The organism is Parafrankia colletiae (assembly GCF_001854655.1).
In the GTDB taxonomy this organism is placed as follows: Bacteria; Actinomycetota; Actinomycetes; order Frankiales; family Frankiaceae; genus Parafrankia; species Parafrankia colletiae.
Map to the genome: position 1 here is coordinate 1 of NZ_MBLM01000115.1, position 56,967 is coordinate 56,967.

Annotated in this window: 59 protein-coding genes and 1 pseudogene (1 of these 60 only partly in view); 38 read left to right on the forward strand and 22 right to left on the reverse strand. The window is 70.9% G+C overall.

Translation table 11 applies throughout. The features are described from left to right. Positions 1-692: acyl-CoA dehydrogenase family protein (locus CC117_RS15235; RefSeq protein ID WP_198541869.1), on the reverse strand; the 692-nt coding region annotated here is incomplete at its 3' end. 604 nt (positions 693-1,296) lie between these two features. On the opposite strand from CC117_RS15235, the gene CC117_RS15240 reads away from it, so the two are divergent. Next, positions 1,297-1,530, forward strand: a complete 234-nt coding sequence (locus CC117_RS15240; RefSeq protein WP_071084662.1) for a hypothetical protein — start codon at positions 1,297-1,299, stop codon at positions 1,528-1,530. A 103-nt stretch (positions 1,531-1,633) separates the two neighbouring features. Here the strand turns inward: CC117_RS15240 and CC117_RS15245 are convergent, their stop codons facing one another. Next, entirely contained in the window at positions 1,634-2,404 is a 771-nt protein-coding gene (locus CC117_RS15245) for an SDR family NAD(P)-dependent oxidoreductase (RefSeq protein WP_071084664.1), read from the reverse strand. A gap of 7 nt (positions 2,405-2,411) precedes the next feature. Beyond that, a complete protein-coding gene (nhaA, locus tag CC117_RS15250; protein ID WP_084132165.1) occupies positions 2,412-3,821 on the reverse strand; it encodes a Na+/H+ antiporter NhaA in 1,410 nt (469 codons plus the stop codon). A gap of 205 nt (positions 3,822-4,026) precedes the next feature. Between nhaA and CC117_RS15255 the strand changes: the two genes are divergently transcribed. Next, positions 4,027-4,269 (forward strand): hypothetical protein, encoded by a 243-nt coding sequence (locus CC117_RS15255; protein WP_071084665.1) that lies wholly within the window; start codon positions 4,027-4,029, stop codon positions 4,267-4,269. A gap of 115 nt (positions 4,270-4,384) precedes the next feature. Further along, positions 4,385-5,059: a GPP34 family phosphoprotein gene (locus CC117_RS15260; protein WP_071084667.1), complete on the forward strand. Its 675-nt coding sequence runs from the start codon at positions 4,385-4,387 to the stop codon at positions 5,057-5,059. Here the strand turns inward: CC117_RS15260 and mdoC are convergent. From mdoC to CC117_RS15275, 4 genes are all read right to left on the reverse strand, one after another. After that, positions 5,001-6,467 carry a glucans biosynthesis protein MdoC gene (gene mdoC, locus CC117_RS15265; RefSeq protein WP_241830125.1) on the reverse strand — a complete coding sequence of 489 codons (1,467 nt, stop codon included), beginning with the start codon at positions 6,465-6,467 and terminating at the stop codon, positions 5,001-5,003. The genes CC117_RS15260 and mdoC overlap by 59 nt on opposite strands. A 187-nt stretch (positions 6,468-6,654) precedes the next feature. Continuing rightward, the gene (locus CC117_RS37470; RefSeq protein WP_157905413.1) at positions 6,655-6,804 is read right to left on the reverse strand and encodes a hypothetical protein; all 150 of its coding nucleotides are present in this window, start codon (positions 6,802-6,804) and stop codon (positions 6,655-6,657) included. A 262-nt stretch (positions 6,805-7,066) separates the two neighbouring features. Further along, positions 7,067-7,495, reverse strand: coding sequence for a hypothetical protein (locus CC117_RS15270; protein WP_131803076.1), 429 nt, complete (start codon positions 7,493-7,495; stop codon positions 7,067-7,069). Positions 7,496-7,673: 178 nt separating this feature from the next. After that, positions 7,674-7,886: a Clp protease/crotonase-like domain-containing protein gene (locus tag CC117_RS15275; protein ID WP_071084671.1), complete on the reverse strand. Its 213-nt coding sequence runs from the start codon at positions 7,884-7,886 to the stop codon at positions 7,674-7,676. 281 nt (positions 7,887-8,167) lie between these two features. Between CC117_RS15275 and CC117_RS15280 the strand changes: the two genes are divergently transcribed. Together CC117_RS15280 and CC117_RS15285 are read left to right on the forward strand one after the other, a co-directional pair. After that, a complete protein-coding gene (locus tag CC117_RS15280; protein WP_407673539.1) occupies positions 8,168-8,560 on the forward strand; it encodes a VOC family protein in 393 nt (130 codons plus the stop codon). A 76-nt stretch (positions 8,561-8,636) separates the two neighbouring features. Continuing rightward, positions 8,637-9,074, forward strand: a complete 438-nt coding sequence (locus CC117_RS15285; RefSeq protein WP_071084675.1) for a nuclear transport factor 2 family protein — start codon at positions 8,637-8,639, stop codon at positions 9,072-9,074. 112 nt (positions 9,075-9,186) lie between these two features. Here CC117_RS15285 and CC117_RS15290 read toward each other — a convergent pair whose 3' ends face one another. Both CC117_RS15290 and CC117_RS15295 read right to left on the reverse strand, forming a co-directional pair. Further along, positions 9,187-9,789, reverse strand: coding sequence for an NADPH-dependent FMN reductase (locus CC117_RS15290; RefSeq protein ID WP_071084677.1), 603 nt, complete (start codon positions 9,787-9,789; stop codon positions 9,187-9,189). 167 nt (positions 9,790-9,956) lie between these two features. After that, positions 9,957-11,993: an ABC transporter ATP-binding protein gene (locus CC117_RS15295; RefSeq protein ID WP_407673540.1), complete on the reverse strand. Its 2,037-nt coding sequence runs from the start codon at positions 11,991-11,993 to the stop codon at positions 9,957-9,959. A 216-nt stretch (positions 11,994-12,209) separates the two neighbouring features. On the opposite strand from CC117_RS15295, the gene CC117_RS15300 reads away from it, so the two are divergent. The 5 genes from CC117_RS15300 (at position 12,210) to CC117_RS15320 (ending at position 17,886) form a co-directional block, all read left to right on the forward strand. Then, positions 12,210-12,467 carry a hypothetical protein gene (locus tag CC117_RS15300; protein WP_071084681.1) on the forward strand — a complete coding sequence of 86 codons (258 nt, stop codon included), beginning with the start codon at positions 12,210-12,212 and terminating at the stop codon, positions 12,465-12,467. A gap of 78 nt (positions 12,468-12,545) precedes the next feature. After that, positions 12,546-13,292, forward strand: coding sequence for an SDR family NAD(P)-dependent oxidoreductase (locus tag CC117_RS15305; protein WP_071084683.1), 747 nt, complete (start codon positions 12,546-12,548; stop codon positions 13,290-13,292). Between the two features lie 304 nt (positions 13,293-13,596). Further along, the gene (locus CC117_RS15310) at positions 13,597-15,003 is read left to right on the forward strand and encodes a helix-turn-helix domain-containing protein (protein ID WP_071084756.1); all 1,407 of its coding nucleotides are present in this window, start codon (positions 13,597-13,599) and stop codon (positions 15,001-15,003) included. A gap of 105 nt (positions 15,004-15,108) precedes the next feature. Next, positions 15,109-17,274 (forward strand): TerD family protein, encoded by a 2,166-nt coding sequence (locus tag CC117_RS15315; protein WP_084132170.1) that lies wholly within the window; start codon positions 15,109-15,111, stop codon positions 17,272-17,274. 324 nt (positions 17,275-17,598) lie between these two features. After that, on the forward strand, positions 17,599-17,886 hold the full coding sequence (locus CC117_RS15320; protein ID WP_071084687.1) for a DUF1540 domain-containing protein: 288 nt from the start codon (positions 17,599-17,601) through the stop codon (positions 17,884-17,886). A gap of 120 nt (positions 17,887-18,006) precedes the next feature. Here the strand turns inward: CC117_RS15320 and CC117_RS40545 are convergent. After that, positions 18,007-18,728 (reverse strand): annotated as a pseudogene (locus CC117_RS40545) (hypothetical protein). A 279-nt stretch (positions 18,729-19,007) separates the two neighbouring features. Here CC117_RS40545 and CC117_RS15330 point away from each other — a divergent pair. Beyond that, positions 19,008-19,439, forward strand: coding sequence for a fluoride efflux transporter FluC (locus CC117_RS15330; protein ID WP_071084689.1), 432 nt, complete (start codon positions 19,008-19,010; stop codon positions 19,437-19,439). Beyond that, positions 19,436-19,810 (forward strand): fluoride efflux transporter FluC, encoded by a 375-nt coding sequence (locus CC117_RS15335; RefSeq protein ID WP_071084692.1) that lies wholly within the window; start codon positions 19,436-19,438, stop codon positions 19,808-19,810. Before CC117_RS15330 ends, CC117_RS15335 begins: the two co-directional genes overlap by 4 nt. A gap of 10 nt (positions 19,811-19,820) precedes the next feature. Here the strand turns inward: CC117_RS15335 and CC117_RS15340 are convergent, their stop codons facing one another. The 3 genes from CC117_RS15340 to CC117_RS15350 form a co-directional block, all read right to left on the reverse strand. Beyond that, complete coding sequence (locus tag CC117_RS15340) at positions 19,821-20,507, reverse strand: ABC transporter permease (protein WP_071084694.1); 687 nt, start codon at positions 20,505-20,507, stop codon at positions 19,821-19,823. Then, the gene (locus CC117_RS15345; protein ID WP_071084758.1) at positions 20,504-21,451 is read right to left on the reverse strand and encodes an ABC transporter ATP-binding protein; all 948 of its coding nucleotides are present in this window, start codon (positions 21,449-21,451) and stop codon (positions 20,504-20,506) included. The genes CC117_RS15340 and CC117_RS15345 overlap by 4 nt, the downstream gene beginning before the upstream one ends. Before the next feature lie 86 nt (positions 21,452-21,537). Next, entirely contained in the window at positions 21,538-21,915 is a 378-nt protein-coding gene (locus CC117_RS15350; RefSeq protein WP_071084757.1) for a GntR family transcriptional regulator, read from the reverse strand. 345 nt (positions 21,916-22,260) lie between these two features. On the opposite strand from CC117_RS15350, the gene CC117_RS15355 reads away from it, so the two are divergent. The 3 genes from CC117_RS15355 (at position 22,261) to CC117_RS15365 (ending at position 26,817) form a co-directional block, all read left to right on the forward strand. Next, positions 22,261-23,736: an acyl-CoA carboxylase subunit beta gene (locus tag CC117_RS15355; RefSeq protein ID WP_071084695.1), complete on the forward strand. Its 1,476-nt coding sequence runs from the start codon at positions 22,261-22,263 to the stop codon at positions 23,734-23,736. A 204-nt stretch (positions 23,737-23,940) separates the two neighbouring features. Continuing rightward, positions 23,941-24,831: a DUF5995 family protein gene (locus tag CC117_RS15360; protein ID WP_071084696.1), complete on the forward strand. Its 891-nt coding sequence runs from the start codon at positions 23,941-23,943 to the stop codon at positions 24,829-24,831. Positions 24,832-24,918: 87 nt separating this feature from the next. Continuing rightward, the gene (locus CC117_RS15365; protein WP_071084759.1) at positions 24,919-26,817 is read left to right on the forward strand and encodes a PAS domain-containing protein; all 1,899 of its coding nucleotides are present in this window, start codon (positions 24,919-24,921) and stop codon (positions 26,815-26,817) included. A gap of 84 nt (positions 26,818-26,901) precedes the next feature. On the opposite strand, the gene CC117_RS34900 is transcribed toward CC117_RS15365, so the two are convergent. The 4 genes from CC117_RS34900 to CC117_RS15385 form a co-directional block, all read right to left on the reverse strand. Then, positions 26,902-27,579: a L,D-transpeptidase family protein gene (locus CC117_RS34900; RefSeq protein WP_241830128.1), complete on the reverse strand. Its 678-nt coding sequence runs from the start codon at positions 27,577-27,579 to the stop codon at positions 26,902-26,904. Between the two features lie 319 nt (positions 27,580-27,898). Continuing rightward, the gene (locus tag CC117_RS15375) at positions 27,899-28,915 is read right to left on the reverse strand and encodes a 1-acyl-sn-glycerol-3-phosphate acyltransferase (protein ID WP_071084697.1); all 1,017 of its coding nucleotides are present in this window, start codon (positions 28,913-28,915) and stop codon (positions 27,899-27,901) included. Further along, complete coding sequence (locus CC117_RS15380; RefSeq protein WP_071084699.1) at positions 28,912-29,859, reverse strand: patatin-like phospholipase family protein; 948 nt, start codon at positions 29,857-29,859, stop codon at positions 28,912-28,914. The genes CC117_RS15375 and CC117_RS15380 overlap by 4 nt, the downstream gene beginning before the upstream one ends. Before the next feature lie 98 nt (positions 29,860-29,957). Then, positions 29,958-31,178: an ABC transporter substrate-binding protein gene (locus tag CC117_RS15385; protein ID WP_071084702.1), complete on the reverse strand. Its 1,221-nt coding sequence runs from the start codon at positions 31,176-31,178 to the stop codon at positions 29,958-29,960. Positions 31,179-31,987: 809 nt separating this feature from the next. Between CC117_RS15385 and CC117_RS15390 the strand changes: the two genes are divergently transcribed. Both CC117_RS15390 and CC117_RS15395 read left to right on the forward strand, forming a co-directional pair. Next, on the forward strand, positions 31,988-33,517 hold the full coding sequence (locus tag CC117_RS15390) for a CYTH and CHAD domain-containing protein (protein ID WP_071084763.1): 1,530 nt from the start codon (positions 31,988-31,990) through the stop codon (positions 33,515-33,517). 7 nt (positions 33,518-33,524) lie between these two features. After that, complete coding sequence (locus CC117_RS15395) at positions 33,525-34,238, forward strand: flavin reductase family protein (protein ID WP_407673541.1); 714 nt, start codon at positions 33,525-33,527, stop codon at positions 34,236-34,238. Positions 34,239-34,289: 51 nt separating this feature from the next. Here the strand turns inward: CC117_RS15395 and CC117_RS15400 are convergent, their stop codons facing one another. Beyond that, positions 34,290-36,125 (reverse strand): thiolase C-terminal domain-containing protein, encoded by a 1,836-nt coding sequence (locus CC117_RS15400; RefSeq protein ID WP_071084704.1) that lies wholly within the window; start codon positions 36,123-36,125, stop codon positions 34,290-34,292. A gap of 77 nt (positions 36,126-36,202) precedes the next feature. Here CC117_RS15400 and CC117_RS15405 point away from each other — a divergent pair, with 77 nt between their 5' ends. From CC117_RS15405 to CC117_RS15425, 5 genes are all read left to right on the forward strand, one after another. Continuing rightward, complete coding sequence (locus CC117_RS15405) at positions 36,203-37,546, forward strand: acyl-CoA dehydrogenase family protein (RefSeq protein ID WP_071084706.1); 1,344 nt, start codon at positions 36,203-36,205, stop codon at positions 37,544-37,546. Positions 37,547-37,638: 92 nt separating this feature from the next. Beyond that, positions 37,639-38,640, forward strand: a complete 1,002-nt coding sequence (locus CC117_RS15410) for a phosphotransferase family protein (RefSeq protein WP_084132181.1) — start codon at positions 37,639-37,641, stop codon at positions 38,638-38,640. After that, positions 38,622-39,347: a GntR family transcriptional regulator gene (locus tag CC117_RS15415; RefSeq protein ID WP_241830130.1), complete on the forward strand. Its 726-nt coding sequence runs from the start codon at positions 38,622-38,624 to the stop codon at positions 39,345-39,347. The genes CC117_RS15410 and CC117_RS15415 overlap by 19 nt, the downstream gene beginning before the upstream one ends. 75 nt (positions 39,348-39,422) lie before the next feature. After that, positions 39,423-40,550: a YihY/virulence factor BrkB family protein gene (locus tag CC117_RS15420; protein ID WP_084132174.1), complete on the forward strand. Its 1,128-nt coding sequence runs from the start codon at positions 39,423-39,425 to the stop codon at positions 40,548-40,550. A gap of 63 nt (positions 40,551-40,613) precedes the next feature. Then, a complete protein-coding gene (locus CC117_RS15425; RefSeq protein ID WP_071084712.1) occupies positions 40,614-41,150 on the forward strand; it encodes a DUF6328 family protein in 537 nt (178 codons plus the stop codon). A gap of 85 nt (positions 41,151-41,235) precedes the next feature. On the opposite strand, the gene CC117_RS15430 is transcribed toward CC117_RS15425, so the two are convergent. Then, positions 41,236-41,709, reverse strand: a complete 474-nt coding sequence (locus CC117_RS15430; RefSeq protein WP_071084714.1) for a hypothetical protein — start codon at positions 41,707-41,709, stop codon at positions 41,236-41,238. Between the two features lie 250 nt (positions 41,710-41,959). Between CC117_RS15430 and CC117_RS15435 the strand changes: the two genes are divergently transcribed. Beyond that, on the forward strand, positions 41,960-42,799 hold the full coding sequence (locus tag CC117_RS15435) for a helix-turn-helix transcriptional regulator (RefSeq protein ID WP_071084716.1): 840 nt from the start codon (positions 41,960-41,962) through the stop codon (positions 42,797-42,799). Here CC117_RS15435 and CC117_RS15440 read toward each other — a convergent pair. Further along, positions 42,772-44,559 carry a thiamine pyrophosphate-requiring protein gene (locus CC117_RS15440; RefSeq protein ID WP_071084717.1) on the reverse strand — a complete coding sequence of 596 codons (1,788 nt, stop codon included), beginning with the start codon at positions 44,557-44,559 and terminating at the stop codon, positions 42,772-42,774. The two genes, CC117_RS15435 and CC117_RS15440, sit on opposite strands and share 28 nt — an antisense overlap. Before the next feature lie 187 nt (positions 44,560-44,746). On the opposite strand from CC117_RS15440, the gene CC117_RS15445 reads away from it, so the two are divergent. The 14 genes from CC117_RS15445 to CC117_RS15510 all read left to right on the forward strand — a co-directional run bounded on the left by CC117_RS15445 (position 44,747) and on the right by CC117_RS15510 (position 54,430). Continuing rightward, a complete protein-coding gene (locus tag CC117_RS15445) occupies positions 44,747-45,241 on the forward strand; it encodes a ChaB family protein (protein WP_198541870.1) in 495 nt (164 codons plus the stop codon). Positions 45,242-45,253: 12 nt separating this feature from the next. Beyond that, on the forward strand, positions 45,254-46,213 hold the full coding sequence (locus CC117_RS15450) for a Rieske 2Fe-2S domain-containing protein (protein WP_071084719.1): 960 nt from the start codon (positions 45,254-45,256) through the stop codon (positions 46,211-46,213). 175 nt (positions 46,214-46,388) lie between these two features. After that, positions 46,389-46,694, forward strand: coding sequence for a gas vesicle protein GvpO (gene gvpO, locus CC117_RS15455; RefSeq protein ID WP_116287803.1), 306 nt, complete (start codon positions 46,389-46,391; stop codon positions 46,692-46,694). A 97-nt stretch (positions 46,695-46,791) separates the two neighbouring features. Then, positions 46,792-47,394: a gas vesicle protein gene (locus CC117_RS15460; protein ID WP_071084721.1), complete on the forward strand. Its 603-nt coding sequence runs from the start codon at positions 46,792-46,794 to the stop codon at positions 47,392-47,394. Next, positions 47,369-48,634, forward strand: a complete 1,266-nt coding sequence (locus CC117_RS15465) for a GvpL/GvpF family gas vesicle protein (protein WP_071084723.1) — start codon at positions 47,369-47,371, stop codon at positions 48,632-48,634. Before CC117_RS15460 ends, CC117_RS15465 begins: the two co-directional genes overlap by 26 nt. Beyond that, a complete protein-coding gene (locus tag CC117_RS15470; protein WP_071084725.1) occupies positions 48,627-48,947 on the forward strand; it encodes a gas vesicle protein in 321 nt (106 codons plus the stop codon). The genes CC117_RS15465 and CC117_RS15470 overlap by 8 nt, the downstream gene beginning before the upstream one ends. Continuing rightward, positions 48,944-49,468: a gas vesicle protein K gene (locus tag CC117_RS15475; protein WP_071084727.1), complete on the forward strand. Its 525-nt coding sequence runs from the start codon at positions 48,944-48,946 to the stop codon at positions 49,466-49,468. Before CC117_RS15470 ends, CC117_RS15475 begins: the two co-directional genes overlap by 4 nt. Continuing rightward, a complete protein-coding gene (locus tag CC117_RS15480; RefSeq protein WP_071084729.1) occupies positions 49,465-49,920 on the forward strand; it encodes a gas vesicle structural protein GvpA in 456 nt (151 codons plus the stop codon). Before CC117_RS15475 ends, CC117_RS15480 begins: the two co-directional genes overlap by 4 nt. 5 nt (positions 49,921-49,925) lie before the next feature. Beyond that, the gene (locus tag CC117_RS15485) at positions 49,926-50,891 is read left to right on the forward strand and encodes a GvpL/GvpF family gas vesicle protein (protein WP_071084731.1); all 966 of its coding nucleotides are present in this window, start codon (positions 49,926-49,928) and stop codon (positions 50,889-50,891) included. Next, on the forward strand, positions 50,891-51,496 hold the full coding sequence (locus CC117_RS15490; RefSeq protein ID WP_071084733.1) for a hypothetical protein: 606 nt from the start codon (positions 50,891-50,893) through the stop codon (positions 51,494-51,496). The genes CC117_RS15485 and CC117_RS15490 overlap by 1 nt, the downstream gene beginning before the upstream one ends. Beyond that, on the forward strand, positions 51,493-52,536 hold the full coding sequence (locus tag CC117_RS15495) for an SRPBCC family protein (protein ID WP_071084734.1): 1,044 nt from the start codon (positions 51,493-51,495) through the stop codon (positions 52,534-52,536). The genes CC117_RS15490 and CC117_RS15495 overlap by 4 nt, the downstream gene beginning before the upstream one ends. A gap of 246 nt (positions 52,537-52,782) precedes the next feature. Continuing rightward, positions 52,783-53,133 (forward strand): ArsR/SmtB family transcription factor, encoded by a 351-nt coding sequence (locus CC117_RS15500; RefSeq protein WP_071084736.1) that lies wholly within the window; start codon positions 52,783-52,785, stop codon positions 53,131-53,133. Beyond that, on the forward strand, positions 53,133-53,414 hold the full coding sequence (locus CC117_RS15505; protein ID WP_116287798.1) for a hypothetical protein: 282 nt from the start codon (positions 53,133-53,135) through the stop codon (positions 53,412-53,414). Before CC117_RS15500 ends, CC117_RS15505 begins: the two co-directional genes overlap by 1 nt. 20 nt (positions 53,415-53,434) lie before the next feature. Continuing rightward, entirely contained in the window at positions 53,435-54,430 is a 996-nt protein-coding gene (locus CC117_RS15510; RefSeq protein ID WP_071084738.1) for an NAD(P)-dependent alcohol dehydrogenase, read from the forward strand. 84 nt (positions 54,431-54,514) lie between these two features. Here CC117_RS15510 and CC117_RS15515 read toward each other — a convergent pair whose 3' ends face one another. Then, positions 54,515-55,030, reverse strand: coding sequence for a hypothetical protein (locus tag CC117_RS15515; protein WP_407673542.1), 516 nt, complete (start codon positions 55,028-55,030; stop codon positions 54,515-54,517). Between the two features lie 247 nt (positions 55,031-55,277). Continuing rightward, on the reverse strand, positions 55,278-56,390 hold the full coding sequence (locus tag CC117_RS15520) for a serine hydrolase domain-containing protein (protein WP_071084741.1): 1,113 nt from the start codon (positions 56,388-56,390) through the stop codon (positions 55,278-55,280). 161 nt (positions 56,391-56,551) lie between these two features. Between CC117_RS15520 and CC117_RS15525 the strand changes: the two genes are divergently transcribed. Beyond that, positions 56,552-56,967: the beginning of an NAD-dependent epimerase/dehydratase family protein gene (locus CC117_RS15525; protein ID WP_071084774.1), read on the forward strand. The gene runs 670 nt beyond the window's last position; the window shows 416 of its 1,086 coding nt (coding positions 1-416); the start codon lies at positions 56,552-56,554; the stop codon falls past the right edge of the window.

Sequence of the window (56,967 nt, forward strand, 5' to 3'; positions counted from 1 at the left end):
GGCAGCAGGTCCATCGCCATGGGCCAGCCGTCCCCCGGCCTCCCCAGCATGCGGCTGCCGGGCACGACGACGTCGTCGAAGAAGACCTCGGCGAACTCCTCGACGCCGTGCATCATCTCCAGCGGACGGACGGTGATGCCCGGGGTGTCCATGTCGACGAAGAACGCCGTGATGCCGCCGTGGCCCGGGGCGGTGCGGGTGAGCAGCACGCAGCGCTGGGAGTACTGGGCCAGGCTCGTCCACACCTTCTGCCCGTTGATCACCCAGTCGTCGCCGCGCGGCTCGGCCCGGGTCGACAGGGACGCCAGGTCACTGCCCGAACCGGGCTCGGAGAACCCCTGGCACCAGCTCTCCGCGCCCGACATCAGCAGCGGCACCATCTCGGCGGCGAGCGCCGGCGGCGCGTACGAGATCAGCGTCGGGACGAGGACCTCGATCATCGAGTAGATCCCCGGCTCGGCCAGGCCGCGGGTGGCGACCTCCTCGCCGAGCACCGCGCGCAGCACCGCCGGGCCGCCGAGCCCCCCGACCTCGGCGGGCCAGCCGTACCGCATCCACCCGGCGTCGTACAGCTCCCGGCGGACCCGGGCGAGCTGCGCCACCTGGCCGTCGAGCGAGTGGTCGGGGCCCGGCGTCAGATCGTTCTCGTCCAGCCATGCCCGTACGGCCGACCGGAACTCCGCGACCTCCACGTCAGCCGCCCCGACTGTCGTGCCTGCCGACCAGGCCGACGTCCCGACGCCTTCGTCCGTCGGCGCGGGAGGTGGAGGCGGAGACAGAGGTATGGCGGGCTGCAGACTCCGAAGGCATCGACATCGTGGTCCTCCCTGACCCGACGGCAGGCTCGCTGGCACGGATGGCCTGGCCGACGCCAATGCCGCCCGTGGCGACCGGCCTGCGACCGGAGATCCATCCGACCCGGCCGCGAGTTACTATCAGTTCTCTCCAGCCGAGAAGCTGATTCTTGTCAGCGAGAAAGACGCTACCACATCCTCAACCCAGTCAAAACGCAGTCAGGCTTCGCCCGTACGACGCAGCCGGATCCCGGTCTGGCGGCGCCTCCTCGCAGTGCATCCAGGTCCCGCGGCCAGCGGCAGCCAGCCAGTCGGCCGACCGACCGGACACTCGGCGGCGGGACAGCCGATCACCTCGCTGGCGGGCGCCCACCGGCCTGACAGTGCGCTTCCATGGCTCGACCAGCAGCTCCGCCGCCCCCGGGCTCGACGAAGACGCTCCCGAAACCTCACGTCGTGATCCCCCGGGCGATGCTCATCTCCACGAAGCCGGACATCCCGGATGTCTGGGAGTCTCGCCGAGGTCATCGGCGTCCCGCTCGACGAGGAAGAGTATCTCGACGATTTCTGGCCACGTTTCCAGAAGGCCCGCGGCATCTGCTGGAAGCTGGAGCGCCGGCCTGTGGGCGAGATCGCCGGGATGTACGACCACGCGGAGGATTTCCGCCCGTTCTTTGCCCGGGAGGTGGCCATACTGCCGCCGCCAGCGGTTACCTGGGCGAACTCGGGCGGATGAGGACCGCCGCGCCCACCGTCCTGCCATGAGCCCGAGCCGGGCTCGGCCCGGCTCGGCCCGAGCCGGGCCGGGCCCGGGCCGGGCCGGGCCGGGCCGGTAGCCGTCAGAGGGTCCGGAACAGGCCGCCGTCGACGAGAATCTGGGCGCCGTTGACATAGGCGGAGGCCTCGCTCGCAAGGAAGACGCAGACTCCGACCATGTCGCCGGGGGCACCGATCCGCTTCATCGGGTTCATCTCGGCGGCGGTGCGCTTCGCGTCGGGCCCCCAGGCCCTGGTGATGTCGGTGTCGAACGCGCCCGGCAGGACCAGGTTCGCCCGCACCCTGGGCGCCCACGTTCCGGCGAGGCCGAGCGTCATTGCGTTGAGGGCCGCCTTCGCCATCGCATAGGGCAGGTCGCTCGCGTTCGGGCGCAGGGAGCCGGCCGTCGTGACGTTGATGATCGACCCGCCCTCCCCCGCCGCCATCCGGGTGCCGACCAGGGCGCTCAGCCGGAACGGCCCACTCGCGTTCACGGCGTGGACCTTGTCGTACAGCTCCCGGCTCACCGCGGGGAGACTGTCGTAGACGGGCGACATACCGGCGTTGTTCACCAGGACGTCGCAGCGGCCGAACTCCGCGTAGACGGTGTCCACCAGGCTGTCGCAGTCGTCCCACCGGCCGACGTGGCAGGCGACGGGCAGGGCACGGCGTCCTGTCGCCACCTCGATCTGCGCGGCCGCCTCCTTGCAGGCGTCGAACTTGCGGCTCGCGACCACGACGTCGGCCCCGGCGGCGGCGAGGCCCTGGGCGACCGCCCGGCCGATGCCCCTGCTGCCACCGGTGACGAGGGCGACCCGCCCCGAAAGGTCGAACATCCGATCAGGTGCACTCATCTCGTCTTCAGTCACGGTCCGAGTCTCGCCGATCGGCGTTCGGTGGGCACCCGTCGCCCTCGGCGCGGACCTCGGCGGCGGCGTCAGCGGCGTCAGCGGCGTCAGCGGCGTCAGCGGCGTCAGCGGCGTCAGCGGCAGCGACCTCCAGCGCTTCGAGACGGCGATAGACGCGGTTGCGCGTGCGCAACACGATCGCGGCGAGCAACGCCGAGGCCACCGATCCCGCGAAGATCGCGATCTTCACATGGGTGTCCTCCTCCGCACCGGTGCCGAAGGCCAGCTCGCCGAGGAGCAGGCAGACGGTGAAGCCGACACCGGCGAGCAGCGCGACACCGAAGACGTCCCACCAGGAAAGGTCCTGATCCAGCTCGGCCCGTGTGAAGCGGGCCAGCAGCCAGGTGGACGTCAGCACCCCCACCGGTTTGCCCAGCAGCAGGCCGAGCGCCACGCCCAGCGCGACGGGATCGGTCAGTGCCGAGCCGATCCCACCGTCGACGAGAGAGACGCCCGCGGCCATCAGCGCGAACACCGGCACGRCCACGCCCGCGGAAACGGGACGCCAGACCTGATCGAAGCGCTCCGACATCCCCACCTGCTCCCCGGGACGCGGGCGGGCCGGCACGGTGAACCCCAGCAGGACCCCCGCGATCGTCGCGTGGACCCCCGAGGCGTGCATGAACGCCCAGGCGGCGACCGCGAGCGGCGCCAGCAGCCACCACCGGGTGACACCCCGGTTCACCAGGAGCCCGAAAGCGACGATCAGGGCGACGGACGCGGCCGCCGGGGCCAGGCTGAGGTGGTCGGTGAAGAACACGGCGATGATCGCGATGGCCAGCAGGTCGTCGACGACGGCCAGCGTGAGCAGGAACGACCGCAGCGCCGCCGGCAGGTGCGTGCTGATGATCGCCAGCACCGCGACCGCGAACGCGATGTCGGTCGCGGTCGGCACCGCCCAGCCGGCGTAGGAGCCGTCGCCGCTCATCGCGTTCACGAGCAGATAGATCAGGACGGGCGTCACCATCCCGCCGAGGGCGGCGACCATGGGCAGCACCGCCCGGCTCACCGAGCGGAGATCTCCCAGGAGGAACTCGCGTTTGAGCTCCAGCCCCACCACGAAGAAGAAGATCGCCAGCAGACCGTCCGAGGCCCACTGCTGGAGGGTGAGATCCAGGTGCAGCGACGCCGGCCCGACGCTGACGTCGACGAGCGAGGCGTAGGACTCCCGCCAGGGCGAGTTCGCCCAGACAGCCGCGACGAGCGCGCCTGCGAGCAGCAGCAGGCCGCCGACCGTCTCGCTGCGCAGGATGCCCGCGACATACTGGACCTGCGTCCAGCTGGGGAGCGCCAGCAGCCGCGCCCGGGGCGCCGTGGCACCGCTGTCGCCACGTCGCGCACGGCCAGGGGGGTCAATGGRCATCGGCGCGTCCCCTCGGTCGGTACGGAGCGCGCACCCGGGCTGCGGGCGCGGCGCACTACGTTGCCGACCAGACTTCCCGGYGCACCGCAGTCGACCCTAGCGGTTCCGGCCCGGCCACACCCCCGGGCAAGCTGCACGAGCCCGTGCGGGATGTCTCCGCCGCCCGCTGACCTGGCACGTCGTCGCCACCCGCCGGACCGAGGGCGTGGCGACTGACGTCCGGCGCCGGCTGGCATCGTTCACCGCGCTGGCCGGGCTCGCCACCATGGCCGCTGAGGCCGAGACGCTGTGTTGGTCGGCCACCGTGGCGGCCAGCCTCGTCGAGCAGGCCGGCGGCGGCGCCGTCGCGGAGCTGGCAGAGGCCGCCGGTGTCGTCCAGATCCGCGTCACCGGTGTCACCGGAGCGGCCCGGGCGATCGCCCCGACACACCAGGGAATGGACATCTAATCCACGAGGTGAACGGAACAAGAAACCAGGGGCATAATCAGGGTGTATTCCAGGCGTATATCCAGCCCGGCGCATCACCTTTGTCAACCGGGAAACAGCCGCGATGATGTCTCGCATGGACATCACCATGGCCGAGAAGTTCCTGCTCCTCGCACTGGACGAGAACGGCAAGGACATCGCCGGTGTCGGAGCCGAGGTGGRCCTTGCCGCCGCTCTCGTCGCCGAGCTGACCGAGGCCGGGCACCTGCGCTTCGACGACGGCCTTCTCGTGGCGGGAGCGGACGGGCCGGGCGCCGACGCCGATCCACTGCTGCGTGCCGCGCACGAGGCGGTCCTGCACGCGGGCACACCGGTGGACCTGGACACCGCCCTCGCCGCGCTCACCCAGGCCGTGGCGCCGCTGTGGGAGACGGTGGCCCGTGCGCTGGTGGAGCGGGGCATCCTGGCGGAGGAGAAGGGCCGGGTCGCCCTGGTCTTCCGGGTGACCCGGCACCCGGTCAGCGAACCCGCGCCGGTGCAGGCCGTACGTGAGCGGCTCGCCGCGGTTCTCGCCTCGGCGCAGGCCGCCACGCCTGCCGACGCGGCGCTGCTGGGCGCCCTCCAGCCGTTCGGCCTGGCCGCTCTCCTGGTGCCCGCGGAGCGCCGCGCCGAAGCCGACGCGCTGGCAGCCGCCGTCGCCGGCACCACCGCGTTCGGCGAGGCGCTGCGGGCAGCCGTGGACGCCGTTCGGGTCAGCCTCCTCGCCGCGCTGGCCGCGTCGTCCGCCGGTGGTGCGGCAGCCTCGGGCTGACCGCCGGTTCGCCGGCCCCGCCCGGCCCCCCTGGGCCGCCTGGCCGCGGCGCAGCGGTCGGGGCGGCCGGGGCGGCCGGATCCGCCAGGGGTAGCAGCCTGGGCGGGTTTCCGCGTGGGCTGGCCGAGCACCGCGGGATCCGGGTCGATCGCGGGTTGCTGATCACGGGGCGCGCCGGTCGCCGCACGCCGGGCTTCGCCGGGGCTGCCACGGCTGGTGGGACCGACGGGGCCTGCGGGCTGGGACGTACCGGCGTCGGCATGCTCCCCTGGCCGGCGGCACTGCGGCCGCGGGTGGTTGCCCGCTTGCCGTTGAACATCATCCGCAGCAGCGCGGACCGCCGGATGGCGAAGTGGTGCGTCGCGAATGTGGCGGCATAGGTGGCGACGACGAGCAGCGTCATCTGGCCGAATCCGAGGCTGGGGTCCAGGCCGAGAACCCGCGCGAAGAAGAAGATCCAGAAGAAGTGCAGCAGGTACACGGTGTAGGACGCGTCCGAGAGGTATTGGAAGACGGGATGCGGCCGGGCCCCGAACCGTCCTGCCACCGCGAAAAGGGTCGCCGTCACCGGGATCGCGAACAGGGTCTCGACGAGCAGGCGCCCGGTACCCACCGACAGGACATCCACCCACTGCCGCCATKAGGCGAGCAGCAGCAGCCCGGAAACCGCGAGCAGGACGGGTGTGGGCCGGCGGAAGACGGGCAGGAGCCGCGCCTGGTCCAGCCGCAGCAGCAGGCCGAGCAGGAAGAACGGCAGGAACTCCAGGACCCTGCGGACGATGTCGGCGTGGAAGCCGGCGCCGAGCACCGGTTCGATCGCCACACTCCAGCACGCCCGCCCGGCGGCCATGGCCGCCAGCACCGACAGCGTGAGCACGGTCATCGCCGCCGGGCGCCCGGCCGTCACCCGCTGGTAGCCGCGGGTCCGGGTCAGCGCGGCCAGTGCGCGCGCCGCTGCCGGGGTGAGCAGCGCGAAACCGAGCAGCACCAGCAGGAACCACAGGTGCAGGTACCAGTTCAGCCGGCCGGTCAGCGCCGGCCCGGYGGCGGCGCGCAGGTACTCGGTGAAGGACGCCTCACGGCCACGGAAGACGCTGATCATCCAGAGGGTCGGTGGGTTGACCAGGACCAGCGTGGTCAGCAGCGGAATCCCCACCGCGAAAAATCTCCGGCGCACCGTGCGGACCGCGCCGTACTTGGCGACGAGCATCGCGGAAAGAAATCCGGAGATGACGAAGAAGGCCTCCATGCGGAACAGGCTCGAGGCCCGCGCGATACCGTCGAACACCGGGTCGACGCCCAGGGTCGCGACATGCACGAAGACGCCTACCAGCATGAGGATGYCCCGCAGCGCGTCCAGGCTGTGGTCGCGCCCGCCCCCGTCTGGCCCCTTCTCCGGCTCTGTCACAGGTCCCAGCCCCTTTCACCGCGTGCCCCGCGACCGATGCCCGTTTCGCGGTCCTGGGCCGCCGTTTGAACTGCACGGCGACCGGGACATCGGCGAAGATGCTACGCACCTGGAAAGACCTCCGACCGCATCGATGCCGCACTCACCCGCATTTCTCGAATGAGATGTGACACCACCGGGAAAAAGGTCACCTCCCGGGCATCCGGAAGGAGATCGGAAAAGCGCCGAAGTCCTGCGGGGGAATGAGCACGATGTCCCAGGTGAGCGCGGTGGTCGACTCCCGGCCGCGGCGGCGGGGGGCGGCGGCGGGAGACGCCCCGGCTCGCGATACCCGCACGGGCTGGCCGCTCCGGCAGTGCTCCCGTCCTGCGGTCACGGTACGCGGGCGAGTCGACCTGGAAGATGATCAGCAGCGCTGCGAAGTACAGGGCGCCCCCGTGGTCAGCTCCCCGGGTCTGGAGCGCGCGTGCCCGGGTCTGCTCGGTGAGCGCGATCGCCTCGCCGTCCTGGCCGGCTCGCCGCAGGGCGCGAATGAGTGCCCGGGTGGTGGGAAGCGTGGTCGGATGGAGCTCGCCGAAGTGACCGCGTTCCCATTCCAGTCACCTCGGTTGTCGGCGCCGGCACGGCACCAGCTTTACGGCGAGCCTCACGGCGACGAAGAGAAACGTGAGAGTACCGAGAGCTGCGAGTGCGCTGAAACCAGGAGTCAGCCCAAGCCTGTGGTAGCCGATCCCGACGATGGCCACGACGCCGAACCCGGTCAGGACGAAGGCCCCTCCCGCCGCCGTCCCGGCGACACTGGCGAGAGTGGGGAGGCGCTCGTCCARCAAAAGAGCGGCACCCCCCAACAGCAGGCCCGCGAGAAGGGCCGCGATCACGGCGGCGACACCGGTCGGGAGGCCGATGGCCGCGAAGAGCGCGAGCAACGGCATGCAGAAAAGCATGAAGAGCAGGGCGGCGAAACCGAGCAAGGATCCTCCCCTGAATGCGACGGGGAGGAGCGTATCGGGACCCACCGACAGAAACACGACGGTTGTTTCCGAGCGACGGACCCGCCAGCCGCCTGATCGGCCGGCGCAGAGACCGCCATGGGYAGACGTGCGGCCGCGGACTCGCGAGCCCGACCGCGCGAACCGCCGGAGCCCGGTGTCCTGACGGCCGCTCAGTCGCCGTCAGGCCGGACGGCGGGCGCGGTCGGTCACGGCCCTAGAGCTCCTGGGGGATCCAGGCGGGCGAACGCTTCTCCATGAAGGCGCGCATTCCCTCGCGGAGCTCGGGGGAGGTCTGCAGTGCCCAGGTCATCGTCTGGAAGTCGATGAGGCCGTAGCGCTCGTTGAGCATGCGCTTGACGTGCATACGAGCCTGCGGGGCGGTCTGCAGGATCTCGCCGGCGGCCACTACGGCCGCGTCCCGTGCCATCTCTCTCCCCAGTGCTGCGCGCCACGTGCTCGGCGTCCGGACACCCTTCCCCGTGTACTTCCGCGCCTTCGTGGCAGCGCCGTGCCTGCCTGCCAGCGCCTGGACGTGTGCGTCCTGACACCGGTGTCGGACATCTGCCGGGTGGGGACTGTACGCCGGTGCGATTCCCGGTTCCACCGTCGATCTCGCCGGTGGCCGGGACCTGCAGGCAGGTGTCCCCATCTGCGGCAGGGCCGGAGCAGGTGAGGGCGCGGAGCGGCGCTGGTGCTTGGCTCCCTTTCATGGCAGTTTGGAAAACCATGCCGCGCTTCCACCACGCGAACCTGGGTGTGCCACCTGGCCTCGAGGAGGTCGAGGGCACATTCCTGGTCGACGTTCTCGGCTACCGCAGGATGGAGGTGCCGGCGGATCTCGCCGGCATCGCCCGGTGGTACGAGGCGACCGACGGCAGCCAGATCCATCTCAGCATCGACCCCGACCACCGGCCCGCTGCCCGCGCGCACACGGCGATCGAGGTCGACGAGGACGTCGTGGTGCTCGAGACCCGGCTCGCCGCCGCCGGAATCACGTTCCGGTCCGCCGGGCGGGGCGACCTGACTGTGCTGTTCTGCGTCGATCCGGCCGGCAACCACTGGGAGTTGCGCCACCCGGCCGGCAACCCCGCGGCGGGATAGGCCCACTCCTGGGCGCGGTGGTGACCGGAACAGGCCGGGCACCACGTCACGACCACCGTCTTCGCGAAGGGGACCCATGGATGTACAGGAAGTCGCCGACCGGATCGAGATCAACGAGGTGCTCGCGCGCTACGCCCGCGGGGTCGACACCAGGGACTGGGAGCTGTGGGAGACGGTCTTCACCCCCGATGCCTTCCTTGACTACCGCGCGGCGAGCTCCTCACCCACCAGCTTCGGCTCACGGGACGACATGGGCGCCTGGCTGCGCGCCGGCATCGGTGCAATGCCGATGACGCAGCACTACATCACCAATGTCGAGATCACCCTGGACGGTGACACCGCCGAGGTGCTGGCGATGTTCTTCAATCCCATGATCCTCCCCGGCACCTCCGGTCTCAGCTACTGCGGCGGGTTCTACCGCCATCAGATGGTGCGTACCGGCGAGGGCTGGAAGAGCAGGAAGCTCGTCGAGGAGAACGTCTGGTTCGAGGCCGCTACCGGAGCCCMCCGGTAGCGACCGAGCGGATGTCACCCCTGCGCGCCGTCGCGCCCGCGCACCCGGCTCGGGCGCGACGGCACGACGGCACGACGGCACGACGGCACGCAAGGTTCAGGCCCTCGGCAGTTCAGGCCCTCGGCGCGGGAATGGAGGTGACTGCGGGCTCCTGCAGCGCGATCAGCGGGGTGCCCACGGTCACCAGCTCGTCGAGCATCTTCTTGGCGGACGCGTCGAGCACCTCGTCACTGCGGAAGGCTCCGGATTCGTCCAGCCGCTGGGCGACGAACGGTACCGAGACGCCGTCCGTCACCGGCACCATGCGCAGCGCGGCGAGAACCGGCTTGAGCTGCGCGACCGACCGTAGGCCGGCGGACACCCCGCCGTAGGAGACGAGGCCGACGGCCTTGTAGCGCCACTCGCGGGAAAGGTAGTCCAGCGCGTTCTTCAGCGAGGCCGGGAAACTGTGGTTGTACTCCGGCGTCACCACCACGAACGCCTGCGCGCGTGAGACGAGGGCGCTCCACCGCTTCGTGTGGTCGTGGACGTAGTTGCCGGTCATCGGGTGGTGCGGCTCGTTGAAGAGCGGCAGGTCGACGTCGGCGAGGTCGACGACCTCGACGTCGAATCCGCCCTGGGCCCGGGCTGTGTCGGCGATCCACGAGCCCACCGCCGCGCCGACCCGGTTCGGTCTCGTGCTGGCGACGATGACCTGCAGAAGAGGCTTGGACATGGGATCTCCGCTCTGGCCGCGCGACACGTGCCGCTCCGTGGTGCCCGGCGTGGTTCCGGGGCTGCCGTTCTCTTGAGGCTTCAATCAGTTTGGCCGCCCGATCCTTCCCCCGCCCCGCCGCGTCCCACCTCACACTCCGGGTCGAGGCGGGCGACACCGGCCGTCCGTCAGGCGTCCACAGCCTCCCGGCCGGGATCAGGCAGGTCGACGAAGTGGCGGGCCTGGAGCGTGAACAGGTCACGGTAGATCCCCGGACGCTCCATCAGCTCGGGGTGCGTGCCCTCGTCGACAACCCGGCCCTCGTCGAGGACGTAGATCCGGTCGGCGGTGCGGACACTGGCCAGCCGATGGGTGATCAGCAGGACGGCCCGGTCGCGGCCCAGGTCCCGGATCAGGTCGAACAGGGCCTGCTCCGCGCGGGCGTCCAGGGCCGCGGACGGCTCGTCCGCGATGAGCACCGGGGCGTCCCGGTAGACCGCCCGGGCGCAGGCGATTCGCTGCCACTGCCCACCGGACAGGTCGTGCCCGGCGCTGTACTGCCTGGCCAGCGAGGTGTCGTAACCGTGCGGCAGCTTCTCGATCACCTCGTCGGCGGCGGTGGCGCGCGCTGCCGGGATGACGCTGTCCGGGCCCTCGGCCCACAACCGGCTGATCTCCCCGACGGCGATGTTCATCCGGGCGGACATCGGCCACTGCGTGTACTGCTGCGGGATCAGCCCGATCCGGGACCGGACGCTGGCCGGGTCGACGCCGGCGAGATCGACCCCGTCCCAGGTGACCTGGCCGGAGTCCGGCTCGTACAGGCCGGCGAGGACCTTCGCGAGGGTGGACTTGCCGCTGCCGTTCGCCCCGACGAACGCGACGACCTGGCCGCGGCGGAGTTCCACCGTGACGCCGTGCAGCGCCGGAGTGTCGGTCTGCGGGTAGGTGTAGGTGGCGTCCTCGACCCGGATGACCGCGGGCTCGGCCGGGGCCGATCCGGCGCGGGTCACCGGCACGCGCTGCACGGCCTCCGCCATCCACGAGCGGTACTCGTCGAAGTAGAGGAAGTTCTCGTACGCACTGTTCAGGCTGGTCAGGGCGGTGGAGAGGGCTCCGCGCCCGGTCCGGATCGCCAGCACCGCGGTGCCCGCCGCGGCCAGTGGCATGATCTCGGCGTTCAGCAGCAGGACCAGCGTCGTGTAGACCGCTCCGAGGGCGAGGCCGGAGACAAGCTCGCCGGTCAGCCGGTACTTCGCCTGGCCGCGGCCGACCCGGATCTGCTCGGCCTCGATGTCCCGCGCCAGGTACTCGTACTCGTCGAGCAGGAACCGGTTCAGACCGAAGGACCGGATCTCCGCCGCGCAGTCGCGTGCCGTCATGTGGTGACGCAGCATGAACTGCCGCCTGACCTGCCGGATCCGTCCCAGCCACGACAGGTACGCCAGCCGTGCCGACCGCGCCGACGCCCAGCCGTCCGGCAGGATCGAGGCCACCAGCAACGGCAGCAGGACCGGGTGCAGCGCGGTGAGGACTCCGCCCGCGGCCACCATCTGCACTCCCGAGGTGAACACCTCGACGGCGTCGTCGACGAGCTTGCGCCCGCTGGTCGCTCCGCGCTCCGCCGCGTCGAGATCGTCGACGAACTGCGGGTCGTCGAAGGACATGACAGACGTCCGCGTCGCCAGGTCAAGCAGCCGGACGAGCGAGACTCGATCGACCCGGGGGCCGAACCTGCTCTGCAGCAGGTTGGTGATCAGAGAGAGCGCGGTCCGCAGCACCCCGGCCCCGATGACGATCAGGAGTGCGGGCAGCGCCTCCCGCAGCCGGTCGGGGGTCGGACCTTCACTGAGCACGGCGGTCAGCGCGCCCGCCACCGCAAGTAGCCCGACGGCCTCGATCACCCCCGCCAGCACCCGCAGGCTGACCAGGGCGATCAGCCCCGACCGATCGGCTTCCCAGGCCAGCGACCAGGCCAGCCGGAGCAGGCCGGGTAGCCGCCGGCCCATCGCGAGGACGCCCGTGCGGCTCATCGTGAGGTCGTGCTTCGACCATGCCCGGACCTTGGGATCATCCTCCCGGCCGTAGGTCAGCACCTGGTCACGGCCCGGCGTGGCGCTACTCGCCGCGGCCGGGGCCGGCGCCGCCACGGGGGGAGGCGCGGGCGCGGCCTCGGCGGGCCGCTGGACGGGAACGGGACCGGGAGATTCAGGATCCTGCTTCACGGCACCAGCGTCAGTGACGCGACGATCGCCCTCCCCGCCATTCGTCGTGGTCTGCGGTGGCCCGCGGGCATCTCGGGTCAACTGGCCGGGGTGGAAGGACTTCCTCCCGGCCGGAGACGGGGCGTTCGGCGCGTCGCGGGCGGCCATTTCTGGTTCCTTCGGCCCACCACCAGGGGGAACATGGGACGTACCCGCCAACTCGGAAGGAGTAAGCCAATGACTGACGAGCCCACCGGAAAGCACCAGGAGCCCGAGGACCGGCAGGCGGACCAGGCCCACCGCCACGGCACCCATCAGCTGAACTACGTCCTGCGTGGTGAACTCGTCTTCGGACGGCGGCGGGTCGGCCCAGGAATGGGCTTCTTCACCCCCGATCTGCTCTACGCCTGGCGTGCAGGAGAGGAGGGTGCCGAATGGATCGAGATCCACGCCGGCGAACCCGCGATCTTCGTCGACCAGGGCCCGACATCCTGACCTGGCATTGTTGTCGCCTCCACAACCCACACGTCGACGTCCGCAACCCCTGATCTGACGACACGAAGGACTCACATCATGACCGCATCGTTCGACGGCAGGACCGCACTGATCACCGGGGCCGGTTCCGGCATGGGCCGGGCGATCGCCTTACGGCTCGCGAGCCAGGGCGCATCCGTGCTCGGCCTGGACATCGACGAGGGGCGGCTCGCCGAGACGAAGGCGCTCACGACCGGCCGGGTGTCGGTGCGCCAGGCCGACGTCAGCGACCCGGCGGCGTGCGCAGAGGCGGTGGCCGCCTGCGTGGCGGAGTTCGGGCGCCTGGACGTCCTGGGCAACGTCGCCGGCATCTACCTCGCCGCGCACACGACCCAGACGTCGGTCGAGCAGTACCGGCGGGTCATGGGCGTGAATCTCGACGGCGCGTTCTTCCTCGCCCAGGCGGCCATCCCGCACCTGCTGGAGACCGGCGGGTCGATCATCAACATCGCGTCGAACTCGGGTCTGCAGGGTGTGCCGTACTCCGCGGCCTACAGCATGAGCAAGGGCGGCATCATCCAGCTCACCCGCTCGCTCGCCGTCGAGTTCCTCAAGACGCCGCTGCGGGTCAACGCCATCGCGCCCGCCGGCACCAGGACCAACATCGCCACCGGGGCGACGTTCCCGCCCGACATGGACCACGACCTGACCCGCCGCATGGCCGGCATGCGCGGCCTGGCGGAGCCGGAGGACATCGCGGCGCTGTTCGCGTTTCTCGCCTCGGACGAAGCCCGGGCGATCACCGGCGCCGTCTACACCATCGACAACGGCCTCACCGTCAGCTGACCGGCGGCGCCCCGTCCGCCAGCCCCTGGGCCTTGGGGGCCTCGAGGTCTGCCAGCCTCCGGGCACCGGGTCTGAACCCGGCGCCCGGTTGCTGGACGTCCCCCCGAACGCCAGACAAAGGCTATCCGTGTCCCTGTCCCGGGCCATCCCCTGCGGAGAACGGCACGTCCTGTCTGTCCCGTCCTGTCCTGTCGTACGGTCGGTCCTGGGACAATTGCTGTGGTGCAGGGCAATCTGCGCGGCGGACGACCGCTTGGCGGGCGACGACACAGGGCGCCTGGAAGGCGAGGACACCGAGGGAACGATGACGCAGCGACCGCCGGACAGGGACTCCGCGGGCCCGGGCACCGGGCCGGACGGGGTCTCCAGCACCGATGAACTGCGCGCCGCGGTCGTGCGCATGCTGGGGACATCCGACGACCGCGCGGTCGAGAGGCGCGTCGGCGTCTCCAAGACGACCGTGAACGACCTGCGCAACGGGCGCCGTCGGCTGACGCTGAAAACGCTCACGCTGATCGCGGAGGCCTACGACCCCGACCGCCGGGACGCCTGGCTGGCCGCCTGGCACCGGCTGCACCCGCGGCCGACTCCCGTGCCCCGCCCCCAGCCGGCTGCCAGCGGCCCGACCCAGATCCCCGCAGTGCCTTCTGCCGCGGTCCCCCGCGTCCCCGGTGCTCCTACCGACCTGGCTGGCTCCGAGACTCGGGTGAACCGCTCCGGCCCGGACGTTCCTGCTGGTGCGGAGATCTCCGCGACTCAGAACGCCCCGAGGACGCTGCCCGTCCCGCCGACACAGGTCGCCCCGAGAACCCCGACCACGCCGACCGCTCCGACCACGCCGGTCGAGCCGATCGGTGCAACGGCAGCGGTGGCGGCGCCGGCCGAGCTGGCCGAGTCGGGGGCGGCCCAACTGTCGCGGCGGACAGCCCGGGTGCTGACCGGTTCGGCGTTGCTCGCCGCAGTAGCGGCTGTCGCGGCCATGGTGTTCGTGCTGACCAACGATGATTCCACCGTCGTGCTGGAATCGGGCGGCATCGAGCAGGCTTCACCCCGTCCGGGAGACGGTGTGGAGCCGCTGCCGTTCGGTCCGGGCGGTCCCGGGGCTCCGGCGCCGGTAGGAGGGCCCGGTCCCCCGCCGGGGCCCGGGCTGCCCCCGCCGTTCGGAGCCCCCGGCCAGGGCGGAGTGCCTGCTGCAGGGGCTGTTCCAGGGGCAGGCGCGGCCCCCGCCTCGGGCTGTTACACACTGCCGCTGCCGACCACCGCCGAGATCATCGACGGCCCGGAAAGCGAACCGGGCGACATTCGGGTCACGGCGGCCTCGTACCAGTACTTCCCGGCCTGGAGCCCTTCGGTGACGCTGGGCGGCCAGCTCGACTCCCGCCCCGCCGACGGCAGGATCCTGGTGCCGGCAGCCTGGGCCGATCCCACGACGACGGACTCCACCCCGGGCCGCAACCCCGGCACCGGCCGGTTCTTCCCCGGACATCCGCTGGAACTGACTGATCAGAACTGCTTCATGGTCCAGCCGTACAACATCGGCTACGGCGGGTACTCCGGAATCACGACACGTGTCTACTTCATGCTGGTTGATCTTGCCGAACTGCCCGCCCTCCCCCGCGAGGCTCATCAGCAGGCCGGCCTGACCGATGAGGACCTTGCCCGCCACGGAGTCGACATCCTCGGCTACTTCGCCGTCCCGTCACCGCGCTGAGGCAACACACGCCTACACAATATGGACATAACACCCGGGAAGGCATTTTTCTGCAAGCCTCGTTGTTCTWCATAACTTGTCCGATGTTGATCCGTAGTGTATCGGATGGGATTTCATTTATGGAAAGCTTGGGCGCTATGGTCTCCACTCATGTGCGCTGCGACAGTTGCAGCCATGCGCAAGGGGGAAAATGTCACCCTCAGTGCCCTGGCTGACGAGCTTGGTTCCGTATCGGTCATTCTTGAGTGGGCCACCGACAAAGGTAGGCAGCTGGACGCGGATGTCAGCGTTCTCCTACTGGGGGATGACGGGAAGGTACGGTCAAATGACGACCTGATCTTCTACAACCAGCCGTCCGGCGCCGGGGGTGCCGTCAGGCTCCGTGGGAAGACCTCCAGTTCGGGGGACGGCGAGTCGGCCTTCACCGACGTCGTCGACGTCGACATGGACAACGTCCCCGACAGCGTCGAACGTGTGCTGATCTCGGCAAGCCTCGACGCTGCCGAGGGCGATGGGTTCGGCCTCCTCGAATATCTGCGGCTGCGGATGCTGCGAGGCTCGGACGCGGCAGAGCTCCTTCGCTTCGACGTCCACGACGCGTCGACGGAGACCGCGTTCGTCCTGGGCGAGGTGTACCGCCGTAACGGGCAGTGGAAGTTCCGCGCGATCGGGCAGGGATACGACACCGGGCTACAGACACTCGTCGCCGAGTACGGTGTCGAGGTCGATCCCGACGACGTGGAAACCCCGGAAGACTCAGCGGCTGAGCCTGCCGAGCCTGCGGAGCCGCCGACTACTTCCAGCGACACAGCCATAGCGGAGATCGACAGCAGCGCAAGCACCGCCGCACTCGTCGACCCTCGTCAGGTGGAGGTGTCCTCCGCGCCGGTTCGCACCAGGGAACGGCGGGCTCAGACGGTCACTACCAGGAAACGCAGGACTGCACGGCGGCTGTCCGCCTCCAGGGTCCGGCACCCGGACGACGGCGCAGGAGAGGACCGCTGGCAGCCGGCGCGACTGTTTCCGGTGGCGGGCATCGGCGGCGCAGCGGAACAGGAACGGCGGGCCACCTCGGCGCTGCTGGCCGTCGTGGGATSCGTCCGCGAGTTCGGCCGCGCACTGACGACGCGGTTCGGAGCACCAGCCGGCCAGGTCGAGACCTTCATTGAGGTGCCCTTCACCCGGGGTGACGAGCCCTATGTACCGGATGGTCTGATCCGGGTGAGACGGGGGCAGCGGACCTGGACGGCCCTGGTCGAGGTCAAGACCGGATCCGGCGAGCTCCGGGCAGAGCAGGTCGAGGCCTACCTTGATATCGCCAGGGAACAGCAGTTCGATGCCGTGATCACCGTGTCGAATCTGATCACGGCTCCTGATGAACGACACCCGGTGGCAATCGATGGCAGGAAAACCAGGAAGGTGGGTGTCCATCACCTTTCATGGGCGGAGATTCGCTTCCGCTGCCAGCTGCTCGTAGAGAACAACTCGGTCGTCGACCCGACCCAGGGGTACATCCTCAACGAGTTTCTCCGTTACCTGGACCATGCCCGCTCCGGCGCTCTGACCTTCGACGACATGGGACCGCACTGGGTGACCGTGYGGGACAGCATCGCGGCAGGAACCCTCCGGCCGACCGACAAGGGCCTGCCACCTGTCGCTGAGCGCTTCGATCAGCTAGCCCACTATCTCTGCCTGCATCTTGGCGGGCTGCTGGGTATCGAGGTGTTCCCGCAGCCGAGCCGCAGGATCGACGCGACCCAGAGACGGCAACTCCTCGCCGAGGAACTGTGCCAGAAAGGAACCCTGTCTGCGGCGATACGGGTTCCCGGGACGGTCGGTCCCGCAACCGTTGCGGCGGACCTGCGGTCCGGGCGGGTCGTGTGCTCGATCACCATTGAGGCTCCGCGTCAGGGCCGGCCGCTCACTCGGATCAAGTGGGTGACCAGACAGCTCGCAGAGGCGAACGGGAACCTGCGGGTCGAGACTTTCGAACAGGGATCGCGCGAGGCCACCCGCGCGGAGCTTCTCACCCTGGTGCGCCAGAAGCCCGAGATCCTGGCTACTGATCCAGCCCGCGAGATCCGCTCCTTCCGCATCTCCCTAAGTGCGCCGCTCGGGCCGAAGCGCGGCGTCGGTAAGGGAACCTTCGTCACCTCGGTGGTCGATACGCTCGAGAAGTTCTATGAGGAGGTGGCGCAGAACCTGCGCGAGTGGCGCCCCTCCGGCGAGCCCGCCGCGGTTGATAACGGTGCGGCAGCTCAGGTTTCCTGACTTCCTCCGACACTGCGGGCGTCTGCGTGTTCGGGGTCATGGCAATCATGCCGTGACCCCGGCCTGCGGAAGGCGATCCGGACCGTTCATGCGACATCCTGGCGGCACTTCATCAGCCCGGCCATGAATTCAGGTTAGCCTTACCTGTGTTCAGTTCTCGAAAGAGAGGCAGCGTCGCCGGGATGCCGGTGAGCCATGACCCGAAGGCCCCTTACTCTCCATTCCTCGTCGCCACGATCGTCTTGACGGAGGCCTGCGGCACTTCTAAAAAGTGGTCGCAGGGTTTTTCCTCCGCAGCGAGGACCGACAGAGACGAGGAGAGTCATGGAGCTTCCCGTTATCACGAAATGYGCGGTCGACGCGTGCGCGTACAACAACAAGCAGGCCTGCCACGCCCCGRCCATCACGGTGGGCGATTCGGGTGCTCTGGTGGCACACTGCGACACTTTCTTCGTGGCGCCTTCCAAGGGCGGAATCAGGTCCGACACCGGTCATGTCGGCGCCTGTAAGGTCACCGACTGCAGGCACAACAAGGACTTCACCTGTAGGGCGGACGGCATCACCGYCGGCTTCAACCTGAACGGCGTTGACTGCCTAACGTACCAGAAGTGACGGCGGGGGCGCGGTAGACCAGTCGCTGACCGGCACCTCGACCACCGCGCCGCGTTCCGCCGCCCGGTGGTCGAGGTGTACTTCCTGCCGGCCTACCGACGAGGGCCCTGACCGCAGCGCTCAGGACCAGATGATTTTGTCGCGCATGGTGGAGCGCTCCAGCATTCCGTATGTCTCTTCGCCGTCCCAGCGGTACCGGATGCCACCCTGATAGAGAACCGGGAAGTTCGGCATGTCGGGCCTGTGCACGATGTCGAAGGTGGAGACGACGCTCTCACCTTCGATGCGGGTCCGCCCCAGCTCGGATTCGAGGACGAGCGAGACGTCCTCACCCGAGGGCTGCAGCCGGCCGAGCCAGGGCGCCTCGACCACCCGGGCGGGGACGACTGGATCCACGGCGGCGCCGCCAGCGTGGCCTCTACCTGGAACTCCACGTCGACCCGCGGCCCATCCGGATCACCGGCGATCAGCGCCCGGGTCGAGGTCTGCACGGCGTCGCCCCGGAAGAAGACCGTCCACGTCCGGAACGGCTCGACGCACCGGAACTCGAGCGGGCCGGCGCCCAGAACCGCGGGACGYCCCTCGTCGTCCWGCGGCGGKTGCGAGGGGCCCGCCTCCCGGAGGCGGTACACCCGGYCGTCGGGGAACGCCAGGTTGAGCTGCAGCTGATGATTGTCCCAGTTCGCGGCAACGGCTTCGATCGCCACCCGGGGGATACCGATCTCGCCGCGGTCATCGGAGATCCACATACTGGCCGAGTCGCGCATCTCCGGGTTTTCGGGCCGCTTGGAGAAAGCGTACTCACGGCTCGGGGGAAGTCCACCGGTGAGATCAATGGCCATGGGATGTCCTCTTCTCTGCGGGTCAGCGCGATCGGTCCGGCGCGCCGTTCCGGGTAGTAGGCTACGGCCGCTCGCCCAACGCCTGACAATACAATTTCCGCCGCGCAGATATGCCAATCCGATATATCTCCGGCATCAATTACTTCGCCAGAAGGCCACCGACCCGGGTGCATTCGCCCATCGCGGACGAAGGGTCTGGCCCGCATCTTCCCGGGGCGCTGGCGGCTACAGTGACCTGTGGTGGCAGATCGTGACGACCGGGGCCGCGCGGTGCCGGCAGTGGCCGGTGGCCGGCGCACCCCGCTGTCGCTGCTGGTGGTGATCGCGGTTGGCGGCGCGGCCGGAGCGTGCCTGCGTCGCGGGGCGTCGCTGCTCTGGCCGACTCCGGCCGAGGCCTTCCCCTGGACGACTCTCGGGGTGAACCTGGCCGGCTGCGCCGCGATCGGCGTGCTGATGGCGGCGATCTCGGCGCGGCATGGGGTGCATCCGCTGGTCCGCCCCTTCCTCGGCGTCGGGGTACTGGGCGGGTTCACGACCTTCTCCGCCTACGCGGTCGAGGCGCGCGGCCTGGTCACCGCCGGCCGGGCCGGGTTCGCCCTCGCCTATCTGGGCGGGACGATGCTGGGCGCGCTGGTCGCGGTGAGCGCGGCCGTCACGGTGACCCGCCAGCTCGCGGGGATCCGACGGGCAGCGCGCGAGGAGGCCGGGTGACCTGGCTGCTGGTGATCGCCGGCGCCGCGGTCGGCGCGCCGCTGCGCTACCTGACCGACCGGGCCGTGCAGGCCCGGCACTCCAGCCGCTTCCCCTGGGGGACGTTCGCCGTGAACGTCGTCGCCAGCCTGGTTCTGGGCGTGGTCACCGGCGCCGTCACCGCCGGGGCAGCCTCGGACCGCCTCGCGCTGCTGCTCGGGCCGGGGCTGTGCGGCGCTCTGAGCACCTACTCCACCTTCTCCTACGAGACCCTGCTGCTCGTCGAGGAGGGTGCGCTGCTGCTGGCCGCCGCGAACGTCGCGGGCAGTGTGCTCGCCACGTTCGCCGCTGCCGCCGCGGGCGTCGGGATCGCCGAACTGTGGTGGGGCTGACGCCCTCCGATCAGACGGTGGCGCGGCGGATCGTGGTGAACCCGCCGGCGAACAGCGCCGCGGTGAGCACGGCGAGGACCCCGGTGAGCCCGGCCGCGCTGAGGTCGGTGAAGAAACGTCCCGTGGCCGCCCAGGCGTCGGTCCAGGTCACGGCGAGGATGACGGCGAGCGCCAGCGTCATCTGGCCGGCGAGGAAGGCGACCAGCCCGGTGAGATTCCAGCGCCGGTGCACGATGCCGAACCACATGCCGTACACGAACAGCAGCCCGATGCCCACGAACGACGTCAGCCAGGTGAGATACCAGGGCCCGTCGAGGATGTAGGGCACCCGGAAGAAGTGCAGGCCGACGCCCCATCCGTCGGTGAGCCCCTCCAGCGCGTGCAGGGCGGTGAGCACGRCCCCGTTGCCAGCGGCCAGAATGATCGCGAGTGCCGTGGTCCCCAGGTAGTACGAGCGCCGGCTGACGCCGAGCGTGAGCCCGAACGGGAACGAGCGGGTGGTGCTCAGCAGGCCGCCGACGAACATCCACGAGTACATCGTGAGCAGCCCGCCGGTGTTGCTGGTGGGCGTCTGGGACGCGATCACCAGGTTGATGGCCAGGCTGAAGATGGTCAGCGCCCAGGGCAGCGACAGGTAGATGGGACGCTGGATCAGGTGGTAGCGGGCAACCCCGACGATGGTGCTCCAGCTGGTCACGCGCTTGTCCTCTCCGGCGACTCCTCCGGCGACTCCTCCGGCGACTCCTCCGGCGACTCCGCCGGGCCGCCGTCCGAGCGGCCCGAGGTGTGGACCATCACCTGCTGCAGCGACAGGGTTTCCAGGCGCAGGTGCAGGTCCCGCGCGCGCAGCCGGTCGACGCCGTCCAGCGGGCCGACCACCACCGACTCCCGGGCGGCGACCCGGCGGCGGCCCCAGACGCGACGTCCCTCGACGAGCGTCTCCACCGCGGCGGCCGGACCGCTCACGGCGGTGAACGCACCGCGCAGATCGTCGGCGGGCGCGTCGAGGACCACCCGGCCACCGTCGATCATCACCACCCGCTCCAGCAGGCCGGCGACCTCGTCGACCAGGTGGGTGGAGAGCACGATCGTCCGGGGATGCTCGGCGTACTCGGTCAGCAGCCGGTCGTAGAACAGCTGGCGCGCGACGGCGTCCAGCCCGGCGTACGGCTCGTCGAACAGCGTCACCTCCGCCCGGGCCGCCAGGCCGATCACGATGCTCAGTGCCGATCGCATTCCGCGGGAGAGCTTCTTGACCGCCCGCCCGGTCGGCAGCTCGAACTCCTCGATCAGCGCCGCTGCGGCCGCGTCGCTCCAGTTCGGATAGAACCAGGACGCCGCCTTCAGCGCATGACGGACCTTGAAATCGGGAAACGCCTGGTCCTCACGCACGAACACCATGCGCCGCAGCACCGCGTCGTTCTCCACCGGGCTGGCGCCGAACACCAGGACCTGCCCCTGCGACGGCAGTTCCTGGGCGGCGGCGAGCCTCAGCAGCGTCGTCTTCCCGGCGCCGTTACGACCCAGCAGCCCGGTGATGGACGGCCCGCCGAAGTCGATCGTCACATCGTCGAGGGCGAGGTGGCCGCGGTAGCGGCGGGTCAGGCCGATGACCGAGACAGCCACCGGGCCAGGAGTCACGCCGGAGGCCGGATCAGCCGCCGGACCGGGCTGGGCCGCGGCACCGTCAGTCGGAACCGCGGCACCGCCGGTCGGAACGGACGCTGTCACAGCGCTCCCGCCTCCTGCACCCGGCCGGCCTCGCGAACCAGCTCCACCAGCGCGTCGGCGTCGATCCCGAGCCGCTGCGCCTCGGCGACCAGGGGCTGCACGTAGCGCTCGGCGAAGTACCTGCGCCGGTCGGCGAGCAGGCGCTCGCGGGCGCCGGCCGCCACGAACATGCCCACGCCCCGGCGCTTCTCCAGCAGTCCGTCGTCAATCAGCACGTTGAGGCYCTTCGCCGCGGTGGCCGGGTTGATCCGGTGGTACGCCGCCAACTCGTTGGTGGACGGCGCGCGTTCGYCCTCCGCCAGCGAGCCGTCGGCGATCTCGTCCGCCAGCCGCCCGGCGATCTGGGCGAACAGCGGCGTTCCGTCATCCAGCACAGCCACCCCCTGCGCCGATCACGGCGCCGATCACTGGTTAGTTACTCAAGTAATGTACCAGTGAACTGGAGATCGTCAAGCGTCCCGCGGCCCCCAGCAGAGCCACATTGCGATCGAGTTACCACTCGCAGCGACCAGATCGTTGATCGACTCGTCACTCGACTGCTGTGACCGGCAGTGTTCACCCGGGCTTGAGCGCCGCTATAGAGATCCGTAAGCACCTCTCGCCATCATCGGACCAGTTGGACGCGACGGGGCCCGGTGGGCCGAGCGGGCGGCGGGCGTCTTCCGCCGGTGCCGCGGAGGTGTCTCCTCCGGCGGCTGCCGAAGCTGGAAAGGGATCACATGACGGAGGTAGCAAGCGGCGATCGGCTCCGGGTGGTCATTCCGGAACAGGACGACCGACGCGGGCCCCACCACAGGCTCACCCAGTTGTTCGACCCCGGCTCGTTCGTCCCGTTCCCCGGCGCCGGCGCCGCGGCGGCGAGCAGCCGCGTGCTCGCCGGCCGGGGCCGGATCGACGGTGACGTGGCCGTCGCCTTCTGCACGGACGGCACCCGCATGGGCGGCGCACTCGGCGCCGACGGTGCCGCCCGGATCGCCGCCGCCATCGAGGAGGCGGTGCGCATCGGGCGTCCCGTCATCGGCCTGTGGCACTCCGGCGGGGCGAGCCTCGGCGAGGGTGTGCAGTCCCTCGACGGCATCGGCCGCATCTTCTCCGCCATGATCCACGCATCGGGGAAGATCCCGCAGATCTCGGTGGTACTGGGGCCGGCCGCCGGTGGCGCCGCCTACGGGCCGGCGCTGACCGACGTCGTCATCATGGCGCCGGCCGGCCGCATCTTCGTGACCGGCCCGGACGTCGTCCGCAGCGTGACCGGCGAGCAGATCGACATGGAGGGCCTCGGCGGGGCCGACGCCCACGGCCGCCGGTCCGGTGTCGTCCACGTGCAGGCGTCCTCGGAGAGCGACGCGTTCGCGCGGGCGCGACGCATCACCGGCCTGCTCGCCGGGGCGGGCCCGTTCGTCCTCGATCCCGGCCTCACCGCCGAGCTGGACGCGGACGAGCACCTGCGGCCCGACCCGGGCGCGCTGCTGCCGGAACGGCCCCGCCGGGCCTACGACGTCCGACCGCCGATCCTGCGGATCCTCGACGACGACCCGAACCCGTTCGAGGAACTCCAGCCGAAATGGGCCGCGAACGCGGTCGTCGGCCTCGGCCGCCTCTACGGCCAGCCCGTCGGAGTCATCGCGAACAATCCGATCCGCAAGGGCGGCTGCCTGGACTCGCTCAGCGCAGAGAAGATCTCCCGCTTCGTCCGGATGTGCGATTCGTTCGGCGTTCCGCTCGTGGTGCTCGTGGACGTCCCCGGTTATCTGCCCGGTGTTCGGCAGGAATGGGACGGCGTGGTCCGCCGCGGCGCCAAACTGCTCTATGCGTTCGCCGAGGCGACCGTGCCCCGGGTCACGCTGGTCACCCGCAAGTCGTTCGGCGGGGCGTACATCGCGATGAACTCCCGCTCGCTCGGCGCGACCGCCGTCCTCGCCTGGCCGGAGGCCGAGGTCGCCGTCATGGGTGCCGAGGCCGCGGTCGGCATCCTGCACCGGCGTACCCTGGCCGCCGCGTCCGAGGAGGAACGGCCGAAGGTGCTCGCCGAGCTCGTCGAGGAGCACACCCGCTCCGCGGGCGGCGTCGACCGCGGGCTGGCCCTCGGCGTCATCGACACCGTCATCGACACGGCGGACACCCGCCGGCACATCGCCGAGGCCCTCGCCGGCGCACCTGCCCGCCGGGGCGACCACGGCAACATCCCCCTGTAGCACCCGCCGGCGGCGCCGCTGACCGGCGACCTGATGCCGCCCGTTCCGGAGATCTGACGCGAGCACGAAAGGCCTAAAAGGTATTCGATTCTAGTTTTCCTGAATAATAGCGCGGGAAGTTATCGTCCGATGACGGCCCTATGATGCGGAACCATGACGTTCTCGCCTGCCGGATGGAGTCGGATCGCCGGTTCATTCATTTCATTGGTCTCAGGAATACTGGCGGTAGGGCTCGCCTTCTGGACGGCCGTACCCGCCTCCGCGGCAACGCCCCTGTTCATCGGCTGGACGGGCCTGCTGCCGCCGCTTCCCACCGCGTACACCCCGGCCGACGTGCGGGAGTGCACCGACGGCGACCCCAGGTGCGTCGACGCGACGATCGCGCGTATGCAGAACCGCTACGACCCACTGGCGGCGAGCTGTGACCACAACGCGGTGTTCGCGCTGACCTACCTGCGCACCACCGAGGAATACCGACGGGTGGCGGCGCAGCCTGGTTTCTTCCAGGACGTCTCCCACGTCAACACCGAGGACGCCGTGTTCGCCGCGTACTACTTCCACGCCTATGACAGCTGGCGGGCCGGCGGTGACGCCGAAGTTCCCGCGGCGTGGCGGATCGCGTTCGACGCGGCAGCGGGCCGCCGTCTCGCCGGCGCCGGGAACATCCTGCTGGGCATGAACGCGCACGTGAACCGGGATCTGCCGTTCGTGCTGGCCTCGCTGGGGCTGGTCTCGGCGGACGGCCGCAGCCACAAGCCCGACCACGACAAGGTCAACGTCATGCTCAACCAGGTCGTCGACCCGCTGCTGCGCGAGGCGGCCGACCGGTTCGACCCCTCGATCGACAACATCGCGACCCCGCTGGGCCTGTCGTACACCGTGCTCATGCAGCTGCTGGTGACCTGGCGGGAGGCTGCCTGGCGCAACGCCGAGCGCCTGGTGAACGCTCCCACCGCCGAGGCACGCGCCCGCGTCGAGAAGGAGATCGAGACGGCGGCCGCGGTCACCGCGACCACCCTGCGGACGGTGTACTCCGTACCCGGCCTTCTTCCACTGGGCCAGGACAGGAACGTCTACTGCATGGCACGTTCCTGATGCCGTGACCGACTGGTACCGGTGGCCGGCGCGCGGGCGGGCCGCCAGCACCAGCGGTTCACTCTCACGATGGATCGGGGGCCGTCGGTGACATCGGTGTCGCGTGACACTGTGCAGATACCCGAGCAGGGGCCGGCCGGTGACCGGCGTGTGGACGCCGCCCGGCTGCTCGACACGCTCGGCGAGGTGGTGTTCCAGACCGACGCCGAGGGCCGGTGGACCTATCTCAACAAGGCGTGGGAGAGGCTCACCGGTTTCGAGACCGGGCCGAGCCTGGGAACCCGTTTCCTCGACTACGTCCATCCCGACGAGCTGGAGCACACGATCACCCTGTTCATGGGGGTGGTGGCCGGCGGCGCTGATCACTGCCACCACGAGACCCGCTACCGCACCCGGGACGGCAGCTACCGCCGGGTCCAGATCCGGGCGATGGTGATCCGCGACGAGACGGGTGCGGTGGTCGGCAACACCGGCACGATCCTGGACGCCAGCACGTCGCACCACGGTACGGAGACGATCGGGGAGCATGCCGCCCTGCTCGAACTGGTCCCGGCCCAGGTCGGCGGCGGCGACCTGCCGGTCGGCGTGGCCGTCTACGGCGCCGACCTGCGGCTGCGGCGCACCTCCCCGGTCATCGACCGGATCGCCGGCGCCCCGCAGCGCCTCGGCACCCCGCTCTCCGACCTGGTGGACCTGCTGTGGCCGGCCGACCCGCGGCAGCGGCCCCTCGGGGGTGAGTGGGGGATGGTGCCCACCGCGCTCCGCACCAACCACGCCCAGACCGGCGACCTCGACGTCACCGTCGGCCGCGGGCCCGTCATGTCCCTGCGGGTATCGGTGATCCCCAGTCTGCAGGACGGCGAGGAGGTGCTGGCGGTCGTCCTCACCGACATCACCGACCTGCGCCGGGCCGAGAACCGGCAGGCGGGCCTGGCCCGGCTCGGCAGCCATGCCGTGTCCGGTTCCGGAGTCGACGCGCTGGTCGCCGAGGCGATCCGTCTGATCACCTCCGTCCTCGACGGCACGCGGTGCGAGCTGGTCCGACCCGACGGCCATATCCCGGACGGGGAGCCGACCATCGTCACAGCCCGGATCGGCGGTGTGTGGTCTCCGCTTGGCTTCCTGGCGGTCTGGCCACCGGCAGCGCGTCATCTCGGCGAGGATGAGATGACGTTCGTCCAGACTGTCGCGCACGTCCTCACCGCGGCCATCGAGCGGGACCGGGCCGAACACGAGCTGCGCCGGCTCTACGAGCGGGCCGAACGCGGCAAGGCGTGGCTCGCCGCGAGCGCCCGGATGACCGCCGGCGTGCTGACGGCACCCGGCATGCCCGCCGCCTTCGACGCGGTCGTGGCCATGGCGCGGCAGACGGCGGCCGTCGACCTCGCCGCGATCGCTGTCCCCGACGAACACGGCAACCTGGTGCTCACCGCGGCCGACGTCGCCTCCGACCTGCCTGTCCGGCCCGACGCGCTGCGCGGCCTGACCATCGGGCTCGCCGGCAGCCAGATCCGCGACGAACTGGCCCGCAGCAGGACGGTCTTCCTCGACTGCCTCGACCTTCGCGGCAGCCGCGTCCTGCCCGCACCGGACGTCCCGTTCGCCACCGCACTGATCGTCCCGATGCGTATCACGGACCAGTCGCCGGCCGTTCTCATCCTGGGCAATCATGCGGAGAGCACCCGCCGCCCACCCGGCGACGTGGAACTGGTGCAGGCGTTCGCGAACGACGCCGCCCTCGCCGTGGAACTCGTCCGCGCCCAGCAGGAACGCGCCCGGCTCGCGGTGTTCAAGGACCGGGACCGGATCGCCCGGGACCTGCACGACCAGGTCATCCAGYGGCTGTTCGCGATCGGACTGCAGCTGCAGTCCCTCGTCCGCCTCATCGGGGACCTCGCCGCGGCCCGCCTCACCGCCGCCACCAGCGCCCTCGACCAGACCATCGAGGAGATCCGCCGGACCATCTTCGCGCTCCAGCCCACGTGAATCCCCCAGGTACGACCCACACTACGAACCACGGCTCAGCGGCAAAGTCCCGGGCACGCGTCGCGTCGGTGATGAGCGCACCTGTCAGTAGACAAGGACGGTGACGCCGATCGCGGCGTTCCCGGAGGACCACAGCCAGTCCATCGCCGCGTTCGTCACCCGGACGCAGCCGTGCGAGGCCGCCCGGGCCGGGACCGAGGCATACCCATGGATGGCGATTCCGTCGACGTGGAAGTACTTCGGTCGGTAGAGATCGCCGAGGGTCCCGTGGTCGACCCCGTTGACCTGCCGGAAGATCCGCCAGGTGCCCGGCGGTGTGTCGGCGAGGTGCTGGACGCCGTCGTGGTAATAGATCTTCTCGGTGCCGCTCGACGTGTTGAAGATGGTCTCGACCCGGCCGTCCTGTACGACCATCAGCAGCTGCCGGCCCTTGTCGACCTCCAGAACCAGGCCCTGGGAGCTGCGCCCCTCGGGTCRCACCCCGCGGGCGATCGCGGCTTCGGTCGCCGGACCGACCAGCCCGTCCAGCCCGATCCCGGCGGCCTTCTGGACGGCGAGCACCGCCTGCTGGGTGAGCAGCCCGAACGTGCCGTCCGGAGTGCCCAGCCAGTAGCCGGCCGCCGCCAGTGTGCGCTGCAGTTCCAGGATCTGCGGGCCGGACGCGCCGGGACGCAGAATCGGCGGCCCGCTCGGCGTCGGCTGGGAGGTCGGCGTCGGCTGGGAGGTCGGCGTCGGCCGGGACGTCGGCGTCGGCCGGGACACGGTCGGTACCGGCCCCGGGACCGCCGACCCCGTTACGGCCGGGGCCCTCGGATCGTCCGGCGGCACCGACAGGCCGCCACCAGGGGTCGCAGGCGAGGCCGTGGCCAAGGGCGGCGACACCGGGGCGGAGGAGCCAGGACTGCCCCAGCCGCAGCCCACCAACATCCCTGCCAGCGCCGACAGGATGATCATCCAACGAGCGGTGACAGACCTACGCGTCCCGGACATGCCCTGAATTGGGACATAGGAATACCGAGATAAACAAGGACCCTTGTTCTGGCGGCCGCGATCCGGCGCGCGGGGTCAGGCAGTGCGCGGGTCAGGCCTGGGATGGTTGTGGGCCGGCGGGCCGGCGGGCGTCGATCCAGGCGTCCACCACCGCCCACTGCATGGTCAGCCAGTCCGTGCGCTCCGTGCCCACCGCGGGGAGCTCGCCGGCCGGAATCCACCACCAGCGCACCTCCATCGGTTCCCGCAGCGGCAGCGCCTGCCACACCAGACCCGGCGTGACCAGGCGGTCCAGGCCCGTGTGGGCAACCACGACCGTCCCGGCGACGGTGCCGGCGTCCAGCGCGGCGAGCACCCCGGCGGGCCGCGGCGGGAGCACGTGGGTGAGGTCCTCGGCGATCTGGGCGCGGGCGCGCTGCCCGCGGCGGCGCAGCCCCGTGATCACCCGCCGGCGGCGCCTGGCCGTGAAGTTCGCCCCTTCGGGGAAGATGACCAGCGCGTCCCGGTCGGTCAGCCGGGCCGCGAGCTCGTTGACCCGCGCGACGGCCGTCGCGTCGGCGCCGTCTGTCTGCAGAAAGCAGGCGCCGAGCCGGCCGAGCAGGATGTCGATCGCCGGGTCGAGCTGAAGACTGGCGAGCAGCACGACCCGCGGGATTCGCTGGTAGCGGTTCAGCACCAGGTCGACCAGCACGAACGAGTCGCCGGCACCGGCGTGCCTGCTGGCGACCAACACGGGGCGGCCGGCACACCCGGGCGCCCCTGGCGGGGGCTCGTGCACGGTCAGCCGGAAGCGCATCAGCCGGCGCGCTGCCGCCACGACCAGCCCGAGCATGCCGCGCAGCAACGCGAGATGGGCCCGCTCCCACCGCACCCGCAGCAGCGGCCGGACCAGCCAGAGCCCGAACCCCACGATGATCACCACTGCTTCGGCGGCAAGGTAGGTCGCGGCCAGCGCGGCGATGCGACTGAGCCGCAGCCTCCGGTCGAGCGGCGCGCCGATCAGGCCCAGCACCGCCACCGCGGCCCCGAGCGCCGTCCCCGCGAGCGCGACCGGGACGAACACCGGATCGATGACCAGCCGGCGGACGGCCCGCGGCGGGACCCTCACCTGGCCCGACCCGACCCCGATATCCCGGGCGGCGCGGGCGGCGCGGGCGGCGCGGGCGGTACAGGTGGCCGGGACGGCGCAGCAGACGCAGGCTCGGCTGACGTGGCGGACACGGACGACGCCGGCGGCGGGACACCGGTTCCGATCCGTTCGAGGTACTCGGCGGTGGCCTGGCGGGCCTGCTCGATCCGGCGGCGCACCCCGGCGGCCGACCGGTAGCGCAGCCCGAGCAGCGGCGCCCCGTTCCCACCGCCCACCGGCAGGACGTGCACCGCCACCTCCGCGGGCAGACTCGCCATCGCGTCGGCGAAGCCACGGCGGCGGGCGATCTCGAAGGCGACCAGCCCGGCCTCCCATGGCCAGCGCCCCGGGCGGAGTGGACGTTCGATCCGGCCGACGTGCAGCACGTACACCGTCCGCGCGCCGAGGGCCACCGCCCGGCCCACCGGGGTGCTGTCGATCAGGCCACCGTCCACGTAGTGCTCGCCGTCGATCTTCACCGGCGGGAGCAGTGCGGGCACCGCGCAGGATGCCAGGACCGCGTCGACGAGCGGACCCTGCCCGAACCAGTGCGCCGCCGCACGCTCGATGCTGGCGGCGACACACTGGAACGGCACGGGCAGCTCCTCGAAGGTGGCCGCGAGATGCTGGTGCAGCATCCGCCGCAACGGCGCGTTCGAATGCAGATAGCCATGCTGGACGACCGTCGCCAGGCGCTTCGCCGGCCCGCCCGCGAACACCTCCGAGCTGCCGAGATCGGACCACAGCTCGGTCAGCCGACCGATCGCGGCGGCTGTCGGGTCAGCGGCGACAACCGCTCCGTTGATGGCCCCGACCGACGTCCCGACGACCAGGTCGGGCCGGCAGCCTGCGTCCAGCAGCGCGCCGAGCATGCCGACCTCCGCGGCGCCGAGCACCCCGCCGCCGCCGAGCACGAAGGCCACCGGGCCCGCCTGGGCAGTGGGCGTAACAGCGGTCACCGGACGCTGCTACCCACGCGGACGTACACCCATGCGAGCGGTCGCGGATCCTCCGATCGCCTTCAGGGGCTGAGCTCGTTGCCACACAGGTTCGGCTCGACGATGAGGTAGCCGCTTCCCGCCGCGTTGACCTGGACGAAGGAGTAGCAGGTGGTCGACCGACCGGCATTCGTCCGGAAGCTGATCGGGCTGATCAGGCCGCCGGCATCGTAGCTGTTCACCGCGCGGAGCTCCTTGATGAAATCCGACCGGGTCGGGCACTCGCCGGCGAGGCGCAGGCCCTCCAGGAAGATGTCGGTGCTGATGTAGGCCAGCACCGACGTGTCGTTCTCGGGCTGGGTGACCTGCGGCGCGTACCGGTTCATCGCATCGAGATAGGTCTTCGTCGCCGGCCCGCCGAGCTCCAGCGGCCGGTGGACCAGCGGCACCGTCATTCCCGCGGCCTGCGGACCGAACCTCTCGAGGAGCTTCTTGTCGTAGCCGTTGACGGAAAGCGCGACCTGCGGCGCATGGCCGGCCTGGCGCAGAACAGCGAGAACAGCGATCAGGCTTTCCGGTGGAATCAGTCCGATAACCGTGTCGGCACGCGCGGCGACAATCCTCGCCGCCACCGCGGCCGGATCATCGAAACTCGGGGTGAAGTTCACGGTGTCGGCCACGGAGACGCCCGCGGCAGTCATGCTGCGCGCATAGTTGTCGGCGGTGTCGGAGATGCCCGTCGACAGCGCGGTCTGCAGGATCACCGCGCGCCTGCCGCCCTGGGAACGCACGAACTGACCCTGCGTGTCGACGGCTATACCGGTCACGTAGGTGAAGGCGAACATGTTCCGCATCGTCGACCAGACCGGCTCGCTGGCAAGGCCCGTCACCGGGATCTCGTTACTCAGGAGGTAGTTCGCGCTTCCGGACGCCGCCACGGAGAGCTCCACGATCCCGAACACCTGCTGTTGCTCGACAAGATCACGGGCAGCGATCGCGTTCCCCGCGGGCGACCCCTTGTCGTCGCGCCATTGGTAGACGACTCTTCGGCCGTTCACCCCGCCGGCCGCGTTCACCTCACCCAGGCGGGCGTCGATCCCACCGCGAACGGTCTCGAAGTTCTCCGCAGCCGGCCCGGTGTCCGGGGAGAGCACACCGATCTCGATCCGGTCGGCGCTCACACCCGGTGCGCCGCAGGCAGGCGCCGCGCTCGCCTCGGGGGACGTGCAGCCGGCGAGCAGGCCGGCCGACCCGAGGGCGACCGCGRCCAGCATCGAGCACAGCGTCCGACGGCGGGTGAGCATCAGGCCCCCTGGATGATGGTCTCGAAAGGAGGAAAGAGATCGGGTTCTATTCGTGTGTCACACGTGACATAAACGTGACAGCCCGATCACCGCTGAGATCTCCCGTGACGTGAAGCTATGACCGACGGACGCCCGCTGACCATATGGAATAGCGGGCGCGTGCGCCACGGACGATACCAGGGGCCCTTAAGCATGAGGAGCCTGGATGGTCCCACTGGGACCATCCAGGCGTACCTTTTGATCCGAGCCACCGATTTCGTCGACTCGGCTTTTCCTTGAATTCATCGCGAGGCCATTTTCTCGTTGCCTCGTCAACGCGGGGATTCTTCACCAGTATGTTCCCGCCGACACCACGCAGCGCAACGGCAGGGCCGACCAGCGGTCGATGGATCCGGACGTGCGTCCGCACACACCTACCACCCGTTCCCGAGTCGCGGCACCGCCTGCCCACGGCTTCAGGCGCAACTGCGGATGCGGCCGCCCGCCCGGGGCCRCCGTGTCGCCCCCGGGCGCGCCACCACGTGATGTCACAGCAGGCGATGACACCACCGCGAAGCGCCACACGAAGCGCCACGCGGAGCGCCACGCGCGACGAGACGGGCGGCGATGATCAGCGCTGTCCGACAGGTTCGCGGGTGGCGCATTCGAGGTACATGCGGGCATCGCAGGGTTTTGGCAGCCGCCCGCGCGGAATAGCGGACGTGTCGGTACCCGCCTGCGACGTGCCGCCACGATGATGGGTCCGGGCCTGTTGCGCAGGGGTGCCGGCGCGGGTACGAACGCGGGTACGACGGAGACGGAGCGTGATCATGGGCAGCACGCACGAGGTCGAGCGGAAGTTCGACGTGGACAGCACCTTCGCCTTGCCGACGCTCACCCGCGTGCGCGGCGTCAGTTCCGCCTCCGGAGTCGAGGAACGCCACCTCGACGCCGTCTACTACGACACCGACGACCTGCGGCTGGCTCGCAACCGCCTGGTGCTGCGCCGCCGCCGGGGCGGCGCGGACCAGGGCTGGCATCTCAAACTGCCCGCCGCCGACGGGGAGCGTGACGAGATCCAGCGCGCCCTGGGTGATCCCCACGTCATCCCGGAGGACCTGCTCGACCTGGTCGCGGTACGCACCCGCGGGCACGAACTGCGGCCGGTGGCCCATCTGTCCACCGTCCGCCGCGCCCAGCGGCTGAGCGATGCGACCGGCGCCGACCTGATCGAGGTTGCGGACGATCTGGTCAAGGCCCAGACGATGGGCGACAGGACGGTCGTGTCGACCTGGCGCGAGATCGAGCTCGAGGCTGTCGACGAGGCCGGAACGAGGGTCCTGCCCGCCACCGCGAAGGCGCTTCGCGAGGCGGGCGCCCGGCCGTCCCAGGCGCCCGCGAAGCTGCTGCGCGCCCTGGGCGACGATGTCGGGCCTGCCGAGGTCGAGATCCCTGCCGGGCCGCTGACCGGGGCGGCTTCAGCCGGCGCGGTCATCCACGGCTATCTGGCCGAGCAGACGGCGCAGCTTCTGGAGGAGGATCCACGGGTCCGCCTGGACACCCCGGAAGCCGTGCACGACATGCGGGTGGCGGCCAGGCGGCTACGCAGCACGGTGCAGACGTTCCGCCCGCTGTTCGACCCGGCGCGGGCGGCCGAGATCCAGACGGGGCTCAGGGCGCTCGGCGAGGCCCTCGGCGTCCCGCGCGACGCCGAGGTGCAGCTGGCGCGCCACCTGCGCGCCGTCGACTCGCAGCCGAAGGAAGCCGTCCTCGGCCCGGTCCGCGCCAGGGTGGAGCAGACCTTCCTGGGTGAGCGGCTCCGCGGCGCGCAGAGCGCCCTCGCCTACCTGCGCAGCGAGCAGTACCTGGCGTTCATCGAGACCCTGCTGGCCTTCGTGGCTGACACGGGCCAGACCGCGCCTGCCCGCCGTCCCGCGTCCCAGGTGCTCCCGAAGCTGGCCCGCAAGGCTGATCGGCGGCTGACCCGGCGGGTGACACAGGCCGAGCGCGCGGCAGCCGGCCGGCCCAGCGACGTCGCACACCACGACGCCCGCAAGGCGGCCAAGCGGCTGCGGTACGCCTGCGAGGCGGTCGCCCCCGTCTTCGGCCCGGATGCGGCGCGGCTCGGCAGGCGGGCGAAGAAGATCCAGGACATGCTCGGCGAGCACCAGGACTGCGTCGTGGCCCGGGAGCGGATGCGGGCGCTCGGGATCGCGGCGAACCTGGCTGGCGAGTCGTCCTACACCTACGGCCTGCTCACCGGCGCCGAGAACGCACGCGCCGAGCGGACGACCGACGAGTTCACCGCGCGATGGCCCAAACTCGCCCGCAGGCGCTACCGGCGCTGGCTCCATGGCTGAGCGGGCCGTGCCCTCTCGGCCTGCGGCCGATCCGTCCGCGCTGTCCCGGCCCGCGGCTGCGCACACCGTGCCCCCCCGGCCCGCGGTCGAGCCGTCCGCGCCACCCCGGCCCGCGGCGCAACGCGCCGTGTCCCCCCGGCCCGCGGCAGAGACGTCCGCACGCGGGCCTGTCGACCTGCGCCGTGCGTTCCGGCGGCACGCGGCCGGTGTCACGATCGTGACCATGGCGGGCCCGCGCGGCCCGGTGGGCTTCACCGCGACGTCCGTGGCGTCGCTGTCCGAGGAGCCGCCGCTGGTCTCGCTGGCGCTGTCGACCCGCTCCTCCCTCGCCTCCGTCCTGACCGGGGCCAGCACGCTCGTGGTCCATCTGCTCTCCGCGGGCCACCACGACCTGGCGGCCCGGTTCGCGCGGCCCGGAGCCGACCGGTTCGCACCCCCGACCCGCTGGCGCAGGCTGCCCGGCGGTGAGCCCCTGCTCCTCGACGCGGAGGTCTGGATGCGCTGCCGCATCCGGCGGCGCACGGTCGAAGGGGACCACCACCTGGTCATCGCGGAGATCCTGGAGAGCCGCGTCGGCCGGGCCGACCCGCCGCTGATCTACCACGACGGCAGCTACGGCACAGTCGGGCCGCGGCCGGGGTCGGGATCAGTGCCGGGACCGAGCACCGGGGCGGCCCGGCAGGCAGCGCCGCCCGGCGACGGCGATCTCGGCATCCGCTGACGCGGCGTGCCGCGACGCGACACGACACGCCAGCGGCGGGGTGGTGACGTTTCAGGGCCGGCGCAGCAGCATCGCGCCGGCCGGGGCGAGGCCGCCGGTGCTGACGGCGACGACGGAGCAGCCGTCGACCTGACGAGGGCCGGCCTCGCCGCGCAACTGGACGACAGCCTCATGGATCATGCCCATGCCGTGCGTGCGACCGGCGGAGAGCTGCCCCCCGTGGGTGTTGAGCGCCACGGCCCCGCCCTCACGGGCGATGTTCTTGCCACCGGCGACGAAGTCCGCCGCCTCGCCGACACCACAGAAGCCCATGGCCTCCAGCCACGACAGACAGTTGAACGTGAAACCGTCGTAGAGCTGCGCGGCCTGCACGTCGGCCGGGCGCAGCGAGGTGCGCGACCACATGTGCGCGGACGGGCCGAAGGTCTGCGGCTCGTGGCTCATCGTGCTCTGGTGCCAGAGGAAGCGTTCCGTGACCTGGGTGCCGACCGCCTCGACGAACACAGGCGGTTTGGCGAGGTCGTGCGCGGTCTCCACCGCCGAGACGATGACGGCGATGCTCGCGTCCATCGGGACGTCGCAGTCGTACAACCCGAACGGAGTGGTGATCATGCGAGCGGCCAGGTAGTCGTCCATGGTCATCGGGTCGCGGTACACGGCGTGCGGGTTGAGCGCCGCGTTGGCCCGCTGGTTGATCGCGATCCAGCCCAGAGCCTCGCGGGTGGCGCCGTAGCGGCGGAAGTAGTTCGAGGCGATCATGCCGAGGTTGAGCGCGACGGAACCCAGGCCGTACGGCGCGACATACCCCTGTGGCCCCGCCACCCGGCCGCCTCGGCCGCCGATGCCGTAGGGGCTGGCGCCCCCCGGGTCGGCCGCACGCTGCTGCGCGGCGTACGTGGCCTGCCACACCGTCCGGAAGCACAGGACGTGCCGGGCGAGGCCGCTGGCGACCGCGAGCATGGCGCCGATGACCGCGCCGCCGGGGCCGAAGGTCTCCGCACCGCCGTTGTACCAGGTGGGCTGGATCCCGAGGGTGTCCGCGAGCGCGACCACCCCGCCCTCGGTGAAGCCGCCGATCAGCTCGCCGCCGGGGAAGGTGGACAGCCCGTCGATGTCGGCCAGGTCCAGCCCGGCGTCGGCGACCGCCGCTCTGGCGGCGGCGGCGGCCAGGGTGAGCGGTGGCAGCATGAGCCGCCGCCCGACCGGCGACATGCCGATGCCGGTGATCGCCACCCTGTCCTCGAACTTGTCGGCGCGCACCATGGGACGCACATGCCGCCCGTGCTCGGCGGGCGGCACGATGTCATCGGGCAGAGGCCCGAACACCGGGCCGTGGACGGTCCCGCCCGGCTCGGGCGAGGCTGCCAGGTCGGGCGAGGCCGGCGGGTTGGACGAAGCCGGCAGGTCCGGCAGGTCCGGTGGCAGCGGTGGCAGGGGCGGGTCCGGCGCGAAGACCGGTAGCCAGACGTCCTCGCTCTGCTCGAACCGCACGCTGACCCGCAGCCCGACCCCCGCGTCCGCGGGCGGGACGTCCACCAGGCTCGTGACCACGCGGACCCGCGGATCCTCGTCGATCGCCACGGAGGCGACGACGAAGGGGGGCGGGAAGGCCGGCTCCCACTGCTGATGGTTGACGGTGACGCCGACGACGGTCCCGCGACCGCTGACCTCGGCGACCCCTCGGCGCTCGGAGCGGCAGTAGCGGCAGACGGGCTGCGGGGGGTGGGTGAGCGAGGCGCAGTCCTCGCAGCGCTGGAACCGCAGGACGCCGTCCCGGCCCGCGGACCAGTAGAAGGCGTTGAGATCGTCCACCGCCGGCAGCGGGCGGGCAGCCGGGGCGCCTCCGTCCCCGCGCGCCTGTCCGTTGTGCTGTCTCTTGCCATCCATGTCGCGACTCGTCACACTCAAGATAATATTTTTGAGACTTGAGAAAGCAATCCCCCCGAGACCGCTGGAGGCGCCCTGTGTGGGAGTTCGAGACCGAGCCGGAGTTCCAGAAGAAGCTCGACTGGGCCGAGGAGTTCGTCACGGAGGAGGTCGAGCCCCTCGAGACCCTGTGGCGCAACCAGGTCTTCGAACGGCCGATCAACCCGACCCTGGCCCGCATCGTCGACCCGCTCAAGCAGCAGGTCCGCGACCAGGGGCTGTGGGCCTGCCACCTCGGCGCCGACCTCGGCGGCCAGGGCTACGGCCAGGTGAAGCTCGCCCTGCTCAACGAGATCATCGGACGGGCGGCGTGGGGCCCGGTGATCTTCGGGACGGCCGCGCCCGACACGGGCAACGCCGAGATCCTCGCCCACTACGGGACCGAGGAGCAGAAGAAGCGCTACCTCCAGCCCCTGCTGGACGGCGACATCGTCTCCTGCTTCGCCATGACCGAGCCGCAGGGCGGCTCCGACCCGAGCGTGTTCACCACCAGAGCCGAGCGGGACGCCCACGGCTGGGTCATCAACGGCCTGAAGTTCTTCGCCTCCCACGCCCGGTGGGCGTCGTTCTACCTCGTCATGGCGGTCACGAACCCGGACGTCGACGTCCACCACGGCGCGTCGATCTTCATCGTGCCGAGCGACACGCCGGGCATCGAGATCGAGCGCAACATGGCCCTGTTCGGGCAGGAGAAGGCCGGGCACGGCACCCACGGACTCGTCCGCTTCACCGACGTCCAGGTCCCGGCCGAGAACATCCTGGGCGGTGAGGGGCAGGCCTTCGCGATCAGCCAGACCCGCCTCGGCGGCGGGCGGATCCACCACGCGATGCGCACCGTCAGCCAGGCCCGCCGCGCCCTGGACATGATGGTCGAGCGCGCGCTGAGCCGTGAGACGAAGGGCAGCCGGCTGGGCGACAAGCAGTCGGTGCAGAACTACCTCGCCGACTCCTACGCCGAGCTCACCCAGTTCCGGCTGTTCGTGCTGTACGTGGCCTGGCGCATCGACAAGCTGAAGGACTACCGCGCCGTCCGGCACGACATCGCCGCCGTGAAGGTCCTCACGCCACAGGTCATGCACAACATCACCCAGCGTGCACTGCAGGTGCACGGAGCGCTCGGAACGACGAACGACCTGCCCCTCAACGAGTGGTTCTCCGGTTCGATGATCCTGGGCCTGGCCGACGGCCCCAGCGAGATCCACCGGGTCACGGTCGCCCGGTCCCTGCTCCGCAACGGCAAGCCCGCCGAGGGCATGTGGCCGACCTACTACCTGCCGAACCGGCAGGAGAAGGCCCGCAGGAAGTACGCCGAGCTGCTGGGTCTGGACATCACGGACGCAGAGCTGGTGGGCGGGGCGGACATCACGGACGGGAAGCGATGAGCGCGGCTGACGCGAGTCGGACGTCGGCAGCAGACCCCACGGCCGGCGCTGATGTCACGGGCGGCCTCGACGTCGCGGCGCTGGGCCGGTGGATGGACAGCCGGGACCTGCCGGGCAGCGGGCATCCGGTCTCCGCGCGGCTGCTCTCCGGTGGGCGGCAGAACGAGATCTTCGAGGTCAGCCGGGGCGACTTCCGCGCCGCGCTGCGCCGGCCGCCGGCAGCGGCCCCGGCCGAGCGGGACGCCGGCATCCTGCGGGAGTGGCGGATCATCGAGGCGCTCACCGGCACGGACGTCCCGGTCGCCGACGCGATCGCCGTCTGCGATGATCCGAGCGTCATCGGCCGTCCCTTCTACCTGATGGATGTGGTGGAYGGCTGGTCGGTGATGAGCACGCCGGGGTGGTGGGCGCCGCCGTTCGACCATGATCTGGAGGCGCGCGGCGACCTGGCCTACGAGCTCATCGACGGCATCGCGCGGATGGGCGCCGTGGACTGGCGGGCCCGTGGCCTCGGCGACCTCGGCCGGCCCGACGGCTACCACGAGCGGCAGGTGGCGCGCTGGACGCGGTTCTACGAGCGGATCCGTGGCCGGGAGATCCCGGGTCTCGACGAGGCGACAGCATGGCTGTCGTGCCACCGGCCGCTCGACTTCGTCCCGGGTGTCATGCACGGCGACTACCAGTTCCCGAACGTGATGTTCCGGCATGGCACGCCGGCCCGGCTGGCGGCCATCCTGGACTGGGAGATGGGCACGATCGGCGACCCGAAACTGGACGTCGCCTGGGCGCTGCACAGCTGGCCGGAGGATCCCGACGGCCCGGCGGACCACGAGCACCTGGCGGGCATGCCGCCGCGCTCGAAACTCCTCGCGTTCTACGCGGAGCGCTCCGGCCGGCAGGTGGATGACTTCGACTACTACCTCGTACTGGCAAAATGGAAGCTGGCAATCGTCCTTGAGCAGGGCTACCAGCGAGCCAACGGCGACCCGAAGCTCGAGGATTTCGGAGGTTACGTGGTCAGGTACATGCGTGAGGCGGCGGAAACCGCCGCATCGAGCGACTACCCGGCGGTGCCGTGGCAGGCAGTGCAGTGACGGGTGCCGCCGACCCGAGCGCGATCCGCCAGCTCGCGGCGGGTCGGCGGCGCTACGGCAACCTGAAGGACGAGGCCGCCGCCTTCATCCGGGAGGCGGTGGTCTCCGGCAGTCTGCCCCCGCGGAGCAAGGTCGACCAGGACGAGATCGCCGAGGTGCTCGGTATCAGCCGCGCACCGGTACGCGAGGCGCTCATCGAACTGGCGCAGAAGGGCTTCGTGGACGCGGTTCCCCGCCGCGGCGCGTTCGTGGCCGAGGTCACCGTCGAGGACATCGAGGACCACTACGAGGTGGTCGCGTTGGTGTCCGGGATGACGACGCGGCGCGCGGTGCGGAAACTGACGGCGCAGGAGCTGGACGAGCTGGCCCGGCTGCACCGGGAAATCGCCGGCACCGAGGAGGCGTCCCGCCGCAGGACCCTCGACCGCCGTTTCTTCCAGATCGTCGCCACGGCGGGGAAGTCACCGCGGCTGGACGCGATTCTCGAGTTCCTCGGCGGGGTGCTCCAGGGCAGCTTCTACTTCGACTCCCCGGCGTCGGCGGACAACGAGGCGAAGTACCGGGAGCAGCTGCTCGGCGCGATCCGGTCCGGTGACGTGGCGGAGGCGACGCGGACAAGCGAGGAACACGTGCGCTCCTGTGCCGCCGTCACCATTGACCACCTGCGCAACCGCGGCTACTGGCCACCACCCGAAGCGACGCCCTGAGGTCCTTTCGGTCACGATGGTGACAGGTCGCGGCAAGTGGGGATTTGTGCGTCCGAAGATGGCAATGCCCTGGTCATGGCTGCGATCTGGAAGCGGCGCCGGCGGGACCTGGAGCCGGCGCTGGGTACGGGCCCGGACGAGGCGGTGCGGGAGGCGGAGCCCGACCGCCTGACCGAACTGCGCCCCCGCTCCTGGTTCAGGGTGCTCCGAGCCACGGTGAAGGAATTCAAGGAAGACGAGCTGCCGGACCGGGCCGCCGCACTCACCTACTACGGCGTACTCGCGATCTTCCCCGCGTTACTCGTCCTGGTCTCGCTTCTCGGTGTCGTCGGCAGGTCCGCGACCGACAGCGTCCTGACCAACCTCGAACAGCTCACCCCCGGCTCGGCCCAGGACATCCTGCGCGACGCGGTGAACAGCATCCGCGACTCCGCGGGGACCGGCGGAGTTCTCGCCGTCGTCGGTCTGGCCGGCGCGTTGTGGTCCGCCTCCGGTTACATCGCAGCCTTCATCCGCGCAGCCAACATCGTCTATGACATTCCCGAAGGGCGACCGGTGTGGAAGATCATGCCGTTGCGTCTGGCCGTCACGGTCATGCTCATGATTCTCCTCGCCGCCAGCGCCGTCATCGTGGTGTTCTCCGGCGGCCTCGCCGAGCAGGCCGGCACCGCCATCGGCCTGGGCAGCGCGGCTCTCACCGCCTGGTCCTACGCGAAATGGCCGATTCTGGTCCTGTTCGTGATCGGCATGATCGCGCTGCTGTACTGGTCGGCACCCAACGTCCGGGTGCGCGGCTTCCGCTGGCTCACTCCGGGCAGCGTCCTGGCGGTGGTCATCTGGCTCGCCGCCTCCGCGGGATTCGCGCTGTACGTCGCGAACTTCGGCTCCTACAACAAGACCTACGGAGCGCTCGCCGGCGTCATCATCTTCCTGGTCTGGCTGTGGCTGTCCAACGTGGCGATCCTGCTCGGCCTGGAGTTCGACGCCGAGATCGCCCGGGAACGCGCCGTCGCCGGCGGCCTGCCCGTGGGCACCGAGCCCTACGCCGAACCTCGCGACACCCGCACCTGGCCACACCGCCCCCGCCGTGGCCACGGCCACGGCCACGGCCACGGCCACCGTTCTGCCGACGCGGCGGCCGACCAGCCGGCTGAGACGGCGGCCGACGAACCGGCTGAGACAAAGACGACGGGACTGGTGTGATTACCGCGTTCCTTCAGGTGCCCAACCGGCATCAACACGACCGAACCGGGTAATTAAAAGATCATGAGCGAGGTTGTGGAAAAATCTGCCGAACCGGACCGCCACCCACAGGCCGACGACGAGAACCGCGACCCTGGGCCGGGCGAGACACCGGAGGAGCGCCGCAACCGCAACTGGGCGGAGATTCTCCAGGAACTGCGGGTCGCGCAGACCGGCGTGCAGCTGCTCTCGGCGTTCCTCCTCGCACTGCCGTTCCAGAACAGGTTCTCCACGCTGAGTTCGGGCCAGGAGTGGCTCTATCTCGGGGTGGTGGCCCTGGCCATCTCCGCCATGGGCCTGCTGGTGACGCCGGTCAGCATGCATCGTGCCATGTTCCGGAAGAAGGAGAAGGAGAATCTGGTGTTGGTGGCGAACCGGCTGGCCCAGGCGGGCCTGGCCCTGTTCGCGGTGGCTGTCTCCGGCGTCGTGGTGCTCATCTTCGACGTGACCAAGGGCTTCACGGCCGGCGTTGTCGCCGGTGCGGTCACCCTGGTGATGTTCGTCGTCCTGTGGGTCGCGGTTCCGGTCGCCATCCGGCCGCTGGCGACCGCGATCGACTGAGACGGGCGGCTGCCGAACCGTGGTTCGGCAGCCGCCCGGTGTGGCCGGGGTGCGGCGGCGCCCGTCAGCGGGTGACGGTCGTCCGTCAGCAGGTGACGGTCAGGTGGAAGGGCAGCACGGCCTTGGTGAGGTCGCTGTTGCGCATCGCGACGAAGACACCGTTGGTCTTCCCCGCCCGCTGCGACACGGTGATGAACCCGGGTGGCGGCACGTCGTTCGCCTTCCCACCGATGCTCGCCGTGTAGGCGCAGCCTCTGATGTCCCGGTCGAACAGCACCTCGACGTTCTGGGCGGCGGTGAGACCGGAGGTGACGCCGGCGCTGCCGCGGACCACCTGGCCGTTCGCGTCGATCACGGCGAAACGGGGGGCGTCGACGGGCAGCGCCGCGACCGCCGGCGCGCTCGACGTCCGCGGCGCCGACTCCGCGGAGTTGTCCGCCTGGGCGGCTCCGTCCGTCAGGGCTCCGGCGGCGAGCGCCGTCCCCCCGAGGGCCCCTGTGGCCGCGAGGGCGGCCGCGACGACGAACAGACGGGAGCGGGTGGCGATGGAACGAGACATCTCGGACGACCTCTTTCGAAGGTGGCCACGCCGTATTCGTCGGATCGTGGCCGCTTGAATGTGTCGACCTCAAGGAACCAGTTCCTCGGCACCTCGGAAAATACGTACTTCTGCGTAGGCCCCGACGCCCCCACGCAGACCGTGAATCATTTGTGTCGGCTGCYGGACAACCGCTTCCTCAGATTAGCTGCGCGTGGAAGGTTTACGCAAGGAGGAGTATGCGCTTGCGGGCGCAGGAGGAGGTTCGGATATGCCGGCGGAAGCCACCAAGAAGGACCTGCGGGATATCCTGGACCTGGTACGCGTTCTACACGACGACACCCTGAACGGTGGCGGGGCGGGCGGCGAGATGCCGGCGCCGGTCCTGGGGCGGCTGGCGGCCATGATCGGCTGCGATTCGGCGTCCTACTGCCGGGTTGACCACGCCGAGCGGCGCCTGCTGGCGACCGTCGTGGAGCCGGCGAGCACCGATCTCAGCGAGTCGGCCGCCTTCGCCGCGGTCCTCGGGCAGCACCCGGCGTTCATCGCGCACCGGGAGCGCCGGCTGCCCACCGGCAACTCGGTGGCACTGACAGACCTCATGGACTTCCGCGCCCTGCGCAACCTGCCGATCTACGCCGACTTCTACCGACCGCGCCAGACCCACGACCAACTGATGAACATCGTGACGGTTGGTCGTGACCAGGGCACGCTGCTCGTCTTCAACCGTTCCCGGCGCGGGTTCTCCGGCCGGGCCCGGGAGCTGCTCGATCTCGTCTCACCCCTGGTCTGCCAGGCCGTCGCGCACCGCGAGCGGCTCACCCGGCTGACCACCGCGCTGCGCGACGCCCAGCGCCACGCCTCGGCGTCGGACGAGGCGGCCAGCCGGCTGCCGGGGCTGACCCCGCGGGAGCGCGAGGTGGCGGCCCACCTCGTCGACGGGGTCGGTGATCGGGAGATCGCCCGTGCCCTGGGGGTCAGCCCGCGCACCGTCCACAAGCATCTCGAACAGATCTACCGCAAGCTCGGCCTGCAGAGCCGAGCCGCCGTGGTCGCGATGATGCGCCAGGCCGAACCCTCGGGTCAGCCGCGGCGGGTCAGCAGCTCCTGAGCCTTGGTCCGCAGGCCGGCGGAGAGCACGCCCCAGCGGTTCTCGTCCCCCTTGAGCAGGGCCGCGGCGGCGTCGCGCATCTGCTCGAACGTGGCGTGCGGGGGAATCGGGGGGAAGTCCGGATCGGTACGGACGTCCAGCACCACCGGCCGCCCGGCCGACAGAGCCCGCTCCCAGGCGCCCCCVATCTGCCCGGGCTCGTCCACGGCGATCCCGTCGAGCCCCACCGAGCGGGCGAAGTCGGCGTAGGACACGTCGGGCAGCGTCTGCGACTCGGTGAACTTCGGCGCGCCCTGCATGGCACGCATCTCCCAGGTCACCTGGTTCAAGTCGTTGTTGTGCAGGACGGCGATCACGAACCGCGGGTCCGACCACTCCCGCCAGTAGCGGGCGATGGTGAGCAGCTCGGCCATTCCGTTCATCTGCATCGCCCCGTCACCCTCGAAGATGACGACCGGTCGGTCGGGATGCGCGTACTTCGCCCCGATGCCATAGGGCACGCCTGGGCCCATCGTCGCCAGCGTGCCTGACAGAGAACCGCGCATCTCGCCCCGGAACCGCAGGTCACGCGCATACCAGTTGGCGGCCGAACCGGAGTCCGCGGCGATGATCGCATTGTCCGGCAGCCGCGACGACGCCTCCCAGAACAGCCGCATCGGGTTGATGGGCTTTCCCTCGACGAATGCCTCCCGCTCGACCGTCTCCCACCACCGGGCGACGTTGCTCTCGACCCTCTCCCRCCAGCCCCGGTCCTCCTTGCGCTGGAGCAGGGGAATGAGCGCGCGCAGGGTGGCGGCGGCGTCCCCGACCAGATTGACCTCGTACGGGTACCGCATTCCGATGTACTTCGCGTCGATGTCGATCTGCACAGCGCGCGCCTGGTCCAGCTCGGGCAGGAACTGGGTGTAGGGGAAGTTCGACCCAACCGTGAGCAGCGTGTCGCAGTCCCGCATCAGCTCGTAGCTCGGCCGGGTGCCCAGCAGGCCGATCGCCCCGGTGACGTAGGGCAGATCGTCAGCCAGGACGTCCTTGCCCAGCAGTGCCTTCGCGACCCCGGCGCCCAGCAGGTCCGCGACCTGCGTCAGCTCCGCCCGCGCGCCCCGGGCGCCCTGCCCGGCCAGAATCGCGACCCGCCTGCCGGCGTTCAGCAGCTCCGCCGCCGCACGCACCCCGTTGTCGTCCGGGGACACCGCCGGCCAGCGGACGCCCAGACTGGACGGGACCATCTTGAACTCGTGCGACGGCCTGGTGTACCTGAGCTCCTGGACATCCGCCGGAATGATCACGCAGGTGGGGGCGCGCTCCGCCATCGCCACCCGGAACGCCCGGTCCAGCACGTTCGGCAGCTGCTCGGGAACGGTCACCATCTGCACGTAGTCGCTGGCGACGTCCTTGAACAGGCTGAGCAGGTCCACCTCCTGCTGGTAGGAGCCGCCGATCGCCGAGCGGTCCGTCTGGCCGACGATCGCGACCACCGGAACGTGGTCCAGCTTCGCGTCGTAGAGGCCGTTGAGGAGGTGGATCGCCCCCGGGCCGGACGTCGCGGCGCACACTCCGACGTGTCCGGAGAACTTCGCGTACCCGACCGCGGCCAGCGCCGCCATCTCCTCGTGGCGGGTCTGCACGAACCGCGGCTGGTTGTCAGCCCGACCCCAGGCGGCCAGCAGTCCGTTGATGCCGTCCCCCGGATAGCCGAAGACCTGCTCGACCCCCCACTCACGCAGACGGGCGAGGACGTGGTCACCGACGGTCTGACTCATGTGGCGGGTCCTTTCACACTCCAGCGGACGGGCGGCGTCCCAGTGCTCCCGAGCGCTCTCCCCGGGCGGCCAGGAACCAAAACACATCCGACGGGCCCGGAGGGACCGGGGTTCGTCCCCAGAGCCCCGGGAAGACCCCGGACGTCAAGCCGGGGGGATCGGTCGAACCGCGGAGAGCGAGCGAGTGATGGCAACCAGGAGGCAGGACAGCAGGGCCGGGAAGCAGGACGACAAGGCGCCGRGCAGGACGCAGGACAAGCGGTGGCAGGCGGAACAGGCCCGCTCCGACGTTCCCTCGACGGTGGCCCGTTCGGACGACAAGGCCGTGCGCACGTGGAAGAAGACCCACGATTCAGCCGTCGAGACCTACGGGGAAGGCGCACGGGCACACCGGGCCGCGTTCGCCTCTCTCAAGCACACCCATGAGAAGACGGGCGACCACTGGGAACCGAAGGCCAAGGCCGGACCTTCCGACGCGCAGGCCGCGAAGCGGGCACCGCAGTCGCTGCGCAATCCGTCCCGGACGGCGGAGGGCGTCGACGCCAACGCCTCCGTGGCGCACCTGCGGGAGGTCGCCCGCGATCTCGACATAGCGGGGCGTTCGACGATGAAGAAGGCCGACCTCGTGGAGGCCATCAAGAAGGCGAACCGGCGAGCCACCGCCGCGGCGCGCACGATGTGAAAAGAGGCGGACATGCGTGGATCCGAACAGATTTTCGATCGCATCGAGCGGGAGGAGAGGATTGATCCGGTCGCCGGGCGCGTGTCGGCGTTCTGGACCTCGGCGCTCCGGTCGGAGAAGCTGCGGGACGTCCTCAGCGGCCGGCAGCTCGGGCACCCACTGCATCCCGCGGCCGTGCTCGTACCGGCCGGGACGCTGCTGAGCGCGACCCTGCTGGACGTCACCGGCAGCGCGGAGCTTCGCCCCGCCGCCCGCCGGCTCATCGGCCTCGGCCTCCTGTCGGCCCCCGCGGCCGCGCTGGCCGGCTGGTCGGACTGGCTCGACACCGCGGGCGCCGAGCGCCGTGTCGGTCTCGTCCACGCCGCGTCCAACATCGTCGGGCTCGCGAGCTACGCGGTGTCGTGGCGCCAGCGGCGGCGCGGCGGGAGCGGGCTGGCGGCCAGCCTCGCCGGAGCGACCGCCCTCGGTGTCGGCGGCTGGCTGGGCGGCCACCTCGCCTATGCCCTCGGGGTCGGGGTGGACACCACCGCGTTCCAGCACGGCCCGACCGACTGGACGGACGTCCTCGCGGCCAGCGAGGTCACCACGGAACTGCGGCAGGTCGAGATCGACGGGGTGCCGGTGCTGCTGACCAGGCTCGACGGCCGGGTCGTGGCCATCAGCGACCGCTGCACGCACCGGGGCGCCCCGCTGCACGAGGGCGAGCGCACCGACGGCTGTGTGCGCTGCCCCTGGCACGGAAGTCAGTTCGACCTGGCCTCCGGCGAGGTCGTCCGGAGCCCGGCGACCCGCCCGCAGCCGGTGTACGAGGTCCGTGAGACCGCCGGGCGGGTGGAACTGCGCCGGTCGGAGGTCCGCTCGCTGCGGGCCAACCCCGTCGGGCCCTCCGCGGGCCGAGAACTGCGACCGGCCCGCGGTGGGGATCATGCCGCCGTCACCACGGCAGAGCCCCGTGCGAGCCAGCCGGTGTGACAAGCAGGTCGCCAGACCCCGTCAAACACCGACCGTTCCGGGGACGGGCGGCAGCTCTGCGCAGGCCGGACGGCGGGTTTGCGGCAGGTTCGGTCGGGCAGGGGGAGGGCGCCACATTGTCGTCGGCCCGCCGCCATGAGCCCGGGACGGCCGACATATCACCCCGGTGGGTGTCATGCCACGCGACGACTCGGCGGACGATGGCGAGCGTACGCACCAGATGAGCGGACGCGACGGACTCGTCACCATCGTCAGTCGCTCGCTCGCGGAGTTCGGGGATCTGGTGGGCCAGGCTCCCGAACGGGTCACCGGGGCACGCCGGACTGACGCGGGATGGTCGTTGCTGGTGGATCTCACCGAGCTGGAACGCATCCCGTCGACAACCAGTGTGCTCGCCACCTACCGGCTCGACGTCGACGAGGAGGGCTTCCTGGTCGGCTATGAGCGGTTGCGGAGATTCGTGCGCGGCGCCACCGACTGAGCCTGGTCTCCGAGCGCTCAGCACGGCTGCCCGGGGCCGCCGCCGGGCGGCACCGCGGGTGTTCGGAGCACGGCAGACAGCTGGAAGAACGTGCATCATGACGGTCGATCGCGGATCTCTCGCAGGGCCTCCGCGGCTGCGCGCGCTGAGCGGGCCGCACTCGGACTCTCTCGCCGACGTGCTGGAGCGGGTCCTCGACAAGGGAGTCGTGATCGTCGGAGACGTCGTCATCAGTGTCCTCGACGTCGAGCTGCTCACACTCAAACTGCGCCTTTTCATCGCATCGGCCGACACCGCGCGCGAAATGGGTCTCGACTGGTGGACCACGGATCCGTTCTACAGCCGCGAGGCACGGTCGCTGCAGCAGGAGCAGGAACGGGAACTGCAGGACGAGACCATGCAGGCGCTCCACGCGGAGAACGAGGAGCTCCGTGCGCGGCTTGCCACACTCGAAAGCTCGGTGCGGGAAGGCCTTCCGTACCGGGACGAGGTTGCGGTCGAATCCCGGGCGAATCCGCCCACCGGCATTCCCGCCGAGGCGGCCCTTCCGGCGGAACCGGGCCTCCGCCGCGACGGGCCGCGGCCGTTCTGGGTCCAGGACTCGGAACGTAGGCACGACGCACGTAGGCCTGACGCACGAAGGCTGGACGGACGGAGGCTGGACGGACGGAGGCGTGACGGTGGCCCCGGCGGACGCTGACTTCAGCGGCCTCGACGAGCTGGCCGCCCGGCTCGCGCCCGGCGTCATGGCCGAAGCCGTGGCCGAGGCCCGCGAGGTCGCGCGCGCGCAGCTGGCCCAGCTCCTGGCGCGGGAGATAACCAGAGCCGCCTGCGATCAGCGGGGCTCGACGACGACGTGGTCCCTGCCACCGGCACCGGAACTCCGGGAGCACCGGTCGGACCCGGGCCCCCCGGCCCGCCAGCCGGCGCCGGAACGCCGGGAACGTCACCGAGCTGGTCGCGGTGGCCCCGCGGCGACCGACCGCGATGCCGGGCCAGCCGGCCGCGCCGGCCGGTCGCCCGGGGGCATCGAGCAGGCGCGGGTGCTCTACGCCTACGGGATCGTCCCCTCCGACACCGAGGTTGCGGGCCTGCCCGGCCTCGCCGAGGGAACAGACGTCCGTGCCGTCACGCGCGGTTGTGTCTCGCTTGTGGTCTCAGCCATCGATCCGGACCTGCTGCGGGACGTCGAGGAGGATCTGTCGGAGACCGGGCGTCTCGCGGCCCTGGCCCGCGGCCACGATCAGGTCCTGCGAGAGCTGCAGGATCGCGCGGGCGTCCTGCCGCTCCGGTTCGGGACCGTGCTCCCCGGCGAGGACGAGGCGGCCGCCGTTCTCGACGACCCTGACCATGAGCTGCCGCGTGCGCTCGAGGCGCTCCATGGCGCGCGCGAGTGGGGTTTCCGAATCGACACAGTGGGTGAGGCCGAGGCGTCGACGTCCGCCGCGCCCGCAGCGGGGGCAGACGGGACGACCACGACGGCCGGCGCGGGAGGCACCGCTGGTGCGGGGGCGGGCACCGCGTACCTCGCGGCCCGCCGGGACGAGCTGCACGAGGAGGAGCGACGGCGCGACGAGGCGGCCCGGCTCGTCGAGCGGACGCATCGGGAGCTGCTCGCCCATGCGCGTGACGCGGCCCGTCGCCCCGGCCGGCCGGACAGGGTCTTCGACGGCGCCTACCTCGTCGAACGCGACGAGGAGGAGCGGTTCCTCGACGCCGCTGAACGGCTGGGTCCGCCCCTGGAGGAGGTCGGGTATCTCTGCGCGGTTTCGGGGCCGTGGCCGCCCTACTCCTTCGTCCATCTGACGCTGGGCGGGGACGGGCAGGTCGACTCCGTCCACGGGACGGAGTCCGCCGTGCCAGGTTCGGCGGCCCGGCGTGGACCAGGTGACCAGTGCGGACCAGGTGACCAGATCGGATCAGGTGAGGAGAGTGGCTGATCAGCGATTCGTCCCGACGCCGCGGTACCGCGGCGGCAGCGATCACCTGGGCGGTGGCGGTTACCCGGGCGGCCGCGCCGGTGCCCGGCCGCGGCCGGGGAGCCGGCCGGGGCGGCGATCCGCCCGCAGCTCGGCACAGCCGCTCGCGGACCTGCTGGACAGGCTGGTCGACACCGGCGCGGTCGTCAGTGGTGACGTGGTCGTCGCCCTCGCCGGGGTGGACCTGCTGCGCGTCGATCTCCGCCTGCTGCTGGTCGGCGTCCAGACCGCCATCGAAGGAAGCATCGAAGGAAGCGGCGAGGTCCGGCCATGACGACCGCCGGGCGCGATGACGGCCGGCGCCTGCGGCTCGACGCGGACCCCGATGACGTGGGGCGCGGGCTCGGCCAGCTCGTGGTGGTGGTCCTGGAACTGCTGCGCGAGGTTCTGGAACGCCAGGCCATCCGCCGGATGGAGGGCGGCGGGCTGACCGCCGCGCAGATCGACGACCTCGGGCGGGCATTGCTGGAGATCCGCGCCAGCCTGGTGCAGGTGCGGGAGTCGCTGGGTCTGTCGGCCCAGGATGCTGACGCCGCTGTCGCGCGCGCCGGCAGGATCCTGGCCGCTGACGACAGTCGGGCCGACCCGCGGGCCAGCACACGCCGGACGTCCGGCTCCACGGCGCGCGCACGGCCGGACAGGCGGGTCGAACGGCCGGACAACAGGGGCATCTCTCGCCAGGAGCGGGCAGGCAGGGGCGACGTCGGGGCGCGATCGGCCGGCCCGGAGGCGGGTGAGCCCGGGGCAGGCGCCCGGAGGCCGGGCCTCCAGGAGAAAGCGAGGACACCGCCATGACCGTCGCCAGCTACCCCATGGGACGGGCGCCCAGGCCGAGCGGACTGGCCGACGTCCTCGACGTCGTACTCGACAAGGGCATCGTCATCGACGCCTATGTACGCGTCGCCCTCGTGGGCATCGAGATTCTGACGATCGACGCACGCATCGTGATCGCCAGTGTCGACACCTACCTCCGGTTCGCCGAAGCCGTGAACCGGCTGGACATCCAGCCCAAGGAACAGGTGGCGGGGCTGCCGGGGCTGATGCGCGAAGTCACCGACGGCACGAGCCGGCACCGGGTCAAGGGTGCCCTGAGCGGGCTCCGGGACACCGCCGAGGACGTCGCCGAGGTACTGCGCGGATCGCCGTCCGACGCCGCCTCCGCCGCCGCCTCCGCCGGGCACAACGGGCGCGGCCGGCCCGACGGGCGGACCGCGCCGGCGGAGCGCCGCGGCAGCCGGGAGGGGTGAGTCCCATGCCTGTCGTGCTCTACGGAATCGTCCGGGCCGGCCATCCCCTCCTGGACCCCTCCCCGGGCGCGGACTCCGCGCTCGGCATCGGCCATCCCCGCGCGCCGCTGCGGCTGGTGCGCTCCGGGCCGCTCGCCGCGGTCGTGAGCGCAACGGACGACATCGGCGAGCTCGGGGAGCAGGAGGCCGTCCGGCATCTGGAGATCCTCCAGCGGCTGCTCGCCGACGGCCCGGTGCTGCCGGTGCGGCTGGGCACGGTCGCGCCGGACGACGGCGCCGTCCGGGCCGAGGTGCTCGACCCGGTCCGGGACAGCCTTCCCGAACGCCTGGACGCGATCGACGGTCTGGTCGAGCTGCGCCTGGATGTCGAGGAGGCGGAGCAGACCGAACTCGCCGAGGCGGTGGCCGGCACATCGCTGGCTCACGCCCCGCCCCCGGCGGATCTGGACGCCCGGATCGAGTTGGGGCAGCGGATCGCGGAGCTCGTCACCGCGCGGCGCACGGAACAGGCCGGGGAGATCCTCGACGAGCTGTGCCCGCTGGCACGCGCGGACCGGCCGCGCCGGCATCATGGCGGGCCGGAGGATCCCGCCCTGAGCTGGGCGTTCCTCGTTCCCGCCGACGCGCTGGACGACTTCGACGCCGCCGTGGACCGGATCCGGGCGGCCCATCCGTCCCTCACCGTCGAGTACGTGGGACCGCTGCCCGCTGTCGACTTCGTCGAGTTCCCTGCCCGCGTGCTCACCGATCCCCACGACACCGACCCCGGCGGCGACTCCTTCAGCGGATCCGCCGACCGCTCCTCTGGCGATTCCTTTGGCGATTCCTTTGGCAGCTCCTTCGGCGAGGCGTCGGGTGGCACCTCTGGCGACTCGTTCGGCGGGTCGGGCCGGTGGGGCTGGGGTCGCACGGTGGATCGGTCTGAGACAGGCCGCCGCAGCGGAAACGGCCGGCAGAGAAAGGAATTCTGATGAGCAACGTCAAATGCGCCCTGGCGCTCATGGGAGGCTATGTCCTCGGTCGGACGAAGAAGGGCAAGGCTGCCATCGGCCTGGGGCTGTGGGTCTCCGGCCACAATTACCACGCCAAGGACGTCCTGCGGGACCAGGCGGTGCGGCTGCTGCACTCCGAGGAGGGCGGCCAGTTGATCAGTCAGATCAGGGGCCCGGCGGCGGAAGCCGGCCGGCGCGCCGCGGTGGCGGTGTACGAGAGCCAGCTCGATCGGCTCTCCCAGGCACTGGCGGGGCGCACCGAACGCCTGACGGCGGCACTGGGCGACACGGCGAAGACCGTCGAGGAGGGCGGCGGGGCGGCCGGGAAGGCTGTCGGATCAGTCCTCGGCTCGGCCGCCTCCGGCACCCGCAGTGATCACAGCGGCCAGGGCGAGACGGGCACGGACCAGGCGACCGATCAGCGCGACACCGACGAACGCGACGAGGACGACGGGAGCGGGAGCGAGACCGGCTCCGCCGCCGGACGTCAGGTCCCGGGCAGGTCCGCCGGACGGCGCCGGGAGGCACGCCGCGGCCCGCTCGAGCAGCTGGCGCAGGCATCGAGCGGTGGAGGCTCGCGATGACACGGACGGCGGAGCACCCGAAAGGCCTCGTCAACACCCTCACGCACAATCCGGCGACCAGGAGGCTCGCCGACGAGGCTGGAAGCCTGGCGAAGGCGGGCGGCAGCCGGCTGGTCGGGCAGCTCAGCGAGCGGCTCACCTCCGGCGCGGACAAGCTCAACGGTCTCAGCGACTCCGGCGGGCAGATCACGTCGCTCGCCAGAGGCGCCGGGAAGCTGGCCGAGGGCCAGTCCCCACTGAAGGCTGCGGCCGGGACGGCCATGGCAAACATCAAGGACAAGGTCAAAGGGGCCCTCGGCGGCGCCAAGGGCAAGGGCGGCGGTAAGAAGGGCGGCCCGGCCAAGGCGACGAACATCGAGGAGGCGGTCGACGTCGGCGTTCCCGTTTCCGTCGCCTATGACCAGTGGACCCAGTACCCGGAGTTCGCCAAGTTCATGAAGGGCGTCGAAGGGGTCGAGACGAAAAGCGAGACCGAGCAGAACTGGCGGGTCAAGGTCTTCAAGTCACGGCGCACCTGGCAGGCGAAGGTGACCGAACAGGTCCCCGACCGCAGAATCGTCTGGACCTCCGAGGGGGCGAAGGGTTCGGTCAACGGTGTCATCACCTTCCACCCGATCGCCGACGACCTGACGCGCGWGCTCCTGGCCATGGAGTACCACCCCAGCGGATTCATGGAGAAGACGGGAAACCTGTGGCGCGCCGGTGGGCGACGAGCCCGGCTGGATCTCAAGCATTTCCGTCGTTTCGTCATGCTTCGCGGTGAGGCCACCGGCTCCTGGCGGGGCGAGATCCGCGACGGAAAGGTCGTGCGCTCACCGGACGAGGATGAGGACGAGTCCGGATCCCGCGAGACCGGATCCCGCGAGACCCCGCAGGAAGCATCCGGCGAGGTCTCCAGCGAGGCTTCGCCGGAGACACCGGATGCAGCGACCGCACAGGCAACGAGCGATGACGGCGATGCGGACGGGGCGACGTCGAGCGAGCCCGACGAGCTTGACGAGCCGGCCGGGGCAACCGGGGCGGCCGGGTCGAAGCGCTGAGCCGGGTCCCTGACCGGATGTCAGTGGTGACGGTAGGCGGGCCCGGGCGGCGGGCCGGCAGAGGCAGAGATGTGCCTGCTGGCCGCCTGCGGGTCCGCTGGCCTGCCAGAACGCGCTGACGCGCGGGGTTCTCCCTTTCGGGTCGGGGCTGGAGCCCGCGACCGTACGTTTCCGCACCCTTCCGCACTTCCATCCGTCATGCTATGGTTTCACCTGTCAGAAACTTCTTACACATGACGGAGGGTCATGACAGGAGACCGGCCGACCGGCGACGAGCTGGTCACGATCCTGGCGGCGCTGGCCAACCCGCTGCGGTTGCGCATCGTCGCGACGCTGGCCGGCGGGCGGGACTACGTGAGCCACCTGGCCCGCGAGATCGGGGTCAGTCGTCCCCTGCTGCACATGCACCTGCAGCGCCTGGAAAGCGCCGGCCTGGTCGTCGGCAGCCTCGAGCTCTCCGACGACGGCAAGGCCATGAAGTACTACGAGATCACCGGCTTCGACCTGCACCTGACCGCGGCGGCCCTCGCCGAGGCARCCCGCACCCTGACCGCTCCCGACCCGGAGAAGGGTCCCGCCTCCAAGGAGAGCTCCTGATGTACGTCGCCGCCGAAAATCTCGGGACCGGTGAGGCGATCGCCGCCGTCGGCTTCATGACGGCTGCCGCGGTCGTGATCGTCGCCGTCCTGTGGTTCACCGTCGACTACCGCAAGACGAAGCTGCGGACCGTCCAGACCGAGGATCTGCGGCAGCTCGTCGGGCGCTTCGAGCAGCTGGCCGAGAACACCCTGGACGCCCAGCAGCGGGTGGCCACCGACGTCTCCGAGCTGCGCACTCGGACGGCGTCGATCGAGAAGATCCTCAGGAGCGTCGATTGAGCACCACGACAACCGCCACCATGCGGGCCTTCGTCTGCGACCGGTTCGGCCCACCCGACTCCCTGCGGCTCGCCGAGGTCCCCCGGCCCACTCCCGGTCCTGGGGAGGTACTGGTGCGGGTGCACGCCACCTCCGTGAACCCGTACGACTGGCATCACCTGCGCGGCCAGCCCTACCTCGCACGGGTCATGGGTGGCGGGGTCGGGCTGCGCCGGCCACGGTTCCCCATCCTGGGGACGGACGTCGCCGGGCAGGTCGAGGCACTCGGGCCGGGCGTCACGGGTCCGGGACCGGGCGACGAGGTGTTCGCCCTGCTCAGCCACGGTGGCTTCGCCGAGTACGTGTGCGTGCGGGCCGACGAGCTGGCGCCGAAGCCGGTGAACCTGTCGTTCGCRCAGGCGGCGGCGGTACCGATGGCGGCCTGCACGGCCCTGCTCGCCGTGCGCGACCAGGGGCGGCTCCAGGCCGGGCAGCGTGTTCTCGTCAACGGTGCGTCGGGCGGGGTGGGTACGTTCGCGGTGCAGCTCGCCCGGGCGTTCGGCGCGGAGGTCACCGGTGTCTGCAGCACCCGGAACACGAAGCTGGTCTCCTCCCTCGGCGCGAGCGAGGTCGTCGACTACACCACGGCCGACTTCACCCGGGCCGAACAGCCCTACGAGCTGCTGATCGACAACGCGGGGAGCCGCCCGGCGGCGGCCTGCCGCCGGGTGCTGACCAGGGGCGGAACCTTCGTCGCGGTCGGCGGGCACGCCGGCCGATGGGTGCAGCCCGCCGGCCACGTCTTCGCCGCTGTAGCCCAGTCGCCGTTCGTGCCCCAGCGGATGGTCATGGTCGAAATCGGCAGATGCACGGGCGCGGAGAACCGGGCGAATCTCGTGACGCTGACCCGCCTCCTCGAGAGCGGCGAGGTGACGCCGGTCATTGACCGCACCTACCCGTTCGAGGAGATGCCGACGGCAGTCGCCTACCAGGAGGAGGGCCACGCGCCGGGAAAGGTGGTCCTCACCATCAGGTGAAGGATGCTCTGAGCGTGCCGTCTGAGCACGCGGCCATCCTGGGCGATGAAAGACCGACCCCAGGATGGCCGCGGAACGAGCCGGTTACAGCCCGAGCAGCGCGTTCAGAATCGCCAGCAGCTGGGCGGCCCCGAGCACATCGAGCAGGTTCGTCACGCCACAGAGCAGATTACCGAGCAGATTTCCGAGCCCGCCGACCGCGGTGATGTCCAGCACCACCTGGTTCAGGTCGACCACGAGTCCCAGCACGTCAAGATTAAGCGGCCCGAGAACAAGGCTGAGAATGTCGCAGCCCGCAGTGGCCRCCGCGTTCGTCACCGGCGCCGACACCGCCTGGCTGATCTCGCGGGAGGTRCTGGTGGCGCTGTCGGTCGCGGTTCCCGTGACGGTCCCGAGCRCCACGACCTGCCCGTCACTCTCCTCGAAGCCGGTCGTGGTGAACGTCCCGGCGAAAGACGTCGTCCCGCTCTGCCCGGAGACCGGCGTCGTCAGACCTTCGACCACGCCCGCCGCGGGCGCCGCGCCGGCGGAAGTCGCGGCCGCGGCCGCACCGACCAGCATCGCGGCCGTCAGGAGTATGGCGACCACCGTCGACCGCATTGTGCGCAACGTAAGTCTCGTCATTCGCTCGCCTGCCTTTCGGGTGTGGGGCAAGGTCACCGTCGGACCTTTGCGCCCCGTTATGCACCTAGCACGGGCAGGCAAACACAACAAGAATGTTCCGCCGTCTTCCCCCAGCAAAAATCGCAGGCTGCGGGATGGAAAACAAAAGAGTCCACTGATTTCGAGAGGCTGGCCGGAACCCGGAATCCGCGACGAGACCGGGGTGTGTCGTGTCGGGGCGGCGTCAGCGGGTAAGGCAGTCGTACGTGGCCAGAACGACCTCGAGACCGCGACTGTCGCCTTCGCGCATCCGTCTCATCACGTACGACACGGCCATGCGGTGATCGGGGTCGAACAGCACGATCGAGCCGCCCCAGCCGCCCCAGGAACAGGTCCGGCCCTCCAGCCGGTACCCCAGGCCGTAGCAGACCGGGCCGCCGCCCAGGACACGGTCCACACCGCGGAACTGCTCCTCCCAGGCACGTGCGCAGCCCGCCTCCGACAGCAGCCGCACCCCCCGCACGGATCCCCCGCAGGCCARCACGGACTGYGCGGCGGCGGCCGAGCGGGCGTTGCCATGCCCGTTCGCGGCCGGGATCTCCGCCCGCCGCCAGGCGACGGTGTTCGCTGCCGAGGCATAGAGCCGCGGGCCGCTTTCGGTCTCCTCGCCCTCGCTCTCCTGGCCCGCGTCCTCCGGGGGACGGGCGAACTCCGACGGGGGCGGGATCACCGGAGAGACGCGGTGGTCGTGTTCCGCCGCGAGCCCGATGTGGAAGTCGACGCCGAGCGGCCCGGCGACCTCCTCGGCGAAGAACGTCCCGAGCGTGCGGCCGGTGACCCGGCGGACCACCTCGCCGACCAGGTAGCCCTGGGTGACGCTGTGGTAGCCGGCAGCGGTGCCCGGCTCCCACTCAGGGGCCTGGGCGGCCAGCTGCTCCGTGACGGCCGGCCAGTCGTACAGATCCTGGATCGTCCGGCGGCCGTGCAGCGCAGGCAGGCCGGCGGTGTGCGAGAGGGCGTGGCGGACCAGCACGTTCTCCTTGCCCGCCGCGGCGAACTCCGGCCAGTACCGGGCGACCGGCGCGTCCAGGTCGAGCAGGCCGCGGTCGGCGAGGATCAACGCGCACAGGGCCGTCATCGTCTTCGTCGTCGACCAGACGTTGACGATCGTGTCCCGCTGCCAGGGAACGGTGCGGGCGTCGTCGGCGTAGCCGCCCCAGATGTCCACGACGGGTTCGCCGTCGATGTGGACGGCCACCGAGGCCCCGGCTTCGGTGTCGTCGGCGTCGAGCTGGGCCGCGAGGACCGCGCGCACGGGCTCGTAGGTGTCCGTGGATGTGCCGCTTACCTCCGCCACGCTCCGGACCCTAGGGCAGATCGCGAGGCTGATCCATCGAGTTTCCGCGGGGCCCGCCGTGTTTTGCCTGCTCCTGAGCGGCGACCCTGCCGGTACGGGAGACCACCAGGACGAGGAGGCACCAGGTGCAGAGCTCGCCGGAAACCCCCACCGGGACGTCCATCGTCAGAACGCCCGCCCCCGGGACGTCCCCCTCCGGGGTCCGGGTCGTCGTCGTCGGGGCCTCCGGCAACGTCGGCACGAGCATCCTGGCGGCTCTCGACCGCTCGGCCACGATCGCCCGCGTCACGGGTGTGGCCCGTCGCCCGCCGCCGTGGAACACGAAGAAGAGCACCTGGGTGGCAGCCGACGTCGCCGAGGACGATCTGGACGACGTGTTCGCCGGCGCCGACGTGGTCATGCACCTCGCGTGGCTGTTCCAGCCGACGCACGATCCGCTGACGACCTGGCGGACCAACGTCCTCGGCAGCACCCGGGTGTTCGAGGCCGCGGCGCGGGCGGGCGTTCCGGCGCTGGTGTGCGCCTCGTCGGTGGGGGCGTACTCACCCGGGCCGAAGGACCGTGCCGTCGACGAGAG

Excerpts from the sequence above, each read along its gene's own strand:
- CC117_RS15240 (WP_071084662.1), top strand. The coding sequence starts at position 1,297 with ATGTCTGGGAGTCTCGCCGAGGTCATCGGCGTCCCGCTCGACGAGGAA.
- CC117_RS15245 (WP_071084664.1), bottom strand. The coding sequence starts at position 2,404 with ATGAGTGCACCTGATCGGATGTTCGACCTTTCGGGGCGGGTCGCCCTC.
- CC117_RS15275 (WP_071084671.1), bottom strand. The coding sequence starts at position 7,886 with ATGGCACGGGACGCGGCCGTAGTGGCCGCCGGCGAGATCCTGCAGACC.
- CC117_RS15280 (WP_407673539.1), top strand. The coding sequence starts at position 8,168 with ATGGCAGTTTGGAAAACCATGCCGCGCTTCCACCACGCGAACCTGGGT.
- CC117_RS15290 (WP_071084677.1), bottom strand. The coding sequence starts at position 9,789 with ATGTCCAAGCCTCTTCTGCAGGTCATCGTCGCCAGCACGAGACCGAAC.
- CC117_RS15300 (WP_071084681.1), top strand. The coding sequence starts at position 12,210 with ATGACTGACGAGCCCACCGGAAAGCACCAGGAGCCCGAGGACCGGCAG.
- CC117_RS15305 (WP_071084683.1), top strand. The coding sequence starts at position 12,546 with ATGACCGCATCGTTCGACGGCAGGACCGCACTGATCACCGGGGCCGGT.
- CC117_RS15310 (WP_071084756.1), top strand. The coding sequence starts at position 13,597 with ATGACGCAGCGACCGCCGGACAGGGACTCCGCGGGCCCGGGCACCGGG.
- CC117_RS15355 (WP_071084695.1), top strand. The coding sequence starts at position 22,261 with ATGACGGAGGTAGCAAGCGGCGATCGGCTCCGGGTGGTCATTCCGGAA.
- CC117_RS15390 (WP_071084763.1), top strand. The coding sequence starts at position 31,988 with ATGGGCAGCACGCACGAGGTCGAGCGGAAGTTCGACGTGGACAGCACC.
- CC117_RS15400 (WP_071084704.1), bottom strand. The coding sequence starts at position 36,125 with ATGGATGGCAAGAGACAGCACAACGGACAGGCGCGCGGGGACGGAGGC.
- CC117_RS15420 (WP_084132174.1), top strand. The coding sequence starts at position 39,423 with ATGGCTGCGATCTGGAAGCGGCGCCGGCGGGACCTGGAGCCGGCGCTG.
- CC117_RS15425 (WP_071084712.1), top strand. The coding sequence starts at position 40,614 with ATGAGCGAGGTTGTGGAAAAATCTGCCGAACCGGACCGCCACCCACAG.
- CC117_RS15430 (WP_071084714.1), bottom strand. The coding sequence starts at position 41,709 with ATGTCTCGTTCCATCGCCACCCGCTCCCGTCTGTTCGTCGTCGCGGCC.
- CC117_RS15435 (WP_071084716.1), top strand. The coding sequence starts at position 41,960 with ATGCCGGCGGAAGCCACCAAGAAGGACCTGCGGGATATCCTGGACCTG.
- CC117_RS15450 (WP_071084719.1), top strand. The coding sequence starts at position 45,254 with ATGCGTGGATCCGAACAGATTTTCGATCGCATCGAGCGGGAGGAGAGG.
- gvpO (WP_116287803.1), top strand. The coding sequence starts at position 46,389 with ATGCCACGCGACGACTCGGCGGACGATGGCGAGCGTACGCACCAGATG.
- CC117_RS15460 (WP_071084721.1), top strand. The coding sequence starts at position 46,792 with ATGACGGTCGATCGCGGATCTCTCGCAGGGCCTCCGCGGCTGCGCGCG.
- CC117_RS15475 (WP_071084727.1), top strand. The coding sequence starts at position 48,944 with ATGACGACCGCCGGGCGCGATGACGGCCGGCGCCTGCGGCTCGACGCG.
- CC117_RS15480 (WP_071084729.1), top strand. The coding sequence starts at position 49,465 with ATGACCGTCGCCAGCTACCCCATGGGACGGGCGCCCAGGCCGAGCGGA.
- CC117_RS15485 (WP_071084731.1), top strand. The coding sequence starts at position 49,926 with ATGCCTGTCGTGCTCTACGGAATCGTCCGGGCCGGCCATCCCCTCCTG.
- CC117_RS15490 (WP_071084733.1), top strand. The coding sequence starts at position 50,891 with ATGAGCAACGTCAAATGCGCCCTGGCGCTCATGGGAGGCTATGTCCTC.
- CC117_RS15505 (WP_116287798.1), top strand. The coding sequence starts at position 53,133 with ATGTACGTCGCCGCCGAAAATCTCGGGACCGGTGAGGCGATCGCCGCC.